This window comes from Paenibacillus sp. PK3_47, assembly GCF_023520895.1.
GTDB lineage: Bacteria > Bacillota > Bacilli > Paenibacillales > Paenibacillaceae > Paenibacillus_AQ.
In genome coordinates, this window is record NZ_CP026029.1 from 6456762 (window position 1) to 6514432 (window position 57671).

Here is a 57671-nt window from a genome sequence, read left to right on the forward strand (position 1 = left end):
ACAAACTCTCCGCAGCTTGTTGTGTCCGCCAATCACTATACCCTCCCCTCCATGATGGCTCACAACTTGCAGGTAATGCATAATTCTAAGAATAGGTACGATGTTCTTCAGTCAGCCTTGTCCAGTAAAAGCGCATTTAATCATCCGCTTGAGGCCATGAAGAATGCTGTCAGCTATAGCCTGCCGCAAGGGGTGTGCTGTCATCATTACAGTGAAGGCTTTGGCACGCTGTGGTCCATGGTGTTTGATAACACCGGGCGGCAGGTACATATCTGTATGGGATCACCGAGGGCCAATCCCTGGATAAGCTTCGGCTTCGGTGATCCGCCGGGACTCAGCAGCTATACCGCCATTCTCCCTAACGAGACATCGGAAGCTTCATTTTGGAGCCCTATTCCGTAATAACCTGATAACAGCTCCCACGCACACATGACGCTTATGGCATAAAATTCATACGGCCTCCCCATACTACCGGAAGGACAACGGAGGTGAGAACTCATGCCCAAAAACAATTCAGATGCCAAATACGACAGAGCGGATAATAAAGCGGACAGCAAACACAATCAGCAGAACCGTGCTTCCATTATGGAAGAGCCGCAAATGCTGACCAATGATAAAGCCGAGGACTATGTTCCTAGCTTAAATGGTGTTACCAAGAACGAAACGTAACCGCCGCAAAAATGAAATATGATCTGTAAAAAGGCTGTGCTGCTCTTTGATTCTGATGAGTGCGCAGCCTTTTTGCGCTTCCAAAAGCACCGCTACCCTCTAATTGACTTGCCGGATGGGCAATGTTAGGCTTTTGGTTATAGCATGGTTAAGAGGAGAATCCGGATGAAGAAAGCCACGATGAAAGACATTGCCCGGCTGGCCAATGTATCGGTAGCCACGGTGAGCTATGTACTTAATGATGTTAAGAATCAGACCATACCCGAACCTACCCGGGAGAGCATTCTGCAGATCGCTAAGCAGCTTAACTATGTGCCCAATCTGGTGGCGCGTTCCCTCGTCAAGCAGCGGACCGGACTGGTCGGTATTCTGATCAACAAAACTGCCGATTTGCCTTACTGGAAGCGCCAAAGCTACCTCTCTCTCGCGGCGAACCTGGAAGCCAGGCTTACAGAGGCGGGCTATCATACGCTGCTTGTCAGCTTAAATCCGGAGGCGCCGGCCATGGATATTATCCGTGAGCGCAAGCTTGACGCAGTGTTTGTAGTGGATGTGAGAGATGATATGTTCTACAGGATTTCCGCCAATTTCACGGAGGGTGTGCCGCTGATTCTGATCGGCTGCCTGATCGGCGACCCTTTATTTAATCAGGTTAATTATAATATCCCCCAAGCGCTGGCTGCTGCACTTTCCGTCTCACAGACTTCTGCCTGTCTGGTGATGGAAGAGCATAATAACAAGGCTTTGGCCCAGTGGATTATTGACCAGTCAGGCTTACCCCACGAGTTAATTCATATCGTTAATGATTCTGCGGATAACCGGAGTACGCTGGAGTTTTTCGTGGAGCAGCACTGTGATAAGCACATCATTGTCATTAACGAATTTCTGGCAAAAGAAGTCGAACGTCTCGCCCCGGGCTCGGCAATATCTGCGGTCTGCACCTGTGGCGTACCGGAAATTCTCTCTGCGGCCACCCGTCCCATTTCTTTTCAAAATGACAGAGCAGCCTTGGCCTATGAGTTGATGTCTCTCCTTAGCAGCGGGCAGCCTGCTGACAGTTTGAAAAAGCAAAATCATTTTTGGGTTGATGTTCTGGAGTAATCTCCTTATAATAACTTAAACGATTAAGTTAAGTTGTTAAGGGGGCCAGTTCATGCATGCACCTGCTTCCGGAAGTGCTGCACCGTTACATTCAGCGCAGCCTGCATATCCTGTTTTACGTAAAAACAAAGTATTTCTGCTGCTGTTCACAGCCAGTACGCTTTCGGTTCTGGGCAATGCCTTCCACAGCCTTGCACTAAGCTTGTGGGTACTGCAGGAAACAGGCAGTGCAAAAATGATGAGCATCCTGACGGTAAGCAATCTCATCATTTGCTCGCTTCTGGGCAGTCTGACCGGTACGGCCGCCGACCGCATTAACCGCAGAACACTGATTCTCTCCGCTTATGCCGTGCAGAGCATAACCGTTCTGGGGATTGCTTTTGCCTTGACGAAGCCTGATGTTTCCTTCATCCTGATTGTAATCCTCACCGGAATCGCCACTTCCGCAGGGCAATTTCACGCCCCCGCCTTTCAGGCTTCCCTGCTGACTGTCGTCGGCAAAAAGTACATTCAGCAGGCTGCCGGCCTGATGACCTTGTCCGAGAATATTTCACGCACGGCAGGTTACGCCCTGGGAGGGATTTTTGTCGCCGCTTTTGGCGGGGCCTGGGCGATTTTTGTGGACGGCATTGCCTTTATGATCTCTTTCCTTCTCGTGCTGGCCGCCGGTCGCTTCGCAAGTACCAATACGTCATCATACAAACAGAAGACAAACACCTTTAAGCAGGATGTGATCGGCGGATTCCGCTATATCTGGAGCAATCCTTTTGCCAAGGCGGTGGTTCTCCTGCTGCCTGTCTTATCTTTATTCTTCCTCTCCTGTCTTATGCTCACACAGGTTATGGCCGTGCAGGTCTGGAAAGCCATCCCTTTTCAGTTCGGACTAATGGAAGCGTGTATCCCGCTTGGCTATATGCTGGGTTCGGGTCTTATCCTGACTATGGGCAGCAGAATCAAAAGGCGCGGAGCTGTGGTTGCCGGCAGCATCCTTTTGCTGGGCCCTCTATATGCAATTCTCGCTGTAACGGGCTCTATGGCTGTGGCGATCCCGCTCATTCTTCTCATCGGGTTCACCTTTTCATTCAGTACGCTGCTGATTAACATCATCTTAAGGCTGGAGGTGCCGGAAGGTTTGCAGGGAAGAATGTTCGGCGTACTGGGTTCCCTGATGAGTGTCAGCCCACCGCTCGGGCTTGCTGTCTTTTCTGCGGCAGCAGACCAGTTCGGGGCACCTGTAACGATGCTCTCAGCAGGCCTTCTGCTATTGCTGTTTGGCACAGCCGCCGTGGCCGGGCTTAAAGAAGTCCGCCGATATCATTAGAGTAGGAGTGAAGGACTGTTGATTCCACAAGAACAGATCTTAAGTTACTTGCGTAAGAATCCCTTGAAGAACATTACTCCGCTAAAAATGCTGACGGCTTATCATCAGGTCATGGACAGCATTCTGATTGAGCAGAATAAGGAATGGGGAATTCTTCTGCTGCTCCCGGCCAAGGCATTCCCCTATGACCAGGAAGCCTATCCACAAGCGGACTTAGTGGTTATGATGGACTGCAGCAGTCCGGAAGTGATTCCCGCACTTGTTAGAAGGCTCCCGCCTGATGCCAAACTGGTTTTTAAGCTGCAGCAGGAAAATAGAATAGCCGTACAAGAGCATCTGTCCCTGCAGCCGGTCTGCAGCTTCTACTCTTACACCGCTTCCGCAGGCCGGCATTTTCCTTACGACAACGAAAGTGTGTTAAGTGAGACCCTTCATGAGCGGCTGCTGCCGCTGTGGAGAGCTAACGGTTATTCCAGTGAGGAGCTGGAGCATTATTTTCAGGAAGGCGCATTCTCGGTTTCCATCTTCGACGGGTCAGCTCCGCTTAGTACATGCTTTATATTCCGGAATACGGAGCAGATTTGGGAGATTGGCGGTGTGCATACAGCTGCAGCCGGCAGAAGGAAAGGGTTCGCGCAGCGCCTAGTCCGGACGGCAGTATACCATATTTTGCAGCGGGGGTATGTTCCCAGATATCAGGTTCTGGATACCAATCTGCCTTCAGTCCGGTTAGCCGAATCTGCCGGTCTGACACTCGCGGTGAAGCTGGAGCACTGGACCAATTACTGAGATATTTTATTTTATTGCTGCCAAAACAAGGGGGAAGCGTATATACTCATAGAAAAATGCACTTTATCTTATACTTAAAAGGAGTTACAAATGAGCTATCCGCCGCTTGAACCAAATTATAATCAGAATTACCATTATCAGTATCCGCCGCCTCCACCGCCTGGCCGCACGAACGGCAAATCGGTCGCCTCGCTGGTGCTGGGGATTCTGTCCATTGTGACACCTTATATCGGCCTTCTGTTCGGAATCATCGCTATTATTCTTTCCGCGTTTTCGCTCAGAGAGATCCGTAACCGCTATGAACAGGGCAAAGGGCTGGCGATCGCCGGACTGGTATGCGGGATTATCGGGACCGTGATTTACGCAGTTATCCTGCTGCTGCTTATGCTTACCATCGTATTTTTCAATAATATCGACACGAATTTCAATACCTTCAACAGCTGGAACAACATTTAAGTTGGAACAATACAGAAGCTGATCCGGAGAAGAACCGGGCGGCTTCTTTTTTCATCTAGAGGTTATAGTTTTCTAGGCCTGTTGATTAACCAAAAAAAGGTAGCAAAAAGGCCGCTCATTCGGTAAAGTGTTTGTACCCCTACAAACCATCCGAAACGAGGCGACCTCATGAAAAAGTCTACTTCATTATCGAATATTCTGCAATTAGTGATTCCTGAAGAAAAATTACGTCCCATCCTCGAAGAATTAAATTATGTCGATGTGGGACGAAAATTTACGGTCTATGATTTACTTCTCTTCTTGGGCGAAGCTGCCTTCCAGCAGTGGAAGGGATACCGGGATGGGGTACAACGAATGGCTCTTAGCGGGCTAAGTTCTGTGAATCACTCCACCCTTTCCAAAAAAGCCAAAGACGTTCCTTATGAATTATTCAAGCGTTTGCTGAATGTAATGATTGGACTGTGTAACCGAAAAACGAAGCGTAAACTCGGCATTCCAAAGGAACTGCTCATCGTTGATTCCACTACCATTTCTGTAGGTCTGGGCCGGCTGCCTTGGGCTCCGATTAAAGGCGAAAAAGCCGGCGTTAAGCTACATGCAGGAATCATTGGCGACCGGATGGAGCTGCACAAAGTCACCGAAACGACAGGTAAAGAGCATGATTTGAATAGTTGCAAAGACTTGCTGGATAGCCAATATATTTTAGTTGCAGACCGCTCTTACGGTAAACACAAGTTGTTTGACCTGTACCAAGCACGGGAGGATAGACAATACTTTGTGATTCGGCTTCACAATAATACTACATTTACGAATCCGATTTCCCGACACCGAAAGCGTCCATTTTCCGGAAGTATTGAGCAGGATTTAACCTGCCAATTGGGCAAAAAGAAGGCTCTTTCCGAGAACCGGTTTCGGGTGGTCATTCTTAAAGATCCCAAAGGAAAGCCGGTTATTCTTGCTACAAATCTGCACTGGTACTCCCCTGAAGGGATCGCAAATATTTATAAAAAACGTTGGCAAATTGAAGTCTTTTTTCGTTGGATAAAGCAGCATTTAAACATTCCGAGACTATTTGGAACGACGGAAAACGCAGTGTATGGACAGTTGTACATGGCTTTATTGGTTTATGTTTTGCTTAAATTTCTGTTTGAACAAGGAAACGCTACCGTACATTTTAGCGCTAAATTAACATTTGCCGACTTTGACCGGTTATTTACATTGCAAACATTACCGCTGGAGTGGAGGATTTACTTAGCCGATGCCGCGGATATAATTACCAGAATATAGATAATCAACAGGCCTAGAGGAAATCCAATTAAGCTATAGAGCAGCCGGCCTCCGAAACCCTTGCAACCTCTCTAACGGACCGAGGATCTCTTATTTCCTCCATATGTACTATTTTAGGCAGCTAACGGACACCAGTTCCTTTATTTATGGTATCTTGCCACGAAAAGGTCTGTTACTGACGAAATAAGGGAACTACGGTCCGTTAGCACAGGGAAAAGCCCCTAAATGGGCAAATAAGGGAACTACAGTCCGTTACAGTCTGAAGGTCGCTAGTGGGTTTATAAAGGAAGGTTTGTAAGACAAGCTCAGTAGTTAAATTCAAAATCACCTGTTCATCGAAGTGATTTATTCCGCATAATTAATGCCGTGTAATTTTACGTGGAATAGAGGGTAGCAGGGGACATTATTGGAAAACTATTAGGCCTGTTGATTATCTATATTCTGGTAATTATATCCGCGGCATCGGCTAAGTAAATCCTCCACTCCAGCGGTAATGTTTGCAATGTAAATAACCGGTCAAAGTCGGCAAATGTTAATTTAGCGCTAAAATGTACGGTAGCGTTTCCTTGTTCAAACAGAAATTTAAGCAAAACATAAACCAATAAAGCCATGTACAACTGTCCATACACTGCGTTTTCCGTCGTTCCAAATAGTCTCGGAATGTTTAAATGCTGCTTTATCCAACGAAAAAAGACTTCAATTTGCCAACGTTTTTTATAAATATTTGCGATCCCTTCAGGGGAGTACCAGTGCAGATTTGTAGCAAGAATAACCGGCTTTCCTTTGGGATCTTTAAGAATGACCACCCGAAACCGGTTCTCGGAAAGAGCCTTCTTTTTGCCCAATTGGCAGGTTAAATCCTGCTCAATACTTCCGGAAAATGGACGCTTTCGGTGTCGGGAAATCGGATTCGTAAATGTAGTATTATTGTGAAGCCGAATCACAAAGTATTGTCTATCCTCCCGTGCTTGGTACAGGTCAAACAACTTGTGTTTACCGTAAGAGCGGTCTGCAACTAAAATATATTGGCTATCCAGCAAGTCTTTGCAACTATTCAAATCATGCTCTTTACCTGTCGTTTCGGTGACTTTGTGCAGCTCCATCCGGTCGCCAATGATTCCTGCATGTAGCTTAACGCCGGCTTTTTCGCCTTTAATCGGAGCCCAAGGCAGCCGGCCCAGACCTACAGAAATGGTAGTGGAATCAACGATGAGCAGTTCCTTTGGAATGCCGAGTTTACGCTTCGTTTTTCGGTTACACAGTCCAATCATTACATTCAGCAAACGCTTGAATAATTCATAAGGAACGTCTTTGGCTTTTTTGGAAAGGGTGGAGTGATTCACAGAACTTAGCCCGCTAAGAGCCATTCGTTGTACCCCATCCCGGTATCCCTTCCACTGCTGGAAGGCAGCTTCGCCCAAGAAGAGAAGTAAATCATAGACCGTAAATTTTCGTCCCACATCGACATAATTTAATTCTTCGAGGATGGGACGTAATTTTTCTTCAGGAATCACTAATTGCAGAATATTCGATAATGAAGTAGACTTTTTCATGAGGTCGCCTCGTTTCGGATGGTTTGTAGGGGTACAAACACTTTACCGAATGAGCGGCCTTTTTGCTACCTTTTTTTGGTTAATCAACAGGCCTAGATTTCCTCCACCTAATTCCGTTATTTTTCATAAATCATGATAGTTAGTTGGAAAACCTCCATCTATTTCGCGCCATAATCACCATTTGGGAGTCATTCGGTACTTTTAACTGGAGTTTTTCCCACTAACTGCGTAATTTCGTTGTTTAATGAAGAATTAGCTGGAGAAAATCCAGTTGGTTGGGCAGCTGATTGAGTAGTTGGTCGTTGCTTAGGTAGCTAATTGGGATAGTTGGTTGAGTAGTTGGTTGGGGAATTGGTTGGTTAGTTGCTCATTAGTTGGAGACTGCTCTATAGCTTAATTGGAATTACTCCACCTAATTCCGTTATTTTCCACAAATCATACTAGTTAGTTGGAAAACCTCCCTTTATTTCGCGCCATAATCACCACTGCGGAGTTATTCGGTACTTTTAACTGGAGTTTTTCCCACTAACTGCGTAATTTCGTTGTTTAATGAAGAATTAGCTGGAGAAAATCCAGTTGGTTGAGTAGTTGGTTGAGTAGTTGGTTGAGTAGCTAGTTGGGGAATTGGTTGGTTAGTTGCTCATTAGTTGGAGACTGCTCTATAGCTTAATTGGATTTCCTCCACCTAATTCCGTTATTTTTCATAAATCATGATAGTTAGTTGGAAAACCTCCATCTATTTCGCGCCATAATCACCACTGCGGAGTTATTCGGTACTTTTAACTGGAGTTTTTCCCACTAACTGCGTAATTTCAATGTTTGATGAAGAATTAGCTGGAGAAAATCCAGTTGGTTGGGCAGCTGATTGAGTATTTGGTCGTTGGTTAGGTAGTTGGTGGGATAGTTGGTGGGGTAGTTGGTGGGGTAGTTGGTTAGCTTACTGGGTCGAGGATTGGTTACCTGGTAGTTGTGCAGACATGGAATGTTTCTCATTAATTTAAATTTCGTGGTACGTCTCAAGTATGCGTATAATCGCTGATAAAAGGTAATTAAAAAACGGGCCTCCCGCCCGCTGTATCCTCCCGACTGGGCTATTCAGTCTGCCAATTAACCGGCTGGGCGAAATAAAGCTGCAGGAATTCCCGTCAAAGTTCTGAAAACTAAATGATGTTAATTTTGTTAATGTTGTTAATGTTGTTAATGTTGTTAATGTTGTTAATTTGGTAAATGTGTAAATGTTCTAAATGTAGTGGCTCCTCCGCGTCAGTTCCCCGTCTCCCACTGCTTCAGCACCTCAATAAGTCCGGGCACATCCAGTCCGTCCAATGAAAATGCCTTACGCAGCAGATCATGCGGGATGAACTCATCGTATTTGCCCAGATAAGGCGCTTCATCCTTACTTAACAGCGCTAAAGGATCTGCCGCAGCAGCTGTTTCGGCTATAATCTCATCCTGAAGCGTTGCAGCATCTGTCTTCCCTGCTACAACCATATAGTAGGGCTCCATTGGCACAATGGAACGAAGGCCCAGACGGTCCTTCAGATTGTTCTTCAGCAGCCGTTCCAGTGTACGGAACTGCCGGCTGCCTGCCCACGGCAGGATGAACATCGAGTCGCCGCCTGCAGGCAGTACCGACCGGGTCAGCAGGCCGCTTTCTTTGGCCAGGCGGCGGGCCCGCTCGAGCCGTGCTGCTGCACTAGGCGCCAGATACGGATACAGCGCTGTCGATCCCAGCACTTCGCGGATTTTGGTCATGATGCGGGTATGCACATCACCGCCGGCTCCAAGCCATAAGGTGTCCACTTTGCCTCGTGAGCCTTTGACATACACGGCCTTGTGACGGTTATCAACTTCCTCCACCTTCCACAGCTTGCCGGCCAGCGTAAAGCAGTAGCCCGGCGGCGGCACAGTAGTAATCGAGCCGATTTCTTCCGTGCCGTTATAGACGACATGCTCCTCGTCGTCTTTAAATACCGCGTAGAAGCGGTAATTGTTTACGATCTTTTCACCAGCCAGCCCGATGAGCAGTCCTCCCTCATCCAGGGTCTCGATATGGCCCATGCCCAGCATGTATTCCATAAAAGCATCGTAATCGGCGGGATCGATTCCCTGGAAGGAAGGCAGACTCAGAACCGCCTCCTTCAGATCCTCCGCCTCCGCTTCGCCCATACTCTTAAGGATACTCATTGTCTGGTGGTACAGCAGACCGACCGGCAGTTTGCGCACGACCAGAGGCTCCACCCATTTCTCCCGGACATACAGCTCGATGACGGCAATGGCCCGCAGCAGCGTCCACGGCATCCGCGCCGGCAGCTGCGCTTCTTCGTCCTCCTCTTCGGGAGTGACGAAGATCATCTCGGACGCGGCGTCGCCCCGCCGCCCGGAGCGGCCCAGCCGCTGCACGAAGCTCGCGCAGCTGTAGGGCGCGCCAAGCTGCAGCACCCGCTCCAGCTCGCCCAGATCAATGCCGAGCTCCAGCGTCAGGGTCGCTGCGGCCACAGCAGGACCGGCCCCCTGCCGGAGCGCGGCTTCCGTCTCTTCACGCAGCATCGCGGAGATACTCCCGTGATGCACGTGGAAGATATCCCGCTCCCCGCGCTTTGCTGCGGTCCGGCGCATCTCCAGGATCGCCTCCTCGGCATCTGTGCGGCTGTTGGTGAAGATCAGCGCCTTCTTCAGGTGCGTGTGATCGTAGATGAAGCCGTAGTACGCCTGTCGCGCGCGCTCCAGGTGTTCGGCCTGCTCCTCGTTCCGCGCATCCGGGAAAGAGAAATGCTCAACGCTCAGGCGGAGCTTGCGCCCGCCCTGCGGCGCAGACACCTCCACGCGCTCTCTTGTGCCGGCGGACAGCCACTCCGTCACGGAGGCATAGTCACTGAGCGTGGCGGACAGCCCGATCCGGCGCGGATGACAGCCGGCCATCCGCGAAATCCGCGCCAGCTGGCTCAGCACCTGGATGCCGCGGTCAGCGCCCATGAAGGCATGCACTTCATCGACAATGATGAAGCGCAGATCATGGAACAGTGCCGGGATCGCATTCGGCCGGTTCATCAGCAGCCCTTCCAGCGACTCCGGCGTAATCTGCAGCACGCCGGAGGGGTTCTGCATCAGCTTGGTCTTATCCGCCTGGGGCACATCGCCATGCCAGTGCCAAACCGGAATATTGCCTTCGCGCAGCAGATCATTTAACCGTGTGAACTGATCGTTGATCAGCGCTTTCAGCGGCGCGATATAGAGAATCCCCACAGAATCAGAAGGACGCTCATACAGCCCGGTCAGTGCCGGAAAAAATGCCGCTTCCGTCTTCCCGGAAGCCGTACCTGAGGCGATCAGCAGATGATGCGGTGTATCGAACAGCACACGGCAGGCATCGACCTGTGCCTCACGCAGCGTCTCCCAGCGGTTCTTGTAGATAAACTCCTTAATGAAAGGCGCCAGCCTGTAAAACGGATTGTCACTCATAGCTCAAACTCCGCCAGGAAGCCGTCCAGTTCATTTTCTTCTTCTGCTGCCGCCGGCTTGGAAGTGCGTTCACCTACCAGCTTCTCGAAGGAAATCTCCGGATGCTGGCTTAGTGTATGCAGAAGATCCATGAAGTCGCGTACGACTTCACGCGGCGTCAGCAGCTCGTCAGCGCCAAGCCTGCCCACCGCTTCCTCCATGAAATGCACCAGCTGCTCCTGTGTCAGTCTGGCTTCGTAGCCATAATGCAGGGCATGGATATCTCGGAGCTTCTGCAGCAGCACGAGGATTTCTTCATGCGACAGCATCTCCAGCGCGATGATCGGTCCGGTAAAATTGTTAAGGCCTGCCGCGCCGTAACGGCCGGCGACCAGCCGCGAACGCAGTGCCTCATAGCTGAACAGCCCGCGCCGTCCGTCCTCGACAAACTGCGGAGTCCCCCCGATAAAGATCCCCAGCCGCTCCGCCTTGCCCTGCATCGTATCATTGAACATGGTCAGCAGCTTCTCGTAGTTGCTTTGACGCGAGATACTGTTCGTAATTTTGTACAGGTTAACACCTTCATCTATAAAGAGCAGCAGACCTTTATATCCGATCATGCCCGTAAATTCAGCCCATAGCTTCATATAATCGTACCAGTTGTCATCGTCGATGATGACTCCCACGCCCAGCGCCTTTCTGGCCTCTGTCCGGGTGGCAAATTCTCCGCGCAGCCAGCGCAGCGCATCCTGCTTCAGCTCGTCATCGCCGAGCTTGTGTCCGTTCCAGTAGGAGGCCAGCACCTTCGCAAAATCAAACCCGTGCACCAGCCCCCGCATCTCCGAAGCTACCGCATAAATTCTTTGCTCTACTTCCAAGGCAAGCCCGGCGGAATCGGGGCTGAGCCCCTTGTCCTGCATCACTGCCTGCTGCAGCGTCATAATCCACTTTTGCAGAACAATCTCCAGCGCCCCGCCATCCGGACGGGTTCGGGTGGACAGATGGCTCATCAGCTCCCGGTATGTGGCCAGACCTTGACCTTTGGTGCCGACAAGCCTCCGTTCCGGTGAAAGATCGGCATCCGCAACAACAAAGTCCCTGTCCATGGCATAGTTGCGGATAATCTGCAGCAGAAAGCTTTTACCGCTGCCGAATTTACCGGTAATCAGCTTGAAGGCAGCTCCGCCGTCTGCGATATTCTCCATGTCCCGGAGGATCGCTTCGACTTCCGGCCGGCGGCCGACGGCGATGTGCTCCAGACCGATACGCGGCACTACACCGGCAGTCAGCGAGTTCACAAGCGCTGTGGTCATGCGCTTCGGTATTTTCAGTTCACTCATTCAGGATTCACCTCTTCAAATATTGCAGCATGGGCATAAATTCACCGGTTACTGCTTCTCCTTCAATCAGCAGATCCCCAAGCATGTCCATGGCGAGTTCATTAATTTCATCGTACAGCAGCTCCGCCATCGTTCCTCCGGCTGCAGCCAGCTTGCGGGCAGCAGCTTCACCGCCGTCTTCAGTTAAAGTCAGCAGCACCTGCAGCTGCAGCGGGGACAGCGCGTCTGCGAACTGCTCCCAGATCTTATTCTCCGTATTGCCTGCAGCAACCGGCGGCTCAGGAACGGAATACTTCGCCCCGGTAACTGCTGCCTGACCATCTGCTGCAATACCCCTGTCAGCAGTTTTATCGGCTATCTCCTGAGGCTCCCGTGACTGCGCCGACTTATCGTGCTCATACAAATCAACCTCATCCGCGTAATCTTCTCCTCCGTTTTCTACAGTAAGCAGCGTCCGGACAACCTCAGAATCGCTTACCAGCTGTTCCAGCCTCTTCGGGTCAATCACTACAGCCGGACCTTTCTCCGCCTGCTCCGCTTTACGGAATTCCCTGTGCAGGAAGCGTGTAATCAGGTCTTCCATTTCTTTTTCTACCTTAATATCCTTAAGCCGCCCGCGAAAGCCCATCAGCTCACGCAGCTTGTTCTCGGTCAGCCGGAACAGGCGTGTAACCAGACTGCGCAGCGGCAGCGATTTACTGATCCGCACAACCGGAACAAGCACCGAGTATCCATAAAGGGATATGTCATACACCGCGCTGCGGAACAAATAACGCTCCCGGAGTACCGGTGAGCCCGGCGGGAACATGTCCACGAGTTTGGAACCATGTTTGCGTGCCACATAAGCATCTATTAGTGCAACTACCTGAGGAATATAACGTTCTAATGCGCTCTTTCCTTCCCCGGTATAGAATTTCGATTTGCTGATGTCATAGTCAGACATGACGGTTAACACTTCAAAGCTCAGCTGCTCCGGAGCTGCCGTCAGGCAGCGCATCAATTCCAGCTCCGCCAAATCTCCGGCAAGACCGCGCGAACGGGCAACGATACCTGACAGAGGAATTTGCAGCTTGTGTACGAATGAAAAGTCGGCAATCCAGCCTCCCATATACTGGTCCAGCCGTTTGAATGCGTCCCGGTAAGCTTCCCACAGCAGACAGAGCTGGCGGCAGCCTTCCTCCGGCTCTTTCCAGCCTACTCCGTTGATCAGCTCATACGTATGCAGAAAAATATAAGAAAGATCTGTCTTCGGATACCGGCCCTGCCTCACTTCATCCCGCCAGAAGAAATACCATCTGCTCTGCTCGCCTGTCATATGGCCGTAGGTCGGCCAGTAGCTTTTGAACGGGACAAACAGCGCCGGATTCTCTTTGTGGTCCACAAGCTCCCTGGCACGATGCACGAACTGGCTTTCTGTTGTAGTCACAGGTTCCGGCTTCACTTCCAGATCCCACAGCTTCAGCTGGACCGCATCCGGCACGGCCGCATCCTTTTTCTTAAATCCAGGCTCCGCCGGCTGTGCGGGAACCGCTGAGTCCCGGGGAGGAACGGGCACATTCCGCTCTGTACTGTCCCATACCAGCTCAGTGAAGTGCGGCTGATTTCTTTTATCTTTCATACACCTTCACTCCAATTCTCATAAGAACCGGGAAACTCAGCTCACCCTGCTTAATAAAAAACGGTCCTGTTCACATGGCGTGAAGGAACCGTTTCTCATGATTTCCCGAATTTGTCCGAACCCTGTACACTTCTCTTCTAATATTAGCACTGTTGCATGATCTACATCAAGTAGGCTTTACCGCTTGGCAGGTGCTAGAGCAGCTCTGTTCCCTTGGTCTCTTTGCCCAGCAGCAGCACGGCGGCCGCACCGATGATAATCGTTACAAAAAACAGCATAAAGATCGAGCTAATACTTACAGAATCGCCTACCAGTACACCTACCAGCAGAGGGGCGATGATTCCGCCAATCCGTCCGAAGGAAGTAGCCAGACCTACACCTGTTGAGCGGATCGCGGTCGGATACAGCTCCGGAGAGTAAGCATACATGCCGCCCCATGCCCCGAGATTAAAGAACGAGAGGCAAATTCCGGCAGCCATCAGCATGCCCTCAGTTGTAGCATTCCCGAACCAGGCGGCACTGACAGCTGTGAACAGCAGATAAATTACCAGCACGAACTTGCGGCCGAACTTTTCGATGAAATAAGCAGCTGTAAAATAACCCGGTAATTGTGCCAGTGTCATAATCAGCACGTACTCAAAGCTTTTGACCAGACTGAAGCCCTTCATGACCATAACAGTCGGCAGCCATAAGAACATACCATAATAAGAGAACACTACGGTGAACCACAGAATCCATAACATAATCGTGGAACGGCGGTACTCCGGTGACCACACGGTCGCGATACGCTTGCTGAGCGAAACCGGCTTCTGCTTAATTTCCGCAAACCGCGGAGAATCGTCGATGGCCTTCCGCAAATACAGGGCGTAAAGCGCCGGAACAGCCCCGATTGCAAAAGCCACACGCCAGCCGTAATCGGGGATCACAAAATAGGCGATCAAAGCCGACAGGATCCAGCCGATGGCCCAAAAGCTCTCCAGCAATACTACAGCCCGTCCTCTTTCCCTGGCAGGCATACTCTCCGATACGAGGGTGGAGGCCACAGGCAGCTCGCCGCCAAGCCCGAACCCGGCCACAAACCGCAGCACACATAGAATTGCAAAGCCCGTAGCAAAAGCCGACAGACCGCTCGCCGCAGAGAAAATCACCAGTGTCCACAGAAGCACGGATTTGCGCCCGAACCGGTCGGCCAGAATGCCTGCCGCAGCCGCGCCGACAGCCATCCCTACAGAGTTAATGCTGGTCAGCAGGCCGATCTTCTCCGGCCCCAGCTCCCAGTCCTTGGCAAGCGCCGCCACTACAAAAGAGATCATTCCGACGTCCATTGCATCGAACATCCAGCTCATGCCTGCGCTCAGCAGCAGTTTCCGCTGTTTCGGATTCCGCAGCAGTGTCATTTGATTCATCCTCAAGCCCCTTTTCCTATCTCCGACTAATCACCTTTGATATGTTAGTTTCACTTACACATTCTATGATTGTAGAGCCTAAAAATCAAGGAATAATGCGGCATTTACATACTGCCTGGCCACGGACTGGTAGTAGCAGGTCTGCACGGAAATGGCCGAGATCATGAGCATGTTTTTGACAGCCTCTTTCTGCTGCCGGGTCAGATGGCTCAGACGGTTCATCAGCTTTTCAATGGCGCCGCGGATCGCACCCTCTCTTTTCAGGCAATAGTCCTTGGGCGTACTGCGTGCTGTCATAGCTTGTACCTGCAGCAGCGGGCTTTGTTTGATCTCCTCGAACAGCGCCGAGTAACCATTATACAGCTGGGCGGGTTCGACCAGGTCATCCTCCTCAATATCTGGCTTCAGAAATATCATTCTGAAAAGCTGGCGGATGCTCTCGAAATCAAGCGCGGCCTTCAGATCATCAATAATAAACAGCAGCGCAGCCTGGTTGACCGAATATTTTTTGCCCTGCCGCGGAGCACCCAGATAGTCCTTGAAATCGCGTTTCACCCAATTTTGCATCGTCGAAACGGTCAGTGTGGAGTACTCGATCAGACGGCCAAGCGCAGCAATATCGGACAGCGAGAAGCCTTTCACTTGGCGTCCCTTGAGGATCTTCTGTAGAATGGGCGGAACATCTGTAGTAAGGAATGCCGGCAGTGTTGCCCCTCTCTGCACCTCATCCTGATGATATTTCGTCCAGGCATCCTGTAAAATATGAAGCGGTTTACGATCGAAGTTTCCGGTCAGGGACAGCAGAAGTCCCGACATCTCTATTCGACTCAAAGTAAAAGTTTCCATAGATGGCACCTCTTCGCCGTTTGATATTTTCTTAAAAAGTTCGTACAATAGGTTCATATGAACTCATAATATGAGTATAACCTATTTTAACGACGAGAGGGATGGTAAAGATTTTATGGGTATAGGACTTAGTTTGACGTTGGTGGCCATTTTGATTATTTTAACCGCTTTTTTTGTAGCTACGGAATTTGCAGTAGTACGGCTAAGAGGCAGCCAGGTAAGCCAGATGGTGCTTGAAGGTAAGAAGAATGCACTTGCAGTTCAAAGAGTTGCTGCGAATCTGGACGGTTACCTGTCTGCCTGCCAGCTTGGGATTACAATCACTGCCCTCGGGATCGGGGCGCTCGCAGAGCCTGCCTTTGAGCAGCTGCTTATGCCTCTGTTCGATATGGCAAATATCAACCACAGTGTCAGTGAGCCCATTGCTTTTGCCTTAGCATTTATTATTGCCACATTCCTGCATGTCGTGGTCGGCGAGCTCGCCCCGAAGACAGCAGCTATAAACATTCCGGAAAAAATCGGTCAATTTACATCACCGCTGATCATTTGGTTCTACAAAATTCTTTACCCTCTGATCTGGCTTATGAACGGTTCAGCCAACCTGCTTGTGCGCATGTTCGGAATGAAGCCGGCCAGCGAGCATGGGGATGCACACAGTGAAGACGAGATCCGCCTGATTTTGTCAGAGAGTTACGAGAGCGGCAAAATCAACAAAGCCGAGTACGGCTATGTTAACCGTATTTTTACTTTTGATGAAATGCTGGCCAAAGAAATTATGGTTCCCCGCACGGATATGATCTGCTTGTTCACCGAGAACACCCTGCAGGAGAATCTGGATATTATCCGCAGAGAGCAGTACACCCGTTTCCCTGTAGCGGACGGCAGCAAGGATAATATTATCGGTATGATCAACACCAAGCAGCTGTATCTGAATTATGACAACAACCCTGATTTCGATTTCAAAAGCCTGATTCAGCCTCTGCTGACCGTCTCTGAAGTCACACCTGTCAAAACACTGCTTACCCGTATGCAGGTTGAGCGTGTACACATCGCTTTGCTGCTGGATGAATATGGCGGTACTTCGGGACTGATCACCATTGAAGACATTCTCGAAGAAATTGTCGGTGAAATCCGCGACGAATTTGACGGTGACGAACGAAAGAATATCGAGAAGATCAGTGATACAGACTACCTGTTCGACGGTAAAGTCTCTTTGCTTGAGATTAAGCAACAGACCGGCCTTGATTTCAATGATGAAGAGGTTACAACCATCGGGGGCTGGTTATACAGCCATCTTCCGGAACCTGCAGTCGGTAAAAGTCTTGTCCATGAACATGTTACACTGACTGTACGGGAAATGAACAAGAACCGCATCCGCAAGGTTGAAATTGTGATCGGCGAGAAAGAGTCACTGGAAACGGCGCAGCATACGGAATAATACAATATTTATAGTTAAGTACAGACAACAGGCGCCCTCAGTGAGGAGCGCCTGTTGTTTTGGTCCCGTATAGATCAAGCTAAGTGGAATTTCTTCATCTAATCACCCGATAAATAGCGGTTTTGCAATACTAGCGGGAAAAAGTCCGCTTACATGAACTGAATTAGTCTCTAAAGGCCATTAGCCGCCCGAATAGCTGGAGAATTTCCAACTAAAACTCATAAATGCTGAAAAAGGACAAAATTAGGTGGAGAAAATCCCGTTACGCTCGTGAAGCACTTCCATTGAAGCCGATCCCCTAGTTCAACAACGCATGGCTGTTACTAGCTTGTTCAGCGGTGAAGCTCTTTGCAGCCGTAGCAACATTTAACCAAACAACCGGCTCATATAATACTCATCCACCCATTCCCCGTTCACCCTCAGCGACTTCCGTTTAATCCCTTCGATTGCAAAGCCGCTTTTGGTGTACAGCGCCACCGCCTGCTCGTTGTGGGTCATTACCGTAAGCTCCAGCCGCATAATGCCGCTGCCGGCAGCCCAGGCTTCAATTTCATTGAACAGCCTTGTGCCTATGCCCTTCCCATGATAGTGTTTCAGGATGCCAATAACAATATAAGCGCTGTGCCGGTTGCGCCTTGTGCTCTCGCCCATGACCGATATATACCCCGCCAGTCTACCCTCTGCAAACGCACCGATTATAGTTGACGTGTCAGCTGCGGCAAACTTCCCGATCATTTCCTGCACCTGCTGAACATTACTCTGCCTCTCATCCGGTTCCAGCAGCATAAAGGAGGTCTCTTTGTCCAGACGGTGCTGCAATTGCAGCAGCTCAGCAGCATCGTCCGGCATAAGCTCCCTCAGTAATATATCCACGCTAATTCCCCCTCAACTGCTTCAACAACGGCAGATCATCAGGACATTGCCGTCCGGGTCCTTGAAATTAAACCAATGGTCATTCTCGATATCGGTTATAATTTCCGCCCCGCTTTTCTTTACAAAATCATAAGCAGCATCAATATCCTCCGTGTTCAGATGAAAAGCCGGGATCTTCAGCACGGACTCAGCCGTAAAAATCTTACTGTCCAGCACAAGCCCCGTCCCCTGCATCGGTACCACATACAAATGTCCAAACAGCACTTCGCCGTCAAGCGGTAATCCGAGCAAGCTGCAATACCAGTTCTTTGACCGCTCAATGTCGCTAACCGGAATGAAGACGGCACCAATCTGATTCAGAATCGGACTTGTCACAGCAGGTATAGCCTCCTCTATGATTTTGCAGAATAGGTGTTGCTTTGTATGTAGTTCGCTAAAATACGGCAATATCCTGCCTCTTTTATTGAAGCAAGGGAATCTTATGCTATAATCTTGAAAGAACATTTAGATGGTCAGGAGAATGAAATTGGCTAACATATCCTTCGGGCGCCTGAGGCTCACGCCTCCCAAAATACTGTCTTTAGGCTTCATCCTGCTGATTGCGGTGGGCACGATACTGCTTTATCTGCCGGCCTCATCAACCGGAGAACGACTTTCGTTCATCGACGCGTTATTTATGGCGACTTCGGCTACTTGTGTTACCGGACTTGCCGTTGTCGACACCGGGACACAGCTCACCGTTTTTGGGCAGGTTGTTCTGCTGGTGCTGTTCCAGTTCGGCGGACTCGGGTTCGTGACTATGGCTACGCTCATTACGCTTGTACTGAACAAACGGATTTCCCTCAAAGACCGGCTGCTGCTGCAGGAATCCATGAACCAGAACTCCATGCAGGGAATCGTCAAGCTGATCCGCAGGGTGCTGATCTATTCCCTCGTTATACAGCTTAGCGGGGCCGCAGTGTTCGCCGCAAGATTTATGATGGAGATGCCTGCCGGTAAAGCGGTCTATTACGGATTTTTCCACAGTGTGTCCATTTTTAACAATGCCGGATTTGATCTCTTTGGGGATCTTCACGGGCCGTTCTCCGGAATTACCCGGTTTGTGGAAGACCCCATTGTAAATATCACGTCCATGCTGCTTATTTTTCTCGGCGGGATCGGGTTTATTGTGTTGTCCGATATCATTGATTTTCCCAAGCGCAAACGGCTTACCCTGCATTCCAAAGTCGTTCTCTCCACTTCTGCTGCGCTCATTCTGATCGGTGCACTCATCTTTTTCTGGCTGGAGCTGAATTCAACCCTGAAACCTCTGCATGCCGGCGGCAAAATCATGGCCTCCTTCCTGCAGGCGATTACCCCGCGCTCCGGAGGAGTTACTACTATTGATATTCCGCTCCTTCGCGAATCCACCCAGTTCCTGATGATTCTGCTGATGTTCATCGGTGCGGCTCCGGGGTCTACGGGCGGGGGGATCAAGGTTACAACCTTTGCCATTCTGGTAAGCACGGCTGTGGCAAGACTGCGCAAAAAAGAGGATATTGTCATGTTCCGCCACCGGATCTCCAAGGATACCGTGTACAGGGCTATTACGATGACCCTCCTGTCCCTGATGCTTATCGTTATCGCAACCATGCTGCTGTCTGTCACAGAGAGCGCTGACTTCCTGACTGTACTGTTTGAGGCGGTATCCGCCTTCGGCACCTCAGGCATTACGATGGGGCTGACCCCGGAGCTGACGACTGCCGGCAAGCTGCTTGTAATCATTCTGATGTTCGTCGGCCGGACCGGCCCGCTTACATTAGCCTATGCGCTTAAGCCGAAGAAGAGTAAAGAGCTGTACCGGTATCCGGAAGGAAATATTACGATCGGGTAAGGATCACGTCATAAAAAATGCGACCCTCAGGCGGCATCAAGCCCTGAAGCGGTCGCATTTTTGCATCCTATTCTTCTTCTGCGTTATCCTGTGTATCAAGCGCGGCATCCAGCAGCCGGTTGTAAAGATCATCGTCATTTTCAAGCAGCGAATCGATCTCCAGGAACTGCTCCTCACTCCCCGGTTCGCCGGCAAAGCTGAGGCTGTAATCCCACTCCGTACCCTTTTTGCTGAAAAATGTGATTTCGTACGGGGATTTATGATTTTCTACTGTAAATACAGTTCTCCCGATGAAGCTGTTGTCTTCCTCCTGTTTCAGCTCTGCTCTGATAATCTCCACGTTCATGTTCTTCCTTCCTTTCATCTGTTTCTTCACATCCTCCAGTATAGCACTGATAGCAGTGAAATTCCTTCTCTTCGCACTGCAATTGACTTTTTTCATCCGGCGGTTAATAATTTAATACAATGCTTGCAGAGTACTAAATTATAGCAAATGGAGGAATCCCAGTGACCGATTTTGAAGCAAAGCTTAACAAATATGCAGACCTGGCTGTTGAGATTGGGGTTAACGTTCAACAGGGACAAACCCTGGTCATCAGCGCGCCCATTTCAGCCGCAGAATTCGTGCGTAAGATCACCGCCAAAGCCTATGCCATTGGAGCAAGCCTGGTCAAGGTGAACTGGAGTGATGAGAGCATCACACGCCAGCAGTTTGAACACGCCGCACCGGAGGTCTTCACCAAGGCTCCAACATGGTTTGCCGGAGAGATGACCGAGCTTGCCGAGGAAGGTGCCGCATTCCTGCATGTCATTGCCGACAATCCGGATGCCCTCAAAGGCATAGACCCTGAACGGATCGCCAATTTCCAGAAAACACGCGGCGCCGCACTTACCAAATACCGCGAGTACCAGATGTCCGATAAAGTCAGCTGGAGCATTGTCGCCATCCCTTCCGAGGCATGGGCCGAGAAGGTATTCCCAGATGTACCTGCAGAAGAGCGTGTAGATAAACTCTGGGAAGCGATTTTCCACACCGTACGCATTGACCGTGAAGATCCGGTAGCCGCATGGCAGGAGCATCTCGATAACCTGGAACAGAAAGCTGACGTACTCAACGCCAAAAAGTACAAAAGCCTGCATTACATAGCCCCCGGCACAGATCTCACCATTGAGCTTCCGGAAGGCCACTTGTGGGCTCAAGGGGACAGCATCAATGCAAAAGGCCATTCTTTTGTAGCCAATATGCCGACGGAAGAAGTATTTACAGCCCCGCTCAAGACCGGCGTTAACGGTACCGTCAGAAGCACCAAACCGCTGAGCTACGGCGGAAATGTAATTGACAATTTCTCCATCACCTTTGAGAACGGACGGATTGTCAGCGTGAGCGCAGAGAAAGGCCAGGATTCCCTGGAGTATCTGATCGGCCTGGATGAAGGTGCAAAATATCTGGGGGAGGTTGCTCTCGTTCCGCACAAATCACCGATCTCTGAATCCAATATTCTGTATTTCAACACTTTGTTTGACGAAAATGCCTCGAACCACCTGGCCATCGGCACAGCCTATGCGTTCTGCCTGGAAGGCGGTAAAGAAATGAGCCAGGATGAGCTGATTGAGCGCGGCCTTAACACCAGTGTAACGCATGTCGATTTCATGATCGGTTCCGCCGAGATGGATATCTACGGTATTACTGCTGACGGAACCCGTGAACCGGTATTCAAAGGCGGAAACTGGGCTTTCTAAATAAAAGACTTGCGGAATACAGGAGGAAATATAACTATGTTAAGTTTTAAGCAGAAGCTGGAGAATTACGCACTGCTCGCAGTGAAAATCGGAGTGAACATCCAGCCCGGCCAAACGCTCGTACTGAACGCCGATATCGCCGCAGCCGAGCTGGTACGCCTGGTTGTCCGCAACGCGTACGAAGCCGGCGCTAAGCTTGTCAAAGTCAACTACACTGATGAGCAGGTGACTCGTACCCGCTACGACCTTGCTCCGCGGGACAGCTTCCTTGAGCCGCCGCAATGGCAGGCGGATGAGCTTGCCGACCTTGCACGGGGCGGCGCTGCTTTCATGACGATCATCTCCACGAATCCGGACCTGTTAAACGGTGTAGAGCCGGGGAGAATCTCCGATCATCAGCGTACCCACGGCCAGGCTATGGCTCCTTACCGCGAAATGATGATGAGCAATCAGGTCAGCTGGTGCGGGCTCGCTTTCCCTTCACCGTCCTGGGCAGCCAAAGTGTTCCCGGAGGCCCCCGCTGAAGAGCAGGTAGAACTGCTGTGGAATGCCATCTTCCAGGCTGTCCGTGCCGACCTGGAGAATCCGGTAGAAGCCTGGACTCAGCATCTGGACGGCCTTAAGCAGCGCTGTGATATGCTGAACGCCAGCAAGTTCCGCAAGCTGCATTATACTGCCCCTGGTACAGACCTGACCATAGAACTGCCGGAAGGCCATATCTGGTGCCAGGCAGGTGCGGTGAACAGCCGCGGCGTATCCTTCCTGGCCAATATTCCGACAGAGGAAGTCTTCACTGCTCCCCTCAAAACAGGCGCGAACGGTACTGTCAGCAGCACCAAACCGCTCAGCTACGGCGGGAATATCATCGACCAATTCTCACTCACCCTGGAGAATGGCAAGGTTACAGACTTCAAGGCTGAAATCGGCCATGAAGCATTGTCTTCCCTGCTTGCCATGGATGAAGGCGCCGCTTATTTCGGCGAAGTTGCCTTGGTTCCTTACCACTCCCCTATTTCAGAGAGCGGAATCCTCTACTACACGACACTGTACGATGAGAATGCCTCCTGTCACCTGGCACTGGGGGCTGCCTATGCGTTCACCCTGCAGGACGGGATCTCCATGACCAAGGAGCAGCTGATCGAAAAAGGCATGAACCAGAGCCTGACGCATGTTGATTTTATGATGGGCTCACCGGAAATGAACATTGACGGGATTACTGACGATGGAAAAAGCACGCCGATTTTCCGCAACGGCAACTGGGCGTCACCACTTGATTTTTCGGTAAAAATATGAATTAAATAAATCAAAAAGCCCTGTTTTTCTTTTTAATGGAGAAAAATAGGGCTTTTTTTTCGTTAAAATCAATAGTTAATCTGCATAATAACCCAATTTTAAAATTTAGTTCAAATATTTTTCACAATATTGTTGAATTTATTTCACAATTATGTCACAATACAATTAAGGATTGAATTTCCAATCCGATTGGCATGTCAGACTCCCGCTTCCGCTGCATAATACTTTTTAGGAGGTCATTCTGATGAAAGAAACCTTCAACCAGGACCTGGAGCCGAATGAGCCGGAACGTGCAGAAACCTATGCTCCTACGGAATCCAGTATTGCTGCATCCAACGCGATCAAATACACAGCCTACATCATGCTACTATTCGGTTTTTTATATTTTCTGGTTGCCTACCTTGGCCCGATGCTTTAAGCATGCTACTTATATAGAATCTATAGAAAGCGCTTACGGCTGAAATCTCTTGAATGAGGTAACAGCCGTTTTTATTTGACATTAGTGTTATATAAAAAAAAACTTCACTTCCCTGTCACGGAAAGCGAAGCTTTTTTTATGTCACCAAGACAGAACTTTACGGATCCAGCTCACCGCTGCAGGCTGCCAGATCCCCTCCATACGGGACAGCAGCCAGTCAACCGCCTCTTCACGGGTACCTTCAAACTGGGGAATTTGGTTGCTCTCCATCCAGTGCTCCGCGGTTTCAAAGGAAGTGCTGTTCCAGCCGTTCGTTTCCCCTTCGGCATTATGTCTTTCCTGTACTCCGGATATTACAATATCCAGCGTGCCCTGCAGCTCGGTGAGCGCATTATCAAAGGCTGTTTTCTTCTCCTTAGCCTTCATATCCCCCTGCACACGGAGCTGACGGGTCTCAATTCCCTGATGGGAACGGATAATTTGCAGGAGGGTTACTGCTTCCCTGCTGGCCAGCCCGTTATTGTACCGTTCCTCCAGCGGCTGGGAGCTGCCGGCAGCCTTCACATAAGCCGGGAACCACTCCCGGGAGACGAGAACTGCTTTTTTCTTGATGAATTTGCCGTATCCTGCCAAGCCATCGCCAGGGAACCGCGCACGCCACTGCCATGGATCAACCTCTGTACCGGTATGCCAGTTCTCAGCCTTAGTGAGAGCATTTACAGAAGGATGCTCAGGAATCAAGGCTGCGAGCGGTACAATTCCGAGCCGGGCAATGACTTCCCCCATCTCTTTATAAGTCGTTACAATACGCTGCTCTTCTGCGTTCTTCAAAGACCTTTCCTCCTCTTACTGATGATCTTTCCCTTCAGAGCCCATGCAGTGTATTCCTGATAAATAAGTGTTAATCAGACGGGCGAGACTGTCTTCAAGATTTACAGGCAGCCCGAAGCCCCCTTTGTTCTCAATGGATGTAAATCCGTGCAAAATGCTGCGGAAGCCGCGGACTGCATGAATACTTCCCTCTTCTCCAAGCCTATAGCCGGCCAGCACCTGAATGATTAGCGACAGGATACGTTCGCTTGCCTCCTTCAGTTCGGTGTCTCCTTGTTCCGGCGCCTTAAGCGTTGTTTCGTAGAGTCCCGGATGCTGCCTTGCAAAACCGACATAAGCCTGTCCTATGGCATGCACTGCAGCATCACCGCTAAGGCCTTCCAATGCCTCTGACATGCCCGTATACAACTGATCCAATCCGTAAACCGCCATTAATGTGCGAAGTCCTGCAAGCCCCTTAACGTGATTATACAGCGACGGAGAGCGAACACCTAGCCTGGCTGCAAGTGCAGCCAGCGTGACAGCTTCTATTCCCTGCTCATCCGCCAGTTCTGCCGCTGTCTTAACCAGCGAATGCGTATCCAGTCCTGCCCTCGGTGACATAAACTATTCCCCCTCTTTCTTAAGCTGTATCTGGGCAGTACGAATCGCCTGCTTCATTTGGTCTGCCGGAGCTTTCAGCAGATTCCCGTGACCGGCGGCCAGAACAGACGGTGACAACTTCAGCAGCCGCTCTGCGCTGGATACAGCCTGCTCCTTGTTCCATGTGGCCATTGCCGGGAAAGGGAACCATGGAACCACAGTACCGGCCACAGCCACTCTCCCAAAGGTCTGAAAAGCATCTCCGGCAATGACGGCATTGCTGCGCGAATCCAGAAAAGACATCGACCCCGGAGTATGACCGGGTGTGCTGACCGCACGTAATGAGCCTACACTATCTCCATCCTCAAGCAGAACATCAGGCTTCGTTGTTACTTTGGAAGGTACGCTTCCTTTAATGGGTGTCTGCGGCTCTCCCGGCCATAAAGACTGGTCACCGGCCAGCAAAGCGGCATCCCGTGAGGAGATATAGACAACTGCCTCCGGATAGTGCTGCTTTACCACATCCAGTGCTCCCACATGATCAGCATGTGCATGAGTAAGGATGATGCGTGTGACCGGCTTATTCAGCTTGGCGGCTGTACTGACGATCCCCTTCAGACAATAGGACATTCCAGCATCAATAAGGGTAAGCCCCTGATCTTCAATAACAAAGTAGCAGTTAACCGGGAAGAATCGAGGCAACCAGGTAAGCTGCAGTAAATTACCTTCTTGAATTAGTCTCATATGTATCCCTCCGTAAACTAATGATATTAGTTTAAATATAAACTAATATCATTAGTTTTGCAATCTTAAATACCTTTCATTCCGCCTACTTGCCCCATTTCAGCAAATTCAGAGGTATAAATACCTTTCATTTCGCCGACTTGCCTCATTTCAGCAAATTCAAAGGTATAAATACCTTTCATTCCGCCTACTTGCCCCATATCAGCAAATTCAAAGGTATAAATACCTTTCATTCTGCCTACTTGCCTCATTTCAGCAAATTCAAATGTATAAATCCCCTTCATTCCGCCTACTTGCCTCATTTCAGCAAATTCAAAGGTATAAATACCCTTCATTCCACCTACTTGCTCTATTTCAGCAAATTCAAAGGTATAAATATCTTTCATTCCGCCTACTTGCCTCATTTCAGCAAATTCAAAGGTATAAATACCTTTCATTCCGCCGACTTGCCCCATTCCAGGAAATTCAAAGGTATAAATACCCTTCATTTCGCCGACTTGCCCCATTCCAGGAAATTCAAAGGTATAAATACCCTTCATTTCGCCGACTTGCCCCATTTCAGCAAATTCAAAGGTATAAATACCTTTCATTTCGCCGACTTACCCCATTTCAGTGGGCCTACTCACATAAAAAAAGCACCGCCCAATTTGGACAGTGCCTGTGTACCTTCGAATCAGCCGAAGCGGCCCATGATATATTCCTGTGTCATTTGATTCTCGGGATTGCTGAATACCTTCTCCGTCTTGTCATACTCCACAAGGGAACCCAGGTAGAAGTAAGCTGTGTAATCCGAGATCCGTGCCGCCTGCTGCATATTGTGCGTTACAATTACAATCCGCAGCTCTTCCTTCAGCTCCTTAATGAGCTCCTCTACCTTCCCTGTAGATACAGGGTCAAGTGCGGAGGCCGGCTCATCCAGCAGCAAGATTTGTGGGTTAACCGACAGTGCGCGGGCGATGCACAGACGCTGCTGCTGTCCGCCGGAGAGGGCGAGTGCAGAGTCCTTCAGCCGGTCCTTAACTTCATCCCACAGGGCTGCACGGCGCAGGCTGCTCTCCACAATTTCATCCAAAGCTTTTTTACCTTTGATGCCGTGATATTTCGGGCCGAAGGCAATGTTATCGTAAATGGATTTATAGAACGGGTTGGGCTTCTGCCAGACCATTCCGATCTTCTGGCGCAGCTTGATCACATCCGTACCGGGTGCATTGATATCTATCCCGTCAATCCAGATGCTTCCTTTGGTTGTCGAACCGGAAATGTCATCATTCATTCGGTTAAGCGACCGCAGGAATGTCGATTTCCCGCAGCCGGAAGGGCCGATCAGCGCTGTGACTGTATTCTGGGCAAAAGGAAGACTGATCCCCTTTACAGCCTCATATGTGCCGTAAAAAATGCTCAAGTCCTCCGTCTGAAATGATTCCCGCACCGCAGATGCTGTTCCCATGTTTTACTCCTCCTACTTATCTCATCTAAACGTTAATTAATTTACTCTCTTGGATGCTGTCAGCTTGCGGTAAATGAACCGGCCGAAATAACGGGCAACCAGGTTGAAGATCAGCACCATGATTACGAGTACAGCCGAGGCTCCGGCTGCAATCTGGATCGCATCAGGAGCAAGGCCTTCACTGTTGATTTTCCAGATATGAACCGCCAGCGTCTCCGCCGGACGGAACGGGTTCAGCGGCGAGTTCGAGTGCAGCGGATTCCAGTCTGTGAAATCCAGACGCGGGCTGCTCATCCCCGCAGTGAACATCAGTGCCGCCGCTTCACCGAAGACACGTCCTGCGGACAGGATGGTTCCGGTAATGATGGTAGGCAGGGCTACCGGGAGCAGCACAGAAGTAACGATTTTCCATTTGGACAATCCCAGGGCGAAACCGGCTTCCTTCTGGGCTTTGGGTACAGTGCGGAAAGCCTGCTCTGTAATACGCACCATCAGCGGCAGATTGAAGAAGGTCAGCGCAATGGCGCCGGATACCAGGGAGAACCCGAGATCAAAGTAGTTGACGATCAGCAGCAAGCCGAACAGGCCGACGATGATCGAAGGGAAAGATGACAGGACTTCTACAATGAGACGGATGAAATTCGTAAGCTTGCCGGGACGGGCATATTCCGCCATAAAGATTCCGGCGCCAAGACCCAGCGGTACTGTGATCAGCAGTGTCAGCACAAGCAGGTAGAGCGAGTTGAACAGCTGCGGCCCTACGCCGCCGCCTGCCCGGATTTTTTGCGGTGCCGAGGTTAGAAAATCCCAGCTGATATGATTAAGTCCGCGCACCAGGATGTAGCCCAGCAGGCCAACCAGGATAGCAACAATCAGTAATGCGAAAAAGACAATAAACGTAGTGGCAATTTTATCTGCTGTCTTCGGCTTCAAATCTTATTTCTCCTTTCGAGCATTCTTACGAGGAGGACGAATACGAACGTCATCAGCATAAGAACCAGCGCCATACTCCACAGCGCATTATTTAACGTCGAGCCCATCGTTGTGTTCCCCATGCTGAGTGTAATTACACTGGTCAGCGTGGAGGCCGATTCAAAGAGCGAGCGCGGCACGAAAGGCGCATTACCGATAACCATCTGTACCGCCAGGGCTTCACCGAAAGCGCGGGCCATCCCCAGCACTACCCCGGTCATAATGGCCGGCAGCGTAGTCGGGAGAATGACCCGTGAGATCGTCTGCCAGCGGGTGGCACCGAGCGCAAATGAGGATTCTTTCAGGTTTTGCGGCAAAGAAGCCAGCGCGTCTGCAGCCACGCTTGTAATTGTCGGCAGGATCATGACCGAAAGTACAAGCGCGCCTGCAGCAACCCCGATACCCTGGCCGGGAAACGTATCCCGCAGAAACGGAACAATAACACTGAGGCCTACAAAGCCGTATACAACGGATGGAATACCGGACAGCAGCTCGATTACCGGCTGCAGCAGCTTTTTCCCCCACCCTGGAACGATTTCGGTCATGAACAGTGCAGCACAGATACTAAGCGGACTTGCAATCAGTGCGGCAAGCAGTGTGACCAGGAATGAACCGGAGATAAAAGGTAATGCTCCAAAAGACGGTGTTTCCCCTTCAGGAGACCACTTTGTGCCGAACAGGAAATCAGTCAGCTTCACTTCACCGCTGATAAAATTGGCTATACCTTTGGACGCTACGAAATAGACCATTGAAACAATGATCACAATCAAGAGCAGAACGCACAAGGACATATAAATACGCCCTACCATGTCCTCAATATGATGTTTTTCGATCTTTTTCTTGTTAGTTTTCCCCTGCAAGAATACTCCCTCTTTCTAAAGTGAAAAGAGAGGCAGAAGGGATTCCGCCTCTAATCACATGAAATTCTAATCATAATATCTGTGAATTTGTTAAAATTATTTCGCTGTTACGTTTCCGTCTACATCACGTTGAACCTGCATTGCAGAAGCAGGAATGTATCCCAGCTCAACAACGTCACCATTTTGTACTTCATCAGTCATCATGTAATCCAGGAATGCTTTTACAACTTCGTTAGGTTCGCCGTTAGTGTACATGTGCTGGTAAGCCCATACCGGATAGTCTCCGCTGATTACGTTGTCCACAGAAGGCTCGATGCCGTCATAGTTCAATGTTTTTACAGTGTCGTCAAGGTAGGACAGTGCCAGGTAACCGATCGCTCCCGGAGTTTCGCCGATCATTTTCTTAACTGTACCGGAAGAATCCTCTTGTACGGAACCTTGCAGGTCTTCTGTCTTCGTTCCCAGTGCAAATGCTTCGAAGGTAGCACGTGTACCGGAACTGCTTGGACGGTTGATGATTTGGATCGCCTGGTCGGCACCGCCAACTTCACTCCAGTTCGTTACTTTACCAGTGAAGATGTCAACCAGCTGTTGTTTGGTCAGGTTGTCAACACCTGCATCCGGGTGGGATACTGCTGCCATAGCTACAACTGCTACCTGGTGATCCACCAGTGCTGCTGCTTTCTCGGCATCGGCATCTTTCAGCTTCTCTTCGGCAAATACGTCAGAGTTACCGATATCTACTTGCTTCTCAGCTACTTGTGTCAGGCCGGTTCCGCTTCCGCCGCCTTGGACTTGAATGTCAACGCCGCTGTTAGCATCCATGAAGCTTTCTGCTGCCATCTCAACCAGTGGCTGAAGTGCAGTGGAACCGGAAGCCAGGATGGAACCGCTCAGATCTGAACCGCTGCTGCTGTTTTCTGTAGGTGTATTTGTCGCAGCTGCATTATTGCCCCCGTTATTAGTTGCCGCAGTGTTGTTGGTGTTACCGCATGCCGAAAGAGCTACTACACTTGTTAAAGCTAAAGCCATGACCCATGATTTTCTGAATTGCATTGTTTTTTGTTCCTCCTAAAGGTTTTGTGTGTTGTCTGCCCCAATTAAATCTGCTTCGTACAAAACTCACTTTGGAAGCATACATCAGAAGATCGTGTCTTCTGACTCTTCTTATTCTAGAGCTCGTTCGTTAGGGAAAACGCCTAAGTTTGTAAAACGAAAGATAAAAATACTAATACAAATTGTATAACACCATAGATTTAATCTATAATATTGATAATAATTGAAAAATTTTTCGTCGAACGGGTGGAGGAAATGTATGAATATAGTGAAATTGCAGATCGTTGTGTTAATTGAAAAATACAAAAAGGTTACCGATGTCGCCGCCGAAATGGGTTTGAAGCAGCCGACCGTGTCCTTTCATATGAAAAGCCTGGAGAATGAGCTCGGGGCCTCCCTGTTCCAGTACCGCAGCGGACGGGTGCTGTTCACCGATGCCGGACGGGCGCTGTACCAATATGCAGTACGCATCGTCTCTCTGGCTGCGGAAGCGGAGCGGAGTGTCAGGCAGCTCTCCTCTTTTTCTTCCGGGACACTTGAGCTTGAGGCCGGTTATTTGCCTGGTACTTATCTTGTTCCTAAAATGTTAACGCAATTCATCAAACTTCATCCGGAAGCCGACGTATCCCTGTCTGTTCAATCCGAGCATCTGGTCCGGGAGCGTCTGCGGGCACGGGATATACAGCTGGCGGTTCTGCCGGTGACAGATCAGCCTGACGAATCTTTACATACGGCGCTGATTGCCGAAGATGAGGTTGTGCTTATTTTTGCCCCGGATCATCCTTTAGCCGGCGCCGTTGAGCTTACTGCAGAAACGGCAGCACGTGAAACCTGGATACAGCATGATCCTACCTCGTTTCTTAGAGCGATATCCGACAAATGGGCACAGGAAAACCAGGTCAGACTGTGGAGCCATACCGTCGTTAATACACCGGAAGCCTTTAAAAGGATGGTATGCGAGGGCGGATGCGTAGGTTTGTTCTCCAAAAAAGGGATCGAAGCGGAAGTTGCGGCGGGGCGTTTACAATATGCTGCATTGCCGGGGATCCCGCCCAAACAAGCCTCTTACGTAGCCGCCTGGCGGAAGGATCATACATTGACACCTATGCAGCAGGCCTTTGTGGACATGACGGCGGCTAAGGATGAGGATGAGCTATAAGCAGCTGCTTTGTTTTGCGGTTTTACAAAAAAACCGGTAACCCCACGTACGCTGTATTTTAACAGCCGTACCGGGGTACCGGTTTTATTCATGTTCAATTCTTTTCTGCAACCAGGGTAAAAGTTTTCGGGATGCCTTTGTCGTATACATCGGAGGACAGGTTCGGCTCTTCTGCCAGCTCCAGGATCATTAATCCGCTGCGCGCCGCCGCTGTAACAATTTCGCCCAGTGTCCATCTGCGCCAGTACACGACGCTGTGCTTTTCCCCGGAGACCGTTCCGCCTGAAGAGGGCAGGTATTTGGAGTAGGACACCTTTTTCTCCTCAAGTGAGGTATCAAAATAATCCCCGCTTACCTTGTGCTTGCGCACCTTGGCGGTAGAGCCTTTGGAGGTGATCAGTTTGGTTGTTACCGGGTGAAAGTCACGCAGGACGAACCTGCCGCCGGGAGCCAGCAATCTGCCGACCGTCTCCATAAAAGGAGCCAGATCGGTGAAATAGTGCAGAATCCCCATCTCTGCGAACACCAGACTGTAGGATTGATTCAGCACTTCTTCAGGCAGCTTTAGCACATCGGATACGATATAAGTAAGCTGTACGCCGGCCTCACCGGCGAGTTCTTCTGCATAACGGGCATTGGCTTCCGAGAAATCGGCTACCGTGACTTCCGCCCCGAGCAGCCCCAGCGCCACAGCCTTCATCCCGTTGGAGCCCATGAGATTCATAATTTTCAGGCCGCTGACTTCACCCAGGTAATTCATTAACGGATACAGCTTTCCTGACGGATCTTTGACCAGCTTGGCTGCAGCTTCTGCAGGCGTACCGAACCGGCTGGTCCATGCGGCATACGTATCTTCATTCCAGGTCTCTTCACTGGTAGGAACCCCCGGCTGAGCTTCGTCCGGCTGCCCGTTGTGATCTTGTTCATTCATTGTGTAAACTGCCCCTTTGAAATTCTATAATGTTCTATCCTTAAGATGCATTAGGAAGAGCCTCGCTCTGCCCCAGTGTTTTTTTGCGTCCCGCATACAAGTAGACGACCAGCCCGCCCATAACGAGCACGCCCCCCATCCACTGCAATCCGGTCAGCTGTTCACCCAGCAGCAGGAAAGCCAGGATACTTGCGCCTACAGGTTCACCCAGAATGTTCATGGATACTGTAGTCGCTGAAGCATACTGCAGCAGCCAGTTGAACAATATATGGCCGAAGACGGTCGGAACAACCGCCAGCAGAACGAAAATCCCCCACTCCTTGGAAGGATAATCAAAAAACGGGATGCCTGCCGCAAGATTATACACTGCAAATACTGCTGCAGCCGAGATAAAAACGATCAGACTGTACAAATACGCAGGCATGCGCGCCACAAGCTTTTGACCAATCAGCATATGGGCTGCAACTGCAGCCGTACCGCCAAGAGAAAGCAAATCACCTTTAAGATTGTCTGCGGACAGTCCGATATCCCCCCAGCCGATGAAGATCACGCCGAATATGGCGATCGCAAGGCCCAGAATGGCCGAAGAGGTACTCCGTTCTTTATACAAAAGATAAGCGCCCAGCATGATGAACACCGGCTCAAGTGCCATAATCATGGTTGAGCTGGCCACAGAAGTGAACTTCAGCGAGCCCATCCACAGCAGAAAATGCAGCGCCAGCATCGCACCGGATACAGCCAGCAGCAGCCAGTCCTTTTTGCGCAGGGCAGCAGCGGCTCCGGTATAGGGCCGGGCAAACGGCAGCATCAGCAGTGAGGTGAACAGCAGACGGTACATCCCTTGAACCGAGGCGGGTGCCGAAGACCATTTTATAAAAATAGAGGAGAAAGAAATAGCCACAATTCCAACCAGCATGAGCAGCGGAACAGGTACAGGCGGTTTTTTAGCATTCACGAACAGACGTCCTTTCGGCATGATAAAAGTCACTTATGTAAATTTACCGCAGAACGCAGAATTTTGCAGCCCTTTTCATAAAATTTCATTAAATAAAGACATGGGCTCCCGGAACCGGGAAAACCCATGCCTAAGAACAGAAGCAGCTGCTTGAGCCGGCCTAACTTAAGGCTTCAGAATAACCTTGATACAGTCATCTTCCTTCTCGCCAAAAATATTGTATGCGTGCTCCGCTCTGCTGATCGGCAGACGGTGTGTAATGATGTCCGTAGGATCGAACTTGTTCTCCTTAATCATCTGATACAGCTTCGGCATGTAGTGGATGACAGGGGCCTGGCCCATTTTGAGTGAAACATTGCGTTCGAACAGGTGGCCCAGCGGGAACATATTATAGGTAAGTCCATACACGCCGATAAGCTGGATCGTACCGAACTTGCGCACAACCTCGGAAGCAATACGGAACGCACTGAGAGAGCCACCCTGCAGCTTCAGGTTAGTCTCTACTTTTTCCATAATCGTTTTCTTGGCATCAAGCCCGACACAGTCGATCACGACATCCGCCCCGCCGCGGGTAATTTCCTTCAGATGCTTCTCAAGGTCTTTTACCTCGTCAAAATTGTAGATTTCAACGTTATTCGTCCGTTTGGCATGCTCCAGGCGGTACGGGACATTATCCACTGCGATGACGCGTGAAGCGCCTTTCATCCAGGCGAACTTTTGGGTCAGCAGCCCTACCGGTCCGCAGCCAAGCACAATTACGGAATCGCCGGGCTTCACGCCGGCATGCTCCACTCCCCACCATGCGGTCGGTATAATGTCCGAGAGAAACAGCAGCTTCTCGTCTTCCATCTCGGCATCCTCCGGCACCACAAAAGGACCAAAATTACCATAAGGCACTCTCAGCAGCTCGGCCTGTCCGCCGGCAAATCCGCCGTAAGATTCAGAATATCCCAGCATCCCGCCGGTATCCTTCGCATCATTGGCATTATCGCATTGGCTCTCCATCTCATGCTGACAGAAGAAACATTGACCACAAGATACATTAAAAGGGATGATGACGCGGTCGCCCTTTTTCACTTTTGTAACCTCTGGTCCAACCTCTTCCACGATTCCCATAGGCTCATGCCCAATTACGTAGTCGTCGTACATGCCGGGAATATTCCCGTTATAGAGATGCAGATCTGATCCGCAAATGGCTGTTGAGGTAATACGGACGATAATGTCATCTTTCTTTTCCAGCTTGGCATCGGCTACTTCTTTGACTTCCACTTTCTTCTTCCCTTGATAAGTTACCGCCTTCATATTGAGGACCACTCCTTCGGTAGTTGAGTAATGGATAGTAGGGCATAACCCAATGTCATACTATGTTATAACCCTAAATCCTTACTCTCTATCTGTTATCCCCGAAAAATAGCGTCTTATTCTCATTCCTGTCCAATCTCAGACGGGGTACAGCAGCGGCGAATACATCATGAGTGCATGATTCTCGGCCACTTCCTCATCTCCTGCCAGCTCCCCGGACCTTGTCAGCAGTTTCCGCCTGATCCTGTTGCTGCGGATGTAGCCGCCCCAAGGTTCAAGACTGATGCCATGTTCCGCCTCGTAGACCTCGTAATGGTAAAGCTGTCTGCCGTCGCATCTCCATTCCCCGTGCAAATGGGTATCATCAAGCCATAGCTTTAACTGGTAAGTATGCTCTGTATTATTCAGCAGCTGCAGATCCAGATAATTATAGGCGCAGGTTGCCCCGCTGCCGAATGGCTGGGTCCGCTGCTCATCCGGAAACACATCATAGCTGTGGCGGTGCCGTTCCGTTACGGTCAGCGGAGTGTGCAGCGTCATCCAGTAGATCAGATTGGACAGCTGGCATAACCCGCCTCCTGTTCCTGTCCGGAATCCCCCGTAGTACAGGACCATTCCATCAAGGTACCCTTTCCGCCGGGCTGGCTTCCCGATGCTTTGCCAGTAAGAAAAGCGTTCTCCCGGCCGTACCATAAGACCATCAAGCCTGGCCACAGCAAGCTTCAAATTCATGATTTTGTTATATTGCAGAGTCATATCGACATTTCTCAGGCTGCGCAGCAGCGGTGTCGCATGTCCGGCTGCTTCATAAGGAAGATTCTCAGAACGATGCAGCTTGGCTCTCTTAGTGTTATCTGTCCACCATTTCAGATATCTTTTCCAGGTGAAATACCGCTTGCCTGCAAACAATCTCAGCTTCGAACGGCGGACCGGCTTCATGGCGGCTTTCGTTTTCCCCGGATTCATCTGAACTCCACCTCATGCTCAGGCTTCAGGACCGCAAACCTTCCCCCTAACACGGCGTTATGATGTCCAACAATCTCCTCTGCGTTAAAACGGGCATTAGGAAAAGTACTGTGGGCATCCTGTACCAGGACACTGGAATATCCCATACTGTAAGCGCGTCTGACGGTCGTGTCCACACAAAATTCGGTTTGCATGCCGCAGATTACGAGGTCGGTAATCCCCAGACGCTGCAGCTCCTCATGCAGATTGGTCCTGTGGAAGCTGTCCCAAGTCGGTTTCTCCACAATTGTATCTTCCGGGAGCGGCGTAATCAGACTGCTGATCTGCCATGTATCCGTACCTTTGGTGTATTCCTCGTCTTCAGTGTGCTGAACGTATACTACCGGTATTCCAGCAGCGCGGGCTTTGTTAAGCAGGGATACAATCCGGCCCATAACTTCATTCCCGTCGTGCAGCTCCACCTCATAAGAGAACATCGCTTCCTGAACATCGATAATTAACAGTGCTGTTGTCATTGTCATATGCCTCCCGGAATGGACTTTTTACCATGAAACCTATGATTATATGTAAGTTACAGTCTAAAGGCTGATAATATCATAGATAACAGAATTTACAAGTATAAATATGACAGCACAAAAAGGGCATCCCGGACACCATTAAATGGCAACAAGATACCCTTACAGTTATTTCAGTTATTCAATTATTTCCCGCGCTTGTTGTGCCAGATCAGCGCATGCAGCTGCGGGAGTACCCGTGCCCGGTTCATCTCAGGATCAGCAATGGCAAGACCAAACAGCCATTCCAGCCGTCCAAGCAGCCGTGCAGAAATATCGCCTTCCTCGGTAACATTCTCGTTACCCGGCTGCAGGAACAATGGCACTGCAGGGTAGCGTTTGTGGACGCTTTTGGCATATGCAAAATCCGCCTCATCAAATACAACCACCTTCAGACTGTGTGCAGACCTGCCGCCCTGCTGAAGCTTGTCCATGATGCTGTCCAGCATTTCAAAATCCGTATTCATCCCGGAGCTTGGCGGCTTGGGGCTGATTGTCAGCACATCCACGTCACAGAACCAGTCCTGCCATCTGCTGCCTTGTGTCTCTATCGCTGCCTGGATTCCCCGCTCATGCAGTCCTTGTATGAAAGTGCCCATGGCTTCGCCGATCAGCGCCGGATTCCCCCCGGAGATGGTAACACAATCAAAGTTATTGCCGGCCAGCCGCTCCAGTTCGTTCAGAATTTCTTCCGGCTCCATCATCTGCACCTTATCTTTGGCCGATCCGTCCCACGTAAAAGAGGAATCGCACCAGCCGCAGCGGTAATCACAGCCATAAGTGCGGACGAACATCGTCTTCACACCGATAACTGCGCCCTCCCCTTGAATCGTTGGCCCGAAGATTTCAATTACAGGTATCTTACTCACAGTCACAGCCTCCATACAGCCGGTAAGACGGTCCCTCTTCAGGAATATCTGCGGCAAGCACTTCAGCCCAGGAGGTAGGCGTCTCCCACAGCTTCACTGAGTAAAGCGGCAGAGAAGCCTGCTTCAATTTATAGGCGATGTATGCCGACATGTTCTCTACAGTGGTCCGGAAGGAGAGCAGTGCCACCTTGGAGCCTGTACGGTTCAGGGTCTCAAGCACAGGCTCGTTGCCCATTGCCAGAAAAGCATGATCCAGCCGGTCCACCAGGCTCTGCTGCACAACCGTTTTGATGTCACTGAAATCTATGACAAAGCCTTCATCCGAATGACCGGCCTCTGTGGAAGGTACACCTTTCAGCACAACCTCAAGCTTGTACGTATGCCCGTGCAGGTTGCTGCATTTTCCCTTATGGCCCACCAGCTGATGCGCGGAATCAAAGGTGAAAATTTTGCAGACTGTCACTTCATTCATCATGATAGACCCACCTGCTTGCTCTCAGCCTCATACTGCGACAGTCCACGGCTGCGCAGCTCGCAGGCAGGACAGGTTCCGCATCCGCTGCCGATAATTCCGTTATAGCAGGTTAAGGTGTGCTCACGGATATAATCGAAATGGCCCAGCTCGTCAGCCAGCTTCCAGGTTTCTTTTTTGTCCAGCCACATCAGCGGAGTGTGGATGACGAATTCATAGTCCATTGACAGGTTCAATGTAACATTCAGTGATTTTACGAATACATCCCGGCAGTCCGGATATCCGCTGAAGTCGGTCTGGCATACGCCTGTGATGATATTGGCAAATCCAAGCTGTTTGGCCAGAATGGCGGCAAAAGACAGGAAGAGCAGGTTCCGTCCATCCACAAAAGTGCTCGGCAGCTCCCCTTCCTCACCAGCCTCAATCTCAATGTCATCACGTGTCAGTGCGTTGGGAGCCAGCTGATTTAAGAGACCCAGGTCAAGGATATGCTGCTTCACATTGAAATGGGCGGCAATCGCCTTGGCAACTTCAATCTCGGCAGCATGGCGCTGATTATAGTTAAAGGTAACGACCTGAACTTCTTCGTACTGCTGCAGGGCCCACACCAGGCATGTAGTGCTGTCTTGTCCGCCGCTGAATACGACGAGTGCTTTTTGGTTCATCTCTTGTTTTCTCCTCTCCATACTGCTTAGCGGTTGTCGACTTTTTCGGGATACAGGTCATGGTTCATCAGGCGGTGTTCGGCCATGGCCTCATATTTGGTTCCCGGACGTCCCCAGTTGCAGTATGGATCAATGGAAATGCCGCCGCGCGGAGTGAATTTGCCCCACACTTCGATATACCGCGGCTCCATTAGAGCGATCAGGTCATTCATAATAATATTGACACAGTCTTCATGGAAATCCCCGTGATTGCGGAAGCTGAACAGATAGAGCTTCAGGGACTTGGATTCGACCATTTTGATATCAGGAATGTAGGAAATATACATCACGCCGAAATCCGGCTGGCCGGTCACAGGGCACAGGCTTGTAAACTCCGGACAATTGAATTTCACAAAATAATCGCGTCCCGGATGCTTGTTGTCAAACGATTCAAGAATCTCCGGAGCGTATCCGAATTTGTACTCTGTTCCCTGGTTACCCAGCAGGGTGACCTCCTGCATTTCCTCTTTTAATCTTCCTTCTGACATGACAAAAAACCCCTCTCTTTTCCCTCGGCATCTGTGCCGGAAGTGGAAAGAAGAACGAGATTCCGAAAACATGGCTCTACTAAGAAGAAACGACCCGGTTAACGGGCGTCGTCTATTTTGCGCACAGCATAGCAGAAAATAAGTACAGGCACAGGCCTATACCCCTTTAAGTCTCAGAATGAACAAGACTATTGTTATGCAAAAGCGGCTTAGTTTTTTATAGAGGGAGTTTGCGAACCTCTCCTGCGCATATACGCAGACTTCTTCTTTATATTGTTGCTTGCGTTTTGAACTATACCATGATTCACAGATGCCTGACAAGCCTCCGCCCCTTCCACTTTGTTCATGGCCGGAGGACGGATTCATTTTTAAGGAAAAGGGTAACTTAACAATAATAATCTATAACACAAGGATGGGATCAGCTTATGGAACTAGCTGTAGAAAAGCTTAGGGAGTGGCTCAGCGAGCAGGCAGGAACAACCATTGTCATTAAAAAGCAGGAGCTAGAGGATCTCGATACGGTTCACTTCACTGTGGAAAGTGTTGATTACCGTTCCGCAGAGGATACCATCGATGATTATCTGGACGACGCGCTGATTCTTAGAGGTTCAGGCAGCACAGTCAATGGGGATGGAGAGCCTGTCCCGCTTCCGCAGCCAAGCTATGAAATTGCTGTACAAGGCCTCAAAATTAACAGTGCGGCAGAAGACCGTGCGGAAATCCAGACGGACAGAGGCAAGTACGAGATTTCGTTAACGTAATTTATATTATGTAAACAATTTGCCATTGTGAAACAAAAGAACGGGCCGCGGTAACTTCTTCCGCGGCCTTTTAATTTATTCTTCTCCGATGATTTCCACTTCAGTTTCCAGTTCTACGCCGAATTTATCCTTCACTGTCGCCCGGACATGGTGGATCAGTCCGATATAATCACTTGCTGTAGCATGATCCGCATTGACAATAAAGCCGGCATGCTTGCGGGAGACTTCTGCTCCGCCGATTCTGGTTCCCTGCAGTCCGCTCTCCTGAATCAGCTGTCCGGCATAATGCCCCGGCGGACGCTTGAATACACTGCCGCAGGAAGGATACTCCAGCGGCTGCTTGGATTCCCGCATAAATGTCAGTTCATCCATCGAAGCTTTGATAGCCGCCGGATCGCCTGGCTGCAGCGCAAACCGGGCTTCGAGCACGAGAAAGTCCCCGCTGGCAAAGATACTTTTTCTGTATCCCCACTGGCATTCCTCACCGGACATCGTTACCAGCTGCCCCTCTTTGTTGATGGCAAGCGCACTATGCAGCACATCCTTGACTTCGCCCCCGTAAGCTCCAGCATTCATGTAAAGGGCACCTCCGACAGTCCCGGGAATGCCGCAGGCAAATTCCAGTCCGGTCAGCTTTTGCTCCAGGGCATACCGGGAGACATCAATAATTTTGGCGCCGCACTGGGCATACAGCAGATTATCCCTCATCCCCATATCATTAATCTCTGACGTTTGCAGGACAATTCCGCGGATACCACCGTCCCGGATAATCACGTTTGAGCCGTTGCCAAGTACAGTCAGGGGAATGCCGTTTTCCCTGGCGTATGTAACAATCGTCTGAATTTCATCGTAAGCAGCTGGTGCGGCAAGGATATCCGCCTGGCCGCCCATTTGTGTAAATACATAGCTTTTCAGCTCTTCATGGCTTTTTACTGCACCAGCTGGAAGCAGCTGCTGCAGTTCCTCTTTAATTTTGCTGATATTCATTTGATTTTGCTCCTTTAACACTATAGAAATAATGTCCTTGAGTTATAAATTATACATGTACAGGATATTGTTAAAATTAATATGGCTTACATGCGCCGTCTTATCAGGCAACCACAACTTTAACAACGAACAGGCTCCCTTGTCAATGACGGGAGCCTGTTGCAGGTATGCCTTTAATATAGTATGATACCATTCTTCCATTTATAACCTACCCCTGCGCCGCAGCAGCCTGCTTGCGGAACTCTGTTCTTCTTGTCGCCCGCTCTTCCTCTTTAATCCGCGGACAAGTGTAACAGTAACTCCCGCCTTCTGTACGGTAATACATGCAGCAGCGGTTGCGCATAAGTACGGTTTTGTCAGAATCCGCAAGGGATTCAATTCTGCGAAGCTTTACGTGAAAAGGATTCTTCGGAAGCAGAAACACCTCTGCAGGCATTTCATCCTTCAAATAATTATAATCTTCCTGCACAGTGGCCAGAAGCTCCTCATGATCAGCGGCTGCAGCCAGTGACTCCATAAAATAATTAAATTTGGTCGGCATCTGTCCCCAGATTTCTCCCAGAATCAGTCCGCTGACCGTCGACATCATCCGGAACAGAGGTCCGGCCGTTTCCGCATAGAACCGGTTAATGACTTCGTTGCGCCAGCTCATCCGGCCTTGCGGATCAGCAGGAGCCTCGTTCATATCCCATGATTCTAAAGAGAAAGCTACACGGCAATACTGTCCTGATGGAATGAGGTGAACACTCAGATTGGACAGGCTAATCTCCGGCACCGCGGAATACAGGGAAACCGAATATTGCAGTGCCATAGCCACACTGGAGAACCAGCCGCCAAAATACGCAGCCACCGCTTTATCGTCCAAAGCCTTCATCATCGGCCGGTAGGAAGCGATAAACGCCCTCATTCCCTCTTCATCTGTCAGATCGTTCATTTTGAACGTATGCACCGTTTCCTCCGGCGGGGATGGATGAAGATCAAACTTGCTGCCAAACTCTTTTATCTGCGATTCATTCATACCGTTTCCTCCTAAGATGGTTCACCTATTCCTTCAATAATATCTACAGGCCAGCAGCTTTGTAGGCTGCAAGCTCATAAGGAAGGCAGAGCGGCACGCCTGTACGCGGATCCGGGACAATATCCGCTTCTATACCGAATACTTTACGGAGTACATCCGGAGTCATAACCTCTTGCGGAGCACCTTCGCTGATTACGGTACCGGATTTGATGGCCACCATATGCTGCGCATAACGGGAAGCATGATTCAAATCATGTACGACCATGATTATGGTCCGGCCTTCTTCTTCGTTCAGCTTCTGCAGTAGCTGCAGAACTTCCAGCTGGTGTGCCATATCCAGGAAGGTAGTAGGCTCGTCCAGGAACAGGATGTCTGTCTGCTGCGCCAGAGCCATGGCAATCCAGGCGCGCTGGCGCTGGCCGCCGGACAGGCGGTCAATCGGCCGGTCGTGAAACTCCTGCATGCCGGTTACATGAATAGCATTCGCGATAATGCTGCGGTCTTCAGGAGTCATGGTGCCAAAGCCCTTCTGATGCGGATAACGGCCGTAGCCAACCAGTTCCGATACAGTCAGACCGTCCGGCGCGGTAGGATTTTGCGGCAAAATAGCTAGCTGGCGCGCGACCTCCTTGGTCGACAGATTGTGAATCGACTTGCCGTCCAGCATGACACTGCCGCTCTTCGGCTTCATAATCCGGGCCATTGTCTTGAGGATGGTGGACTTGCCGGAACCGTTGGCGCCAACCAGCGCTGTGATCTTCCCTGTCGGAACAGTCAGGTTCAGACCCTTAACAATTGTAGCCTCCGCATACCCGATACTTAGCTGTTCCGTATTCAATCTTTCCGACATGATCTTCCACTCCTTGAAATTTGTTTGTTGTATGAAAGAGAATAAGCTCCTAAGATGCTGTCAGGCCTTCGATCTGGCCAATAAATATAAGAAATAAGGTGCACCGATCAGGGCTACGACAATACCGGTGGGGATTTCCGAAGGCTGAAGAATCCAGCGTCCGATTGTATCCGCAGTAAGCAGCAGCAATGCGCCTACCAGAGCGGAGGCCGGCAGCAGGATTTGATGCTTCGGCCCTACCAGCCTGCGGGCCAAATGCGGTGCGATCAGACCGACAAAACCAATGCCGCCGCTTACGGCTACGCAGGCGCCGGATAATGCAACTGCTGCAGCAAGCAGCATAAGACGCTGCTTCTCTACCGGTACCCCAAGCCCGGCTGAGGTCTGGTCACCCAGATTAAGCACATTCAGCACCCGGGATTTATAGAAGGCAAACGGGATCAGGATAGCTACCCATGGTAGCAGTGCAAGCACAAAGCGCCAGTCTCCGCCCCATATTTTACCGGCCAGCCAGATCGCCACAAACTGGAAGTTCTGCGGATCAAGCCGCAGCGAAAGAATCATTTGAAAGGCATATATCCCTGCCCCTACTGCGATACCGATCAGAATCAGCCTCGTAGGGGACAAACCGTCTTCGCGGCGGTAAGCGAGAACATAGATAAGGGCCGCAGTAAGTGTAGCCCCGAGCAGTGCAAGCAGCGGCAGTCCGAGAATCGTGCCTGCTGATGATGCCGGAACAAACGAAATGAAAATGATGACTGCAAACCCTGCGCCGGCATTAATCCCCAGTGTGGAAGGCTCGGCAAGCGCGTTACGTGACAAGCTTTGCAGGATACATCCCGAGACCGCAAATCCTGCACCGATGAGCAGAGAAATTACGATACGCGGCAGACGGAAATCGAAGAGAATCAGCTTCTGCTGCTGGGTCCCTTCGCCCAGCAGAGTATGTAAGACCTCACTTGGCGAGAGCCGCACAATTCCTGTATTCATACTGACGATGAACATGGCGACGATGAAAACGGCAAGCAATGATATTATAATGACTTCACGGGTACGCCGCTGCTTATCAGCGGGAAAGGCAAGAGATTTGCTCATGACAGCTCCCCCTTGCGTTTGCTCGCCAGATAGATGAAGAACGGAACCCCGATTACAGCAATTAATGCGCCAATAGGCGTCTCATACGGGGCGTTAATCATCCTTGCAGCAATATCTGCAAAAATAATCATTAAGCTTCCGAGAACTGCCGAGCAAGGGATAATCCAGCGGTAATCGACACCCACGAGATAACGTGTAATATGCGGAATGATCAGACCTACAAAGGCAATCGGTCCGACTGTGGACACAGCGGCTCCGGCCAGAATGACCACTATGAGCAGACCGGCAGTCTGTACAAACCGGGTCCGCTGGCCCAGGCCGGCTGCCACATCCCGTCCGAGACTAAGCAGTGTGATTGATCGCGAAAGCATCAAAGATGCTATCAAGGCTGCCAAGATCCACGGCGTCATGATTTTCAGCTGTGTCCAATTCGCCCCGCCGATTCCTCCCGCAATCCAGAAGGTGATCTCCTGTGACAGGTGGAAAAGGATGGCCACTCCCTGGCTTACTGCCAGCAGAAGAGCGCTGACCGCCGCTCCGGCAAGCGTCAGACGCAGCGGTGTCAGGCCGCTGCGGGACAGAGAGCCGATGCCGAAGACCAGGAGCGCCGCAACTGCAGCACCGACAAAGCAATACAGCATGATGGACAGGAAGGATGCCGTGGGTGCAAAAGCAAACGCTATGGCCAGTCCCGCGCTCGCGCCGGCATTCAGGCCCAGTAGGCCGGAATCAGCCAGCGGATTACGGGTCATGCCCTGCATAATCGCTCCCGCAACAGCAAAGCATGCGCCTACAAGGGCTCCTGCCAGCGCCCGGGGAATCCGCAATTCCCTGATAATCTGATGCTGCTGGATGTCCGGGTTGAAGCGGAATACCGCTTCCCATACCGTTCCCAGTCGAACATCCGCTGCGCCCACTGATACGGACAAGGCAATTCCGAAGACGATGGCAGCAAGGCCTGCAACCAGAATAATTACTGCAGCGGCAGGTCTGGATTTCAGCGTTTTCGCCCCTGCCGGATCTGTATTGTTAGATGTAGAATGTGTGGATACGACCATAAGTCTTCCCCTTAGTAACCAGATATTCAGCTATTTATTGATAACTAATATCACTCAAATGATATTGGATTTCATTCTCATTATCGCAAAAATATAAAATATGTACAACTTCTTTCCCGCTAATATGACTATGATGCGAGTCTAAAAAATAATGCAGGTTCCTGCATCCCGGGATACAAAAACCTGCACATGGTTTATTTTACAAGAGCGGCCACCGCATCATCGATTGTTTTGGAGTTTGCGTAAGCACCGGAATACAGCCAAGTGCTTTCACCACTAAGTTCGGTAACATTACCGGCCTTTACTGCCGGGATTCCTTTCCAGATCGGTCCGTTAAGAATATCCGATCCTTCAGCCTGATCGCTGTTCACCAGGAAGATGTAGTCTGCTGTCAGCTCGGCAAGCTTTTCAAGCGAGATCGGATTCCAGGGTGCTCTCGATTCAGCCGGAATTTCGGTCACCAGATTAGGGAGCTTAAGACCCAGATCCCCATATAACACTGCGCCGCTGCTGCGGGTCTCGTCGACAATAAAGAAATTTTTACCTACGAGCCAGACAATCGCTGCAGATTTTTCGCCAATGGCAGCACTGATCTTCGCTTTGGCATCTGCTGCTTTCTGATTATAGGCTTCAATTGCCGCTTCGGCTTCAGGCGTTTTGTTCAGAAGATCACCGATGGTGAGCAGTGTTTTACGCCAATCCTGGCTGATTTCGTCACCGAGCACATAAGTAGGCGCGATTTTGTTCAGCTGATCATACAGCCCGTTCTGGACAGTGCCCTCAGATTGTACAATGTGGAAGTCAGGAGCGAAGCTAGTCACCGCCTCGAGCGGAAGATCATAGGCGATCGTCGGAACATCTTTGAGTGCATCAGCCAGGTATTCCTGGGTACCGTTAGTCACGGACCACTGTGCTACCGGTGTCACGCCAAGTGTTACCAGATAATCTTCCAGATAAGAACCCAGCACGCGCTGCGGATTGGCTGGTACGGTTACCTTATGCCCCATAGCATCCGTTACGGTCTTCTCGGCAGCCGGTGCTGCTGTGGCTTCAGCTGTAGCCGCCGGAGCTGCAGTTGCTGCCGGAGACGCAGTCGCTCCCGATGCGTTGTTTGCTGTATTTCCGCTATTGTTATTGCCGCAGGCAGACAGAACCAGCGTCATTGCGATCACACCGGTCAACGCCAGCTTGGCGCCGCCTGATTTCTTTTTATACAAACCTGACATTTAATTACCCCTCCTGTATGTACTTGCATGATTGGCCAAAGGTGACATTCCCCTCTGCCTTCCTGATATAAATGATATTGATTCTCATTCTCTGTGTCAACCTAAAACTTAGTTTTGTATCCAAAAATGGAACATGATCTGACATTTTCTTTCACAAAACTCTTTATTTACTGTAAAACATCCCCACATTTATACTTTCTGATACCTAAAAAAACATCCGGATTGCTCCATTCCGGGACCGGGGAATAAAGAGATTTTTCAATCTCTATTCTCAAGTTGTCCCGTGTTATGTGAGCATTCCGGATGTTAATTGTGTCAAAACCTTCTTCTTATTCTGCGGCCTCATCCTTGCGTCCGAACCAGAGCAGAACCGTAATCAGGGCAAAGGCAATCAGCGCCAGAAAAGGAATGGTAATAAACCCGAGCAGGTTAATATAATCCTTGTTACAAGGCACGCCGACAGTGCATGGCAGCACTTTGCTGAGCGCAGGAATCTTCTGTTCTGCATAATGGTAAACCGAGATGCTTCCGCCGATTATGCTTAAAGGCAGTACATAAGGGATGATACGCTTATCTCCGCGGTATGTAGCTATTCCGAGCAGAAACAATTGCGGATACATGAAAATACGCTGGAACCAGCATAGCTTGCAGGGCTCATATTTCAGGACCTCGCTTAAGTAGAGGCTTCCGGCAACGGCAATGAGTGAAACAAACCAGGCCAGATAGAGACAGTGGCGCCGGCAAAAGGCAGAGAACTTCATCACTCGGCAGCCGCCGCTTCAGCAGCAGCTTGAACTTCTGCATCAATAGCATCCAGGTTAAACGGCTCTTCGACCTTCACGCCATTGACGAACAGGGTAGGTGTAGATGAAACCCCGCTGTCCTCGGCAAGCTGGATATCACGCTGCAGTTCGCTGAGATAAGTGCGCTCTTCAATGTCTTTGCGCAGAAGATCATAGTCAACCTCCAGCTTCTCGCTTTGTGCGAGTTCTACCAGGAAGTCTGCCGTCGCCCACTCCTTATTCTCATCGCCCTGATTAGCATAGAGGGCATCATAGAATTTCCAGAAAGCATCGTTATTCTGATGGTATATAGACAGTGCAGCTAGTGAGGCTGTTGTGGAATCCGGCCCGATAAAGGCCATATTCGCAAAGTATAATGCGGCCTTATCCTGCTCAATATACTGCTGGACAATCTGCGGCTTAATTCCAATACTGAAGCTTGCGCATGCCGGACATTTGAAATCTCCGAATTCAACGATTTTGACCGGAGCATTCTCGCTGCCGAGTCTTGGCATCTCGCTGTAATTGAATTCAGCTGCGGATGCACTGTCGTTGTCTCTTGAAGCAAGCATAAACAAACCGACAAAAATGATGGCTATGATGGCAATAGTACTGATAATCAGAATTCTCGTTTTCTTCTGCTGCTGCTCCTGCTCTGCCCTGCGTCTCTCCTGTTTGCTCATTTGGGGAACGGGGGGGCTTTTACGTTTGTTTTTGCTCAAAGAGATTTCCTTTCTGTCCTGAATGGACGCAAAATAGTAATGATATAATTAAAAATTATATAATTAAACTTCTCTCCTTGGCAAACCCCGTTTTTATACAGCTTTAGAATTCATACCTGTCACTGTCCCCTCCTCACAGCCCGTCCCCTGTTCAGACGGCAGCCCTAAAGACTGTAAGGAGATTCTGAATATGAACGCAGCCCCTCCTCCCGGCGGGGATTCTACCCAAATCTCACCTTCCATTAGCTCCACCAGTTTTTTGCAGATGGCCAGGCCTAGTCCGGTACCGGGATACTTGCGGTTATGGGAAGCATCCAGCTGGCTGAAGGGCTGGAACAGCAGCTGAAGCTTGTCAGGCGCAATACCGATTCCTGTATCCGTTACCCTGAACTGTACAGTTTGGATATCATCCTCTGCGCCGTCACCTTCAACCGTTACCCTGATCTCCCCGGCAGGCGTGAACTTGACGGCATTTCCGATCAGATTGACAAGGATTTGGCGTATGCGTGCACAGTCCCCGATTAACACCTCAGGAATGGCGGGCGAGACCTGGAGTGTGAACTTCAGCTCCTTATCACTTGCGATCACCTCGAACAGACTCATGCATTCCGCAAGCAGCCCCGGCAGCTCAAAAGGCTCCTTATACAGCTGCATGGCATCGGCTTCCAGCCGTGATATATCCAGAATATCATTAATCACATTAAGCAGTGCCTGGCTGCTGCTGCTCTGCAGCTGAAGCAGTTCGAGCTGCTCCTCATCCCCAATCTCTTCGGCAAGCAGCTGATTGATGCCGATAATGCCGTTGAGGGGAGTACGGATTTCGTAGCTCATCGTGGCCAGAAACTCACTTTTCATACGGACTGCGCTTTCGGCCTCTTCCTTGGCCAATATCAGCTGCTGCTGATACTCTGCAAGTGATGTTATGTCTTCAGAGACGATATAGACGGCAGTATGCTTCTCATTGGCCAGCGGAAACACTGTTGTACTGCAGATCAGCCTCCGTCCCTCTTTGGTTCTCAGGGTAAGCTCAAGCTTTGTGGATTCGCCTGCAGATGCCCGCTCCACTGCACCTCTAAGCGCTGATTCATCTTCTGTGGTGCAGAGCAGACTGCTGTAATCCAGCAGTTCTTCCATACTATATCCTATGGTCTCCCTGAGAGACGGATTGGCGCTGATTACTTTTTGGCTGACAGGATCAATACAAGCAACCATATCAGGACTGTACTCAAAGAGGGCCATGTAACGCTGCTCGTTGAATCTGGCTGAGAAAATTACCCGCTGCCGGTCCCTGTACAGAAGAACCACAACCAGCGCGGCAATAAGTACAAAATCTCCTCCCAGAATTACACCCAGCAGCGAGTCACTCAGCATAGGAATAATGCCGGTATAATCTCCGTTCTCTGCATTGACGAATGAAGCGCCTGACATCGCTGTGTAATGTGTTCCGGTTAAAGATGCGGTTAAAATCAGAACCAGAATAATTTTTTTGACCGAAAACATATTGTAAGGCTTCTGCAGCCATGCCGGACTATAGGATGCTGTTACAAAGGGAATGATCAGCGAAAACAGGATGGACCACACCACCGATGACAGACTCTGTTCATATACGGCCGAGAATCGCATCGCCATAACTCCGCTGTAATGCATAATCAGCATTCCGCCGCTGAATAATATCCCGCCAAACCCAAGATAAGCTCTGTTGCAGGTACGGGGATTATTATACATTCCAAACAGCATGTAGGAGGCGAGTACCGGAACCGCCAGGGAGAAAATCAGCAGCGGAAGATCGTAGGATACCGGGAACCCCACCCTCATCGCCATCATTCCGGTAAAATGCATGCTCCACATGCCTATCCCGAGCACACTGGAAGTCAAGATCAGATAGAGATATCCTTTGGGCCTGCGGATCATCCGATCTGTCAGGTCAACTGCGGTAAAACAGGATAAAAATGCTATAGCAACGGAAAAGAGAACCAAAAGAACATTATAGTGTTCCAGGTTAAGCTGCAAACGGTTTCTCTCCTCTCCTGGTCAAAGGTACATAATTAATCAACTTACACTATTTGTACCCGGCTAGAAACAGAGCTAATCGGATAGTTTGCTGTAAATAAATAGCTAATGGCTATCTCATAAAAAAAGAGGCAAGAACACGGATCTCTCCGCACTCTCGCCTCTTGCTCTGTTTTCTACGCTCCGGCTTCCGTTTCCAGAAATTGCAGCCGCAGCAGCTTGATCCGGGAGATCCGTTTGTTCTCCGTTTCTTCCACCACGAACAGATGGCCGTCAAACTCCACACTCTGTCCTTTTTGCGGCGGATTAACCTCAAGCTTGGAGTACAGCCACCCGCCTACAGTATCATAATCATCAGTATCCATATGAAGGCCGAGCATATCGTTGATTTCTTCGATAAGCATCAGTCCGTCAATGGAATACTCATCCTCCCCCAGCTTCTCGACGCCGGGGCGTTCCTCATCAAACTCATCCTGTATTTCGCCGACAATCTCCTCCATGATATCTTCAAGTGTAACCATGCCGGAGGTGCCGCCGTATTCATCAATCAGAATTGCAATTTGTGTCTTTGCCCGCTGCATCACTTTCAGGAGATCACTGATCTGAATCGACTCGGGAACCGTAAGTATCGGACGGATCAGCTCATTGGTTCTCGGCGCACGCTCCCGGATCAGATCTTTGATATGGATGAAGCCCAAGATATGATCCTTATCGCCGTCGCAAACAGGATAACGCGTCCGCATACCGTCGAATGCAACTTCCAGGTTCTCTTCAGGCGACAGATGGCTGTTCAGACAGATCATTTCCGTCCGCGGAATCATAATCTCTCTGGCCATCGTATCCGCAAATTCAAAGATGTTATCCACCAGAGTCATTTCATCATTGTCGATCAATCCGCTCTTGTTGCTCTCCTGCATGATAATGCGGATCTCTTCCTCTGTATGTGCTGTGGCAAGCTCTGAAGCCGGTGCCAGACGGAAGATGCGCAGCAGCCCGCCTGCCAGGCCGTTAACCACCCAGATAAATGGATACATGACCCGGTAGAACACAATCATAGCGCCGGAGGTCAGCAAAAGCACCGTTTCTGCTTTGTTCACCGCCATCGTCTTGGGAGCAAGCTCGCCAAGTACTATATGAAGAACAGTAATAAACAGAAATGCAATGATCAGAGAAACCACATGCGTGGAAGTCTCTCCAAGGCCAAGGCTTGTAAACAGCGGGCCCACCAGTGTTGCAACTACAGGTTCACCCAGCCAGCCCAGTGCAAGCGAGGCAAGTGTAATCCCCAGCTGGCAGGCAGAGAGAAATCCGTCGAGATTGCCGATTACACTCTTGGCTGTCAGAGCCCGCTTGCTGCCTTCCTCAATCAGTGCGTCGATGCGTCCGCTGCGCACCTTGACCATCGCGTATTCCACCGAAACAAAAAAACCATTCAACAACACAAGCAAAATAATAAGACCTACATGAAATATACCGGGTAAAGGGTCACTCAAATTTAACTCCCGCCTGCCTCATTATGTCCAGAGGCAAGAGGGTCCACCTCCTTCGTTCATTAAAAATGTCTGCGAGTGGCGCAGTAACCGTTCCTTTCTCTAACAACTTCCCAATGGTCTCAGCTCCTGACTCGTCACGTATAAGAATCTATACTTGAATATATACTTATTATCTTAATGCGATTTGCCCGCACATTCAACTTTGTTTGGCGGATAGGCTGCAGGGTATACGTGGCATATTTTTATTATGTATATTCGCATGCTTCTGCTCTAATCGTAAATTATTTATGATTTTTATGTGGATTTCCTAAAAAATACAGGCCTCCCGTAATACTGCGGGAGGCCTTAATGTATTTATTTTAGCGGCAGCTGCGGGTTGTCGGAGGGTTACCGATAACACCGGGGTACTGGTAAGCAAGCGGCTCATCAAATGTGGCGTAATCGAAATAAATCATCAGCAAAACTGTTCTCTGCCCGGTGGTTGGATCACTGATGATGATATGATCCCGGCCGGCAGCCTCAAGTACGCCTTTGTATACTTTCGCATTCCATTCTTTGTTGTTCTCGTATGTGTAGTAGAAGGTCCCGACTTTACCCAGATTAAGACGGAATATATTCTCGATGTAGGACTGCTCAAATACAGGTGCTGTTGTAGGTGTTACTACTCCAGCCGGTGTCATCGGAGCACCGCTTGAAACCTGGGGCGGCACAGTGCCCATACCGGCAGTCTGGGGTACCTGCCCCATCTGTCCCATTTGTCCCATCTGTCCCATCTGCCCCATGCTCATGGGATTCATTGGAGCCATGGTGCTCATTCCGTTAGAAGTGGAGCTGCCGATCATGTAAGTCACGGGACGGTAAGGTTGTGTAATCATTGAATTAATCCTCCTAAAGTTTGGTATGCACAATTATCAATACATTGTCTGCAGAAATGGAGCTTAAGTGATTCAGAATACGTTCGGACAATCCTCGCCTGACGGAGTGAAGAAGCAATGGGCTTTGTAGCGCCCGGTATTCTGCTGGTTATACCAGGTGGCCGGGCAGGAGCCTTCAGGCCTGAAGAACCATAATGCATTAGAGGCGGGCCATCTTCTCTCACCGCCAATGACTCTCCGGGCCAGACGGATATCCTTGTCTCTTGCCCGTTGATAGAAGTATCCTTTTTGCGGCGCTTCGAACCCTCCAGGACTCTGGAAAATCATATCATTGACACTGCGGATGTTCTTGAAGTCCAGGCAATTGCCGAGAATCCGGTTGACGCCGACATTGCCGACCATCAGCATGCCGGGTTCCCCGTCCTCCTCGGCTTCCGCTCTCATCAGGCGTGCAAGCAGCCTTTCATCTTCCGAGTTCGCTTTGATGACGGCCAAGCTTTCTCCTCCTTATCTGCTTCGTTGCAGTTTGCACGGTTGGCCGGGATTCCGGTTTTTGCGCAAACCCGCTTTGCAAGCATCCTCTTTTCTTAACTGCTCGCTGTATTGTATGTGCATCCGCCCAAGAGGTGACAGTCCACGCCTATTTATATTCCTGCTGCTTCACAGATGGCTTACGGCTCGTAAATCATTTTGCGCGTCATCCCGCCGTCAATGATCAGCTGTGCCCCGGTAACAAAGTCATTCTCCGGTGCTGTAAGATACAGGCAGGCGCGGGCAATATCCTCCGGCTTGCCGACTCTCCCTGAAGGATGCTGGGTATGGTCAACTTCGCGCAGCTCTTCGTATTCACCGGTTTCTATCCATCCGGGACAGATACAATTGACGGTGATACCGTCTCCTCCAAGCGTCACCGCCATGGCATGGGTAAGGGCTGATATGGCTCCCTTGGATGCCGCATAGGCTTCTGTATCCGGCTCTGACATTACTGCGCGGGTAGAAGACATATTTACAACGGCCCCTCCTCGAGGGTTGTTGCGCATGATCTTGGCGGCTTCCCGGGTCGCCAGAAATACACTCCGTGCATTTGTATTCAGCACCTTGTCCCATTCTTCTGCGGACAGTTCATAGAAAGAGCTGCTGTGCGGATTGGCTATCCCGGCATTGTTGATCAGAATATCGATCGTACCGTATTCTTTGACCGTATGCTCAACCATTGCAGTGATCTGTTCCTCGCTGCTGACATCACAGGAGATGAATTTCGCGTTCCCGCCCGCTTTCCTGATTTCTGCTTCTGTCTCCTGCCCCTTAGCCCCATTCACTTCAGCAATGACTACATTCGCACCTTCCGCCGCATAAGCCGCAGCAACCGCCCGGCCTATTCCGTGCCCTGCCCCGGTAACAATCACTGTTTTATGCAAATATTTCATCATTACCTCACTCCTTGATCGTTAATTGAACAATATAAATATCCCCTTGTTCCCTGGAACGGAAACAAAGGGATTGTACCGGAAGCCTTGTTATATTGTAAATAATGAAGACATTCTGCGGCTGGAACTTATTTGGCAGTAGAATAATGAGGAAGCCGCTGAAATCCGCGGTATCTGGTACCCTGATAGGTTAACACTCCGCGGTCACCTTCGGCACTCATGCCAAATTCGCTCCCTTCGACCTTGAACTCTGTACGTAAGCCAGTCTCGTCTTCAAAGGTCAGATAATAAGTTGTACTGGTCCGGCTGGAGGTATCCTCCTGGGCCTGCTGCCTTACCTCGCTCCGTTTGCTGACAATACGGGCGGGAACAGTCTGCAGGGGCGCTTTATTATTCCGGCTCCACTGAAGCAGGCCCCTGCCTGCAGAAACCGCAACGATGCCTATCATCAAGGCGAGAAAGATCGGTATCACTGTGCCGGTCAGATCAAACATCCAAGAAGAATCCGGGCCTACTCCCATCACTCATTCCCCCTTATTCCGTATGAATCAAGCTTTTCATCAGACCAGATAAGCTTCTGTACATGTATATGCTTTTTGGCACGCCGGACATACCAAAAAGACCGCCACGCTCTCAACCTGCGAGAACATTAGCGGTCTTTCTTCTCTTGCATATCGCCCTGCTATATTAAGCATGTACGAGGTCCAGAAATTGTCTGGTTTCGTTCTCTTCCACCGGCAGCATTCCATTCTCAGCCCAGCATGCTCTGCATTGTTCTTCGGTTTCACACAGGTGGGCATCATCACAGTTATAGCATAATTGCAGCAGGTTTCTAGTCATATAATCCGTTTCAAAAGTTGTCATTGTAATCTCTCCTATTCGGGATGAAAGTTTGTGAAAAAATGAACTTGTTTTCTATGTGTTAAATATATCACAAGCTCTTTCTTTTGTCATGTGATTTTTTTCACATTTTTTTTAAAAAATTTTAAATAAGATGATTTCTATTGATTTCAGCTGATTTCTGCAAAAAAGAGGCCGCACAAGGCAGCCTCTTCTTCACATTTGAATCTACATTACCCTCCAGCTTACGCCCCCGTTCGTGGTCCCCAGAAGGATGGAGCGGCGGTCTTCTTCCTTCTGAATCAGCAGCCAGCCGACCTCGCTGGAGACGAACTGCAGCTTCACGATCTCCGGATATTCCAGCAGCTTGGACTGCAGAACACTGCTGGCCGGCAGTGCAGTCCAGGTTCGTCCTTCATCAGACGTTTTGTAAATGGTACCGCCTTTGATGCTCCAGCCCAGCTGCGTGTTCAGGAATGCGGGGGCAAAATAACGGTTAATTCCGCCCTGCGCTCCAAGAGTGAAAGGTACAAACTCCCAGGATGCTCCACCGTTGCTGGTAAAATAGCCGTTGTAAGCTACACTGCTCCCGCTATCCTTTTGACAGGCGACAGGCAGCCAGCCCGCTGTACTTCTGTCACCGAAAAATTCAGGCTCGCCCGTAATCACCCGGTCACAGCCCCTCCACTGTTCGTTGACCAGGAACTCCGGACCCTGGCTCCAGGTCGCTCCGCTATCATTAGTCACATATATTTTGGGAAGCGCACCGGTCTGCAATGTGACAAAGCCATGGGCTGTATCTCTGAAAATCATTCCGGTGGTCACGCCAGCCATAGGTATCGCATGGTTTGGCAGATTCGGATTATACTGCTCATTCTGCATCACCATATTCCAGGTGGCCCCGCCGTCAACCGTCGCATACAGCGCTTTGCTCTCCTTGGTGGAATTGGCATCCCAGGAGGTCATCAGCCAGCCGTGTTCACGGGTTTTAAAGTAAATAGAAGAGATCGAATTTTCATCAGGAAAAGAAGAAACCTTCCAGCTGTGCCCTCCGTCCGACGTCCGCAGCACAATCGTTTCTGCCGTTCCGGAAGCATTCCGGATGATCCAGCCATGGCTGGGATCAATGAAGAAGATTTCTTGTCCATAAACAGGATTAGACAGAAACTGTACATTTACCGGAGGTGAGATATTCGCCCAGGTTTTGCCGTTATCCTTGGTGATATACATGCGCAGTTCATTTTTGGTGACACCCCAGGCCAATCCCACAGCTTCATTTAGGAGTCTGAAATCGGTAAGCCGGGTCTGGATCTGATATTTAGGTGCATCTTCCGAAACTACATTTTTGGCATCAGGTGTAATTAGAGTGATCGTCTGCCCTTCTTCCGGCGCTTCCGTCGGCTGCGGGGGCTGGGAAGGCTCAGGAGCCGGAGAAGAAGAGCAAGCCGTAATTATGAATAAGGCCAGAATGAACATCCATACCATTCCTGTAACCTTTAGACCAGACGGATTGTAAGACACTTCCCTCTCTCCTCTTCTTCAAGTTCAATTATTCACGGTTCAGATTACTGTGTTTATATCCGTACAGCCAGTAGATTAAAAGGCCTGCTGCCAGCCAGACCAGGAACCCGATCCATGTCTCGCTACTCAAATTATACATTAAATAACCGCAGGCTGCCGCACTAAGCAGCGGAATGAACGGAACCCAAGGGACTTTGAAGCCTCTTGGCAGATCCGGATGCGAGTAACGCATCACGATAACGCCCAGTGAAACCACCAGGAAGGCAAACAGTGTACCAATGCTTGTAAGGTCAGCCAGCCGGTCGAGCGGGACAAAACCGGTCAGTACGGCAATAATACCGCCTACGACCCAGGTGCTGCGGACCGGAGTATGCGTTTTGGCGTTCACCTTGGACAGGACCTCCGGAAGCAGCCCGTCCCGCGAAATCGCAAACAGCAGCCGGGTCTGGCCGAACAGCAGCACCAGAAGCACAGTTGTCATCCCGGCAATAGCGCCGATGGAGATCAGGCCGGCTACCAGGTTCTGGTCCACAAAACGCAGGGCAAAGGACACCGGATCCGTGACATTCAGACTCTGATAAGGCACAATACCGGTCAAAACCAGAGACACAGAAATATACAGTACCGTACAGATCGCAAGTGAAGAGATAATTCCGATCGGCAGATCACGCTGCGGACGCTTAACCTCTTCAGCTGCTGTCGATAAGGCGTCAAAGCCGATATAGGCAAAAAATACGGTGGCTGCCCCGTTCACAACCCCTTCAAAACCGAAAGGCAGGAACGGCGTCCAGTTCTCCGGCTTGACATAGAACATGCCTGTGAAGATGAACAGCAGCACTACTGCAATTTTGATAACCACCATAATGGCATTAAAACGGGCCGTTTCTTTCACTCCGCGGGTCAATAAATAGGAAATCAGCAAAATGATGATGACTGCCGGCAGATTAATAAAGGTTCCCTCGTCCGGATTATAAGCCCCGGACAGCGCGACCGGCAAATGGATGCCGAAGCCCTCCAGCAGCCCCTGAAAATATCCTGACCATCCGCTGCTGACCGCCGCTGCCGCAACGCCATATTCCAGGGCCAGATCCCAGCCCAAAATCCAGGCCAGCAGCTCACCGAAAGCAACATAGCTGTACGCGTAAGCGCTGCCGGACACCGGAAGCGTCGAGGCAAACTCTGAGTAACAGAGTGCAGACAGAACACAGGCAAAGCCGGCAAGAATGAAGGATAACACAAGACCCGGTCCGGCATGCTCTGCCGCAGCTACACCTGTCATTACGAAAATGCCGGTTCCGATGATTGCGCCAACCCCGAGCGTAGTGAGATCCAGCGCCCCCAGTGTCCTGCTCAGTTTGGCTGCACCTGTACTCTGTGGTACGTCCAGCGGTTTTTTGCGGAAAATATCCATGCTACAATTCTCTCCTGTCAATTAAATAAATACATGTATCCTGCACTAAGGTGAAGTAGCCAGCAGCTTGACGCCCAGCGCCACAAAAATAATACCGGCCGCGATATTAGCACCTTCCTGCATGCGGGGCTTCTCCAAAAATCTGCTGCTGAACGCACCGGCAAAATAGGCAAACAGACCAAAAATCAGCGCAGTAAGCACAATAAAAATCAGTCCGAGCACAATCATCTGCAGCGGAACCAGGCCGTAGCCGTAATTTACAAATTGCGGAAGAAAGGTCAGAAAGAAAATGGCCACCTTGGGATTTAGGATATTCATAATCAGCCCTTTGCGCAGCAGCGCCATTTCGCCTTTCTTCTCCCCGCTGCCTACCATAAGCGGAGCTTTGCGGTGCTTCAGTGACTTGTAAGCCAGATTGAACAAATACAGAGCACCGGCAATTTTGAAAATAGTGAATAATACCGGAGAAGTCTGCACAATAATGGACAGTCCGAGAGCGGCAGCCAATGTATGTACAGTGTTACCGAGTGCGAGCCCTGCTGCTGTATAGACTCCGGCTTTACGGCCGTTTGTAATTCCCTGTGTAACGGCAAAGATCAGATCCGGTCCGGGGATAAGAATCAGCAGTACAGCCGCGCCCAAATACAAAATAAGTGTCGAAATCGTAAACACAAAATTCTCCTTTCTGCCTTAGCATGCCCTTTTTGGGGTAATGGATTAAAAGCATTCTGCTTGAAAACACTAACCTTTGAGATTATGATGGTTAAGATTGGACACAAAAAAATCAAATTTTGGAGGAGATGTAACAATGGCCCCCCCATTTAAGCCCAATCGTGTCGTAATCATCGGCACAGGTGCAGTCGGCACAACCACCGCGTATACGCTGCTTCTCCGCAGACGTATGCAAGAGCTGGTACTTATTGACGTTAATCATCAAAAGGCGCATGGTGAAGCGCTGGACATGAATCACGGCATGCCTTTTGTCGGCGGCGTGAAGCTCTGGGCAGGAGACTACGAAGATTGCCGTGAAGCGGACATTATCATCGTAACCGCAGGCGCCTCCCAGAAGCCCGGTGAAACCCGGATTGACCTTCTGCGCAAAAATATTTCGATCTTTAAGGACATCATTCAAAAGATAACGAAATACAACCATCATGCGATCCTGCTCATCGCTACGAATCCGGTGGATATCCTTGCCTACGCCACGCTGAAAATCAGCGGATTTGACCGCAGACGTGTCA

General features: G+C 50.1%; 59 protein-coding genes and 1 riboswitch (2 of these 60 cut by a window edge). Of the genes, 15 read left to right on the forward strand and 44 right to left on the reverse strand.

Annotated elements, in window-relative coordinates; translation table 11 throughout:
- The 7 genes from C2I18_RS27975 to C2I18_RS28005 all read left to right on the forward strand — a co-directional run.
- Positions 1-402: the 3' end of a C45 family autoproteolytic acyltransferase/hydrolase gene (locus C2I18_RS27975; RefSeq protein ID WP_249898962.1), read on the forward strand. It extends 729 nt beyond the left edge of the window; the window shows 402 of its 1131 coding nt (coding positions 730-1131); its start codon lies beyond the left edge, outside the window; the stop codon is at positions 400-402.
- A 96-nt stretch (positions 403-498) separates the two neighbouring features.
- Entirely contained in the window at positions 499-669 is a 171-nt protein-coding gene (locus tag C2I18_RS27980) for a hypothetical protein (protein WP_249898963.1), read from the forward strand.
- A 165-nt stretch (positions 670-834) separates the two neighbouring features.
- On the forward strand, positions 835-1770 hold the full coding sequence (locus C2I18_RS27985) for a LacI family DNA-binding transcriptional regulator (RefSeq protein WP_249898964.1): 936 nt from the start codon (positions 835-837) through the stop codon (positions 1768-1770).
- A 52-nt stretch (positions 1771-1822) separates the two neighbouring features.
- A complete protein-coding gene (locus tag C2I18_RS27990) occupies positions 1823-3091 on the forward strand; it encodes an MFS transporter (protein WP_249898965.1) in 1269 nt (422 codons plus the stop codon).
- A gap of 18 nt (positions 3092-3109) precedes the next feature.
- On the forward strand, positions 3110-3880 hold the full coding sequence (locus tag C2I18_RS27995) for a GNAT family N-acetyltransferase (RefSeq protein WP_249898966.1): 771 nt from the start codon (positions 3110-3112) through the stop codon (positions 3878-3880).
- A 90-nt stretch (positions 3881-3970) separates the two neighbouring features.
- The gene (locus C2I18_RS28000) at positions 3971-4336 is read left to right on the forward strand and encodes a DUF4190 domain-containing protein (RefSeq protein WP_249898967.1); all 366 of its coding nucleotides are present in this window, start codon (positions 3971-3973) and stop codon (positions 4334-4336) included.
- Positions 4337-4504: 168 nt separating this feature from the next.
- Positions 4505-5623, forward strand: coding sequence for an IS4 family transposase (locus tag C2I18_RS28005; protein WP_249898869.1), 1119 nt, complete (start codon positions 4505-4507; stop codon positions 5621-5623).
- Between the two features lie 434 nt (positions 5624-6057).
- Here the strand turns inward: C2I18_RS28005 and C2I18_RS28010 are convergent, their stop codons facing one another.
- The 6 genes from C2I18_RS28010 to C2I18_RS28035 all read right to left on the reverse strand — a co-directional run bounded on the left by C2I18_RS28010 (position 6058) and on the right by C2I18_RS28035 (position 15812).
- Positions 6058-7176, reverse strand: coding sequence for an IS4 family transposase (locus tag C2I18_RS28010; protein WP_249898869.1), 1119 nt, complete (start codon positions 7174-7176; stop codon positions 6058-6060).
- Positions 7177-8439: 1263 nt separating this feature from the next.
- The gene (locus C2I18_RS28015) at positions 8440-10638 is read right to left on the reverse strand and encodes a DEAD/DEAH box helicase (protein WP_249898968.1); all 2199 of its coding nucleotides are present in this window, start codon (positions 10636-10638) and stop codon (positions 8440-8442) included.
- A complete protein-coding gene (locus C2I18_RS28020; RefSeq protein ID WP_249898969.1) occupies positions 10635-11957 on the reverse strand; it encodes an ATP-binding protein in 1323 nt (440 codons plus the stop codon). Before C2I18_RS28020 ends, C2I18_RS28015 begins: the two co-directional genes overlap by 4 nt.
- A 7-nt stretch (positions 11958-11964) precedes the next feature.
- The gene (locus C2I18_RS28025; RefSeq protein ID WP_249898970.1) at positions 11965-13575 is read right to left on the reverse strand and encodes a TerB N-terminal domain-containing protein; all 1611 of its coding nucleotides are present in this window, start codon (positions 13573-13575) and stop codon (positions 11965-11967) included.
- A gap of 194 nt (positions 13576-13769) precedes the next feature.
- On the reverse strand, positions 13770-14981 hold the full coding sequence (locus tag C2I18_RS28030) for an MFS transporter (RefSeq protein ID WP_249898971.1): 1212 nt from the start codon (positions 14979-14981) through the stop codon (positions 13770-13772).
- Positions 14982-15059: 78 nt separating this feature from the next.
- Positions 15060-15812, reverse strand: coding sequence for a DUF1836 domain-containing protein (locus tag C2I18_RS28035; protein ID WP_249898972.1), 753 nt, complete (start codon positions 15810-15812; stop codon positions 15060-15062).
- Positions 15813-15942: 130 nt separating this feature from the next.
- Here C2I18_RS28035 and C2I18_RS28040 point away from each other — a divergent pair, with 130 nt between their 5' ends.
- Positions 15943-17265: a hemolysin family protein gene (locus tag C2I18_RS28040; RefSeq protein ID WP_249898973.1), complete on the forward strand. Its 1323-nt coding sequence runs from the start codon at positions 15943-15945 to the stop codon at positions 17263-17265.
- 366 nt (positions 17266-17631) lie between these two features.
- Here C2I18_RS28040 and C2I18_RS28045 read toward each other — a convergent pair whose 3' ends face one another.
- The gene (locus tag C2I18_RS28045; protein ID WP_249902275.1) at positions 17632-18114 is read right to left on the reverse strand and encodes a GNAT family N-acetyltransferase; all 483 of its coding nucleotides are present in this window, start codon (positions 18112-18114) and stop codon (positions 17632-17634) included.
- Between the two features lie 45 nt (positions 18115-18159).
- Positions 18160-18513, reverse strand: a complete 354-nt coding sequence (locus C2I18_RS28050) for a VOC family protein (protein ID WP_249898974.1) — start codon at positions 18511-18513, stop codon at positions 18160-18162.
- 145 nt (positions 18514-18658) lie between these two features.
- Between C2I18_RS28050 and C2I18_RS28055 the strand changes: the two genes are divergently transcribed.
- Complete coding sequence (locus C2I18_RS28055; protein WP_249898975.1) at positions 18659-20011, forward strand: TrkH family potassium uptake protein; 1353 nt, start codon at positions 18659-18661, stop codon at positions 20009-20011.
- 67 nt (positions 20012-20078) lie between these two features.
- On the opposite strand, the gene C2I18_RS28060 is transcribed toward C2I18_RS28055, so the two are convergent.
- A complete protein-coding gene (locus C2I18_RS28060) occupies positions 20079-20357 on the reverse strand; it encodes a hypothetical protein (protein ID WP_249898976.1) in 279 nt (92 codons plus the stop codon).
- Between the two features lie 161 nt (positions 20358-20518).
- On the opposite strand from C2I18_RS28060, the gene C2I18_RS28065 reads away from it, so the two are divergent.
- The 3 genes from C2I18_RS28065 to C2I18_RS28075 all read left to right on the forward strand — a co-directional run bounded on the left by C2I18_RS28065 (position 20519) and on the right by C2I18_RS28075 (position 23462).
- Complete coding sequence (locus C2I18_RS28065; RefSeq protein ID WP_249898977.1) at positions 20519-21751, forward strand: aminopeptidase; 1233 nt, start codon at positions 20519-20521, stop codon at positions 21749-21751.
- A 36-nt stretch (positions 21752-21787) separates the two neighbouring features.
- Positions 21788-23044: an aminopeptidase gene (locus C2I18_RS28070; protein WP_249898978.1), complete on the forward strand. Its 1257-nt coding sequence runs from the start codon at positions 21788-21790 to the stop codon at positions 23042-23044.
- Between the two features lie 244 nt (positions 23045-23288).
- A complete protein-coding gene (locus C2I18_RS28075) occupies positions 23289-23462 on the forward strand; it encodes a hypothetical protein (protein ID WP_249898979.1) in 174 nt (57 codons plus the stop codon).
- A 141-nt stretch (positions 23463-23603) separates the two neighbouring features.
- Here the strand turns inward: C2I18_RS28075 and C2I18_RS28080 are convergent, their stop codons facing one another.
- From C2I18_RS28080 to C2I18_RS28115, 8 genes are all read right to left on the reverse strand, one after another.
- Positions 23604-24293 (reverse strand): AlkZ-related protein, encoded by a 690-nt coding sequence (locus C2I18_RS28080; RefSeq protein WP_249898980.1) that lies wholly within the window; start codon positions 24291-24293, stop codon positions 23604-23606.
- A gap of 15 nt (positions 24294-24308) precedes the next feature.
- The gene (locus C2I18_RS28085; RefSeq protein ID WP_249898981.1) at positions 24309-24896 is read right to left on the reverse strand and encodes a TetR/AcrR family transcriptional regulator; all 588 of its coding nucleotides are present in this window, start codon (positions 24894-24896) and stop codon (positions 24309-24311) included.
- 3 nt (positions 24897-24899) lie between these two features.
- Positions 24900-25619 carry an MBL fold metallo-hydrolase gene (locus C2I18_RS28090; protein ID WP_249898982.1) on the reverse strand — a complete coding sequence of 240 codons (720 nt, stop codon included), beginning with the start codon at positions 25617-25619 and terminating at the stop codon, positions 24900-24902.
- 65 nt (positions 25620-25684) lie between these two features.
- A complete protein-coding gene (locus tag C2I18_RS28095) occupies positions 25685-26209 on the reverse strand; it encodes a hypothetical protein (protein ID WP_249898983.1) in 525 nt (174 codons plus the stop codon).
- Between the two features lie 83 nt (positions 26210-26292).
- Positions 26293-27066 (reverse strand): phosphate ABC transporter ATP-binding protein PstB, encoded by a 774-nt coding sequence (pstB, locus tag C2I18_RS28100; RefSeq protein WP_249898984.1) that lies wholly within the window; start codon positions 27064-27066, stop codon positions 26293-26295.
- 36 nt (positions 27067-27102) lie between these two features.
- Complete coding sequence (pstA, locus tag C2I18_RS28105) at positions 27103-27999, reverse strand: phosphate ABC transporter permease PstA (RefSeq protein WP_249898985.1); 897 nt, start codon at positions 27997-27999, stop codon at positions 27103-27105.
- Entirely contained in the window at positions 27996-28847 is an 852-nt protein-coding gene (gene pstC / locus C2I18_RS28110; protein ID WP_249902276.1) for a phosphate ABC transporter permease subunit PstC, read from the reverse strand. Before pstC ends, pstA begins: the two co-directional genes overlap by 4 nt.
- Positions 28848-28994: 147 nt before the next feature.
- A complete protein-coding gene (locus C2I18_RS28115) occupies positions 28995-29954 on the reverse strand; it encodes a phosphate ABC transporter substrate-binding protein (RefSeq protein WP_481857855.1) in 960 nt (319 codons plus the stop codon).
- Positions 29955-30213: 259 nt separating this feature from the next.
- Here C2I18_RS28115 and C2I18_RS28120 point away from each other — a divergent pair, with 259 nt between their 5' ends.
- On the forward strand, positions 30214-31113 hold the full coding sequence (locus C2I18_RS28120) for a LysR family transcriptional regulator (RefSeq protein WP_249898987.1): 900 nt from the start codon (positions 30214-30216) through the stop codon (positions 31111-31113).
- A gap of 94 nt (positions 31114-31207) precedes the next feature.
- On the opposite strand, the gene C2I18_RS28125 is transcribed toward C2I18_RS28120, so the two are convergent.
- From C2I18_RS28125 to queF, 9 genes are all read right to left on the reverse strand, one after another.
- Positions 31208-32044 carry a class I SAM-dependent methyltransferase gene (locus C2I18_RS28125; protein WP_249898988.1) on the reverse strand — a complete coding sequence of 279 codons (837 nt, stop codon included), beginning with the start codon at positions 32042-32044 and terminating at the stop codon, positions 31208-31210.
- 40 nt (positions 32045-32084) lie between these two features.
- Positions 32085-33020 (reverse strand): DMT family transporter, encoded by a 936-nt coding sequence (locus tag C2I18_RS28130; RefSeq protein WP_249898989.1) that lies wholly within the window; start codon positions 33018-33020, stop codon positions 32085-32087.
- Between the two features lie 144 nt (positions 33021-33164).
- A complete protein-coding gene (locus C2I18_RS28135; RefSeq protein ID WP_249898990.1) occupies positions 33165-34301 on the reverse strand; it encodes a zinc-dependent alcohol dehydrogenase in 1137 nt (378 codons plus the stop codon).
- A gap of 138 nt (positions 34302-34439) precedes the next feature.
- Positions 34440-35267, reverse strand: coding sequence for a VanW family protein (locus C2I18_RS28140; RefSeq protein ID WP_249898991.1), 828 nt, complete (start codon positions 35265-35267; stop codon positions 34440-34442).
- Complete coding sequence (locus C2I18_RS28145) at positions 35264-35782, reverse strand: cysteine hydrolase family protein (protein ID WP_249898992.1); 519 nt, start codon at positions 35780-35782, stop codon at positions 35264-35266. The genes C2I18_RS28140 and C2I18_RS28145 overlap by 4 nt, the downstream gene beginning before the upstream one ends.
- Before the next feature lie 185 nt (positions 35783-35967).
- The gene (gene queE, locus C2I18_RS28150) at positions 35968-36690 is read right to left on the reverse strand and encodes a 7-carboxy-7-deazaguanine synthase QueE (RefSeq protein ID WP_249898993.1); all 723 of its coding nucleotides are present in this window, start codon (positions 36688-36690) and stop codon (positions 35968-35970) included.
- Positions 36683-37165, reverse strand: a complete 483-nt coding sequence (locus tag C2I18_RS28155; RefSeq protein WP_249898994.1) for a 6-pyruvoyl trahydropterin synthase family protein — start codon at positions 37163-37165, stop codon at positions 36683-36685. The genes queE and C2I18_RS28155 overlap by 8 nt, the downstream gene beginning before the upstream one ends.
- The gene (queC, locus tag C2I18_RS28160; protein WP_249898995.1) at positions 37162-37827 is read right to left on the reverse strand and encodes a 7-cyano-7-deazaguanine synthase QueC; all 666 of its coding nucleotides are present in this window, start codon (positions 37825-37827) and stop codon (positions 37162-37164) included. The genes C2I18_RS28155 and queC overlap by 4 nt, the downstream gene beginning before the upstream one ends.
- A 26-nt stretch (positions 37828-37853) precedes the next feature.
- A complete protein-coding gene (gene queF, locus C2I18_RS28165) occupies positions 37854-38354 on the reverse strand; it encodes a preQ(1) synthase (RefSeq protein WP_249898996.1) in 501 nt (166 codons plus the stop codon).
- Between the two features lie 203 nt (positions 38355-38557).
- A riboswitch (PreQ1 riboswitch) is annotated at positions 38558-38601 on the reverse strand.
- 178 nt (positions 38602-38779) lie between these two features.
- On the opposite strand from queF, the gene ymzB reads away from it, so the two are divergent.
- Positions 38780-39115 (forward strand): protein YmzB, encoded by a 336-nt coding sequence (gene ymzB, locus C2I18_RS28170; RefSeq protein WP_249898997.1) that lies wholly within the window; start codon positions 38780-38782, stop codon positions 39113-39115.
- Positions 39116-39190: 75 nt separating this feature from the next.
- Here ymzB and murB read toward each other — a convergent pair whose 3' ends face one another.
- The 18 genes from murB to C2I18_RS28260 form a co-directional block, all read right to left on the reverse strand.
- The gene (murB, locus tag C2I18_RS28175; RefSeq protein WP_249898998.1) at positions 39191-40102 is read right to left on the reverse strand and encodes a UDP-N-acetylmuramate dehydrogenase; all 912 of its coding nucleotides are present in this window, start codon (positions 40100-40102) and stop codon (positions 39191-39193) included.
- Between the two features lie 208 nt (positions 40103-40310).
- Positions 40311-41120, reverse strand: a complete 810-nt coding sequence (locus C2I18_RS28180) for a (2Fe-2S)-binding protein (protein WP_249898999.1) — start codon at positions 41118-41120, stop codon at positions 40311-40313.
- Positions 41121-41163: 43 nt separating this feature from the next.
- Entirely contained in the window at positions 41164-41970 is an 807-nt protein-coding gene (locus C2I18_RS28185; protein WP_249899000.1) for an ABC transporter ATP-binding protein, read from the reverse strand.
- Between the two features lie 60 nt (positions 41971-42030).
- Positions 42031-43065, reverse strand: a complete 1035-nt coding sequence (locus C2I18_RS28190; RefSeq protein WP_249899001.1) for a FecCD family ABC transporter permease — start codon at positions 43063-43065, stop codon at positions 42031-42033.
- Entirely contained in the window at positions 43062-44123 is a 1062-nt protein-coding gene (locus C2I18_RS28195; protein ID WP_249899002.1) for a FecCD family ABC transporter permease, read from the reverse strand. The genes C2I18_RS28190 and C2I18_RS28195 overlap by 4 nt, the downstream gene beginning before the upstream one ends.
- 194 nt (positions 44124-44317) lie before the next feature.
- Complete coding sequence (locus C2I18_RS28200) at positions 44318-45349, reverse strand: ABC transporter substrate-binding protein (RefSeq protein WP_249899003.1); 1032 nt, start codon at positions 45347-45349, stop codon at positions 44318-44320.
- A 329-nt stretch (positions 45350-45678) separates the two neighbouring features.
- Positions 45679-46110: a disulfide oxidoreductase gene (locus C2I18_RS28205; RefSeq protein ID WP_249902277.1), complete on the reverse strand. Its 432-nt coding sequence runs from the start codon at positions 46108-46110 to the stop codon at positions 45679-45681.
- On the reverse strand, positions 46110-46814 hold the full coding sequence (locus tag C2I18_RS28210) for a DsbA family protein (RefSeq protein WP_249899004.1): 705 nt from the start codon (positions 46812-46814) through the stop codon (positions 46110-46112). The genes C2I18_RS28205 and C2I18_RS28210 overlap by 1 nt, the downstream gene beginning before the upstream one ends.
- A 132-nt stretch (positions 46815-46946) precedes the next feature.
- Positions 46947-48863, reverse strand: a complete 1917-nt coding sequence (locus C2I18_RS28215) for an ATP-binding protein (RefSeq protein WP_249899005.1) — start codon at positions 48861-48863, stop codon at positions 46947-46949.
- A 176-nt stretch (positions 48864-49039) separates the two neighbouring features.
- On the reverse strand, positions 49040-50356 hold the full coding sequence (locus C2I18_RS28220; RefSeq protein WP_249899006.1) for a hemolysin family protein: 1317 nt from the start codon (positions 50354-50356) through the stop codon (positions 49040-49042).
- Positions 50357-50715: 359 nt separating this feature from the next.
- Complete coding sequence (gerQ, locus tag C2I18_RS28225; protein WP_249899007.1) at positions 50716-51231, reverse strand: spore coat protein GerQ; 516 nt, start codon at positions 51229-51231, stop codon at positions 50716-50718.
- Between the two features lie 72 nt (positions 51232-51303).
- Positions 51304-51726, reverse strand: coding sequence for a cell wall hydrolase (locus C2I18_RS28230; protein WP_249899008.1), 423 nt, complete (start codon positions 51724-51726; stop codon positions 51304-51306).
- Positions 51727-51902: 176 nt separating this feature from the next.
- Entirely contained in the window at positions 51903-52658 is a 756-nt protein-coding gene (locus tag C2I18_RS28235; protein ID WP_249902278.1) for an SDR family NAD(P)-dependent oxidoreductase, read from the reverse strand.
- A gap of 128 nt (positions 52659-52786) precedes the next feature.
- A complete protein-coding gene (locus C2I18_RS28240) occupies positions 52787-53179 on the reverse strand; it encodes a DUF2500 domain-containing protein (RefSeq protein WP_249899009.1) in 393 nt (130 codons plus the stop codon).
- A gap of 166 nt (positions 53180-53345) precedes the next feature.
- Positions 53346-53522 (reverse strand): hypothetical protein, encoded by a 177-nt coding sequence (locus C2I18_RS28245; protein ID WP_249899010.1) that lies wholly within the window; start codon positions 53520-53522, stop codon positions 53346-53348.
- A gap of 204 nt (positions 53523-53726) precedes the next feature.
- Positions 53727-55019 (reverse strand): WD40/YVTN/BNR-like repeat-containing protein, encoded by a 1293-nt coding sequence (locus C2I18_RS28250; RefSeq protein WP_249899011.1) that lies wholly within the window; start codon positions 55017-55019, stop codon positions 53727-53729.
- A 28-nt stretch (positions 55020-55047) separates the two neighbouring features.
- On the reverse strand, positions 55048-56430 hold the full coding sequence (gene bcaP / locus C2I18_RS28255; protein ID WP_249899012.1) for a branched-chain amino acid transporter BcaP: 1383 nt from the start codon (positions 56428-56430) through the stop codon (positions 55048-55050).
- A gap of 45 nt (positions 56431-56475) precedes the next feature.
- A complete protein-coding gene (locus C2I18_RS28260) occupies positions 56476-57102 on the reverse strand; it encodes a LysE family translocator (RefSeq protein WP_249899013.1) in 627 nt (208 codons plus the stop codon).
- A 136-nt stretch (positions 57103-57238) separates the two neighbouring features.
- Between C2I18_RS28260 and C2I18_RS28265 the strand changes: the two genes are divergently transcribed.
- Positions 57239-57671, forward strand: partial view of an L-lactate dehydrogenase gene (locus C2I18_RS28265; protein ID WP_249899014.1) — the 5' end (the start) only. The gene runs 494 nt beyond the window's last position; the window shows 433 of its 927 coding nt (coding positions 1-433); the start codon lies at positions 57239-57241; its stop codon lies off the right edge, out of view.

Excerpts from the sequence above, each read along its gene's own strand:
- queF (WP_249898996.1), bottom strand. The coding sequence starts at position 38,354 with ATGTCAGAAGGAAGATTAAAAGAGGAAATGCAGGAGGTCACCCTGCTG.
- pstC (WP_249902276.1), bottom strand. The coding sequence starts at position 28,847 with ATGGTAGGGCGTATTTATATGTCCTTGTGCGTTCTGCTCTTGATTGTG.
- C2I18_RS28205 (WP_249902277.1), bottom strand. The coding sequence starts at position 46,110 with ATGAAGTTCTCTGCCTTTTGCCGGCGCCACTGTCTCTATCTGGCCTGG.
- C2I18_RS28135 (WP_249898990.1), bottom strand. The coding sequence starts at position 34,301 with ATGAAGGCGGTAACTTATCAAGGGAAGAAGAAAGTGGAAGTCAAAGAA.
- C2I18_RS27990 (WP_249898965.1), top strand. The coding sequence starts at position 1,823 with ATGCATGCACCTGCTTCCGGAAGTGCTGCACCGTTACATTCAGCGCAG.
- murB (WP_249898998.1), bottom strand. The coding sequence starts at position 40,102 with ATGAATATCAGCAAAATTAAAGAGGAACTGCAGCAGCTGCTTCCAGCT.
- queC (WP_249898995.1), bottom strand. The coding sequence starts at position 37,827 with ATGAACCAAAAAGCACTCGTCGTATTCAGCGGCGGACAAGACAGCACT.
- C2I18_RS28180 (WP_249898999.1), bottom strand. The coding sequence starts at position 41,120 with ATGAATGAATCGCAGATAAAAGAGTTTGGCAGCAAGTTTGATCTTCAT.
- C2I18_RS28130 (WP_249898989.1), bottom strand. The coding sequence starts at position 33,020 with ATGCCGAAAGGACGTCTGTTCGTGAATGCTAAAAAACCGCCTGTACCT.
- C2I18_RS28000 (WP_249898967.1), top strand. The coding sequence starts at position 3,971 with ATGAGCTATCCGCCGCTTGAACCAAATTATAATCAGAATTACCATTAT.
- C2I18_RS28015 (WP_249898968.1), bottom strand. The coding sequence starts at position 10,638 with ATGAGTGACAATCCGTTTTACAGGCTGGCGCCTTTCATTAAGGAGTTT.
- C2I18_RS28090 (WP_249898982.1), bottom strand. The coding sequence starts at position 25,619 with ATGAGACTAATTCAAGAAGGTAATTTACTGCAGCTTACCTGGTTGCCT.
- C2I18_RS28155 (WP_249898994.1), bottom strand. The coding sequence starts at position 37,165 with ATGATGAATGAAGTGACAGTCTGCAAAATTTTCACCTTTGATTCCGCG.
- C2I18_RS28020 (WP_249898969.1), bottom strand. The coding sequence starts at position 11,957 with ATGAGTGAACTGAAAATACCGAAGCGCATGACCACAGCGCTTGTGAAC.
- C2I18_RS28240 (WP_249899009.1), bottom strand. The coding sequence starts at position 53,179 with ATGGGAGTAGGCCCGGATTCTTCTTGGATGTTTGATCTGACCGGCACA.
- C2I18_RS28060 (WP_249898976.1), bottom strand. The coding sequence starts at position 20,357 with ATGAACGTGGAGATTATCAGAGCAGAGCTGAAACAGGAGGAAGACAAC.
- C2I18_RS28055 (WP_249898975.1), top strand. The coding sequence starts at position 18,659 with ATGAAATTGGCTAACATATCCTTCGGGCGCCTGAGGCTCACGCCTCCC.
- C2I18_RS28045 (WP_249902275.1), bottom strand. The coding sequence starts at position 18,114 with ATGCCGGACGATGCTGCTGAGCTGCTGCAATTGCAGCACCGTCTGGAC.
- C2I18_RS28120 (WP_249898987.1), top strand. The coding sequence starts at position 30,214 with ATGAATATAGTGAAATTGCAGATCGTTGTGTTAATTGAAAAATACAAA.
- C2I18_RS28030 (WP_249898971.1), bottom strand. The coding sequence starts at position 14,981 with ATGAATCAAATGACACTGCTGCGGAATCCGAAACAGCGGAAACTGCTG.
- C2I18_RS27980 (WP_249898963.1), top strand. The coding sequence starts at position 499 with ATGCCCAAAAACAATTCAGATGCCAAATACGACAGAGCGGATAATAAA.
- ymzB (WP_249898997.1), top strand. The coding sequence starts at position 38,780 with ATGGAACTAGCTGTAGAAAAGCTTAGGGAGTGGCTCAGCGAGCAGGCA.
- C2I18_RS28140 (WP_249898991.1), bottom strand. The coding sequence starts at position 35,267 with ATGAATCCGGGGAAAACGAAAGCCGCCATGAAGCCGGTCCGCCGTTCG.
- C2I18_RS28145 (WP_249898992.1), bottom strand. The coding sequence starts at position 35,782 with ATGACAACAGCACTGTTAATTATCGATGTTCAGGAAGCGATGTTCTCT.
- C2I18_RS28010 (WP_249898869.1), bottom strand. The coding sequence starts at position 7,176 with ATGAAAAAGTCTACTTCATTATCGAATATTCTGCAATTAGTGATTCCT.
- pstB (WP_249898984.1), bottom strand. The coding sequence starts at position 27,066 with ATGGGAACAGCATCTGCGGTGCGGGAATCATTTCAGACGGAGGACTTG.
- C2I18_RS28245 (WP_249899010.1), bottom strand. The coding sequence starts at position 53,522 with ATGACAACTTTTGAAACGGATTATATGACTAGAAACCTGCTGCAATTA.
- C2I18_RS28025 (WP_249898970.1), bottom strand. The coding sequence starts at position 13,575 with ATGAAAGATAAAAGAAATCAGCCGCACTTCACTGAGCTGGTATGGGAC.
- C2I18_RS28210 (WP_249899004.1), bottom strand. The coding sequence starts at position 46,814 with ATGAGCAAACAGGAGAGACGCAGGGCAGAGCAGGAGCAGCAGCAGAAG.
- C2I18_RS28005 (WP_249898869.1), top strand. The coding sequence starts at position 4,505 with ATGAAAAAGTCTACTTCATTATCGAATATTCTGCAATTAGTGATTCCT.
- C2I18_RS28200 (WP_249899003.1), bottom strand. The coding sequence starts at position 45,349 with ATGTCAGGTTTGTATAAAAAGAAATCAGGCGGCGCCAAGCTGGCGTTG.
- gerQ (WP_249899007.1), bottom strand. The coding sequence starts at position 51,231 with ATGATTACACAACCTTACCGTCCCGTGACTTACATGATCGGCAGCTCC.
- C2I18_RS28085 (WP_249898981.1), bottom strand. The coding sequence starts at position 24,896 with ATGTCACCGAGGGCAGGACTGGATACGCATTCGCTGGTTAAGACAGCG.
- C2I18_RS28040 (WP_249898973.1), top strand. The coding sequence starts at position 15,943 with ATGGGTATAGGACTTAGTTTGACGTTGGTGGCCATTTTGATTATTTTA.
- C2I18_RS28070 (WP_249898978.1), top strand. The coding sequence starts at position 21,788 with ATGTTAAGTTTTAAGCAGAAGCTGGAGAATTACGCACTGCTCGCAGTG.
- C2I18_RS28190 (WP_249899001.1), bottom strand. The coding sequence starts at position 43,065 with ATGAGCAAATCTCTTGCCTTTCCCGCTGATAAGCAGCGGCGTACCCGT.
- C2I18_RS28125 (WP_249898988.1), bottom strand. The coding sequence starts at position 32,044 with ATGAATGAACAAGATCACAACGGGCAGCCGGACGAAGCTCAGCCGGGG.
- C2I18_RS28115 (WP_481857855.1), bottom strand. The coding sequence starts at position 29,954 with ATGCAATTCAGAAAATCATGGGTCATGGCTTTAGCTTTAACAAGTGTA.
- C2I18_RS28195 (WP_249899002.1), bottom strand. The coding sequence starts at position 44,123 with ATGGTCGTATCCACACATTCTACATCTAACAATACAGATCCGGCAGGG.
- C2I18_RS27985 (WP_249898964.1), top strand. The coding sequence starts at position 835 with ATGAAGAAAGCCACGATGAAAGACATTGCCCGGCTGGCCAATGTATCG.
- C2I18_RS28095 (WP_249898983.1), bottom strand. The coding sequence starts at position 26,209 with ATGAAAGGTATTTATACCTTTGAATTTGCTGAAATGGGGCAAGTCGGC.
- C2I18_RS28185 (WP_249899000.1), bottom strand. The coding sequence starts at position 41,970 with ATGTCGGAAAGATTGAATACGGAACAGCTAAGTATCGGGTATGCGGAG.
- C2I18_RS28075 (WP_249898979.1), top strand. The coding sequence starts at position 23,289 with ATGAAAGAAACCTTCAACCAGGACCTGGAGCCGAATGAGCCGGAACGT.
- bcaP (WP_249899012.1), bottom strand. The coding sequence starts at position 56,430 with ATGGATATTTTCCGCAAAAAACCGCTGGACGTACCACAGAGTACAGGT.
- C2I18_RS28235 (WP_249902278.1), bottom strand. The coding sequence starts at position 52,658 with ATGAAATATTTGCATAAAACAGTGATTGTTACCGGGGCAGGGCACGGA.